At 71.2% G+C, this 56,754-nt stretch carries 54 protein-coding genes and 2 pseudogenes (2 of these 56 running past the window's edge); 25 read left to right on the forward strand and 31 right to left on the reverse strand.

What is annotated here, in order from left to right; all coding sequences use genetic code 11:
* Positions 1-1,758, reverse strand: partial view of a glycoside hydrolase family 9 protein gene (locus DVK44_RS17445; RefSeq protein WP_181957476.1) — the 5' portion only. Its footprint begins 75 nt before the window's first position; the window shows 1,758 of its 1,833 coding nt (coding positions 1-1,758); the start codon lies at positions 1,756-1,758; the stop codon falls past the left edge of the window.
* Positions 1,759-1,959: 201 nt separating this feature from the next.
* Positions 1,960-3,696, reverse strand: a complete 1,737-nt coding sequence (locus DVK44_RS36425) for an AbfB domain-containing protein (protein ID WP_162793895.1) — start codon at positions 3,694-3,696, stop codon at positions 1,960-1,962.
* Positions 3,697-4,113: 417 nt separating this feature from the next.
* Here DVK44_RS36425 and DVK44_RS17465 point away from each other — a divergent pair, with 417 nt between their 5' ends.
* The 3 genes from DVK44_RS17465 to DVK44_RS17475 all read left to right on the forward strand — a co-directional run bounded on the left by DVK44_RS17465 (position 4,114) and on the right by DVK44_RS17475 (position 7,233).
* A complete protein-coding gene (locus DVK44_RS17465) occupies positions 4,114-4,623 on the forward strand; it encodes a flavoprotein (protein ID WP_228447631.1) in 510 nt (169 codons plus the stop codon).
* A gap of 154 nt (positions 4,624-4,777) precedes the next feature.
* The gene (locus DVK44_RS17470) at positions 4,778-6,256 is read left to right on the forward strand and encodes a S1 family peptidase (protein WP_114660495.1); all 1,479 of its coding nucleotides are present in this window, start codon (positions 4,778-4,780) and stop codon (positions 6,254-6,256) included.
* 125 nt (positions 6,257-6,381) lie between these two features.
* Entirely contained in the window at positions 6,382-7,233 is an 852-nt protein-coding gene (locus DVK44_RS17475) for a DUF4232 domain-containing protein (protein WP_228447215.1), read from the forward strand.
* A 39-nt stretch (positions 7,234-7,272) separates the two neighbouring features.
* Here the strand turns inward: DVK44_RS17475 and DVK44_RS17480 are convergent, their stop codons facing one another.
* The 3 genes from DVK44_RS17480 to DVK44_RS17490 form a co-directional block, all read right to left on the reverse strand.
* Positions 7,273-8,103 (reverse strand): hypothetical protein, encoded by an 831-nt coding sequence (locus DVK44_RS17480; protein ID WP_181957477.1) that lies wholly within the window; start codon positions 8,101-8,103, stop codon positions 7,273-7,275.
* A 400-nt stretch (positions 8,104-8,503) separates the two neighbouring features.
* Positions 8,504-8,962, reverse strand: a complete 459-nt coding sequence (locus tag DVK44_RS17485; RefSeq protein ID WP_114660497.1) for an ATP-binding protein — start codon at positions 8,960-8,962, stop codon at positions 8,504-8,506.
* Positions 8,926-9,084, reverse strand: a complete 159-nt coding sequence (locus DVK44_RS17490; RefSeq protein WP_162793581.1) for a hypothetical protein — start codon at positions 9,082-9,084, stop codon at positions 8,926-8,928. Before DVK44_RS17490 ends, DVK44_RS17485 begins: the two co-directional genes overlap by 37 nt.
* A gap of 180 nt (positions 9,085-9,264) precedes the next feature.
* Here DVK44_RS17490 and DVK44_RS17495 point away from each other — a divergent pair, with 180 nt between their 5' ends.
* Together DVK44_RS17495 and DVK44_RS17500 are read left to right on the forward strand one after the other, a co-directional pair.
* Entirely contained in the window at positions 9,265-10,149 is an 885-nt protein-coding gene (locus DVK44_RS17495; RefSeq protein WP_228447216.1) for a helix-turn-helix domain-containing protein, read from the forward strand.
* A complete protein-coding gene (locus tag DVK44_RS17500; protein WP_114660499.1) occupies positions 10,146-10,352 on the forward strand; it encodes a DUF397 domain-containing protein in 207 nt (68 codons plus the stop codon). Before DVK44_RS17495 ends, DVK44_RS17500 begins: the two co-directional genes overlap by 4 nt.
* Before the next feature lie 102 nt (positions 10,353-10,454).
* Here the strand turns inward: DVK44_RS17500 and DVK44_RS17505 are convergent, their stop codons facing one another.
* The 7 genes from DVK44_RS17505 to DVK44_RS17535 form a co-directional block, all read right to left on the reverse strand.
* Positions 10,455-10,997, reverse strand: a complete 543-nt coding sequence (locus DVK44_RS17505; protein ID WP_114660500.1) for an HAD domain-containing protein — start codon at positions 10,995-10,997, stop codon at positions 10,455-10,457.
* A 22-nt stretch (positions 10,998-11,019) separates the two neighbouring features.
* Positions 11,020-11,691, reverse strand: coding sequence for a class I SAM-dependent methyltransferase (locus tag DVK44_RS17510; RefSeq protein ID WP_114660501.1), 672 nt, complete (start codon positions 11,689-11,691; stop codon positions 11,020-11,022).
* 1 nt (position 11,692) lies between these two features.
* Positions 11,693-12,529 carry a phosphotransferase family protein gene (locus DVK44_RS17515; RefSeq protein WP_114665219.1) on the reverse strand — a complete coding sequence of 279 codons (837 nt, stop codon included), beginning with the start codon at positions 12,527-12,529 and terminating at the stop codon, positions 11,693-11,695.
* A 180-nt stretch (positions 12,530-12,709) separates the two neighbouring features.
* The gene (locus DVK44_RS17520) at positions 12,710-13,459 is read right to left on the reverse strand and encodes a hypothetical protein (RefSeq protein WP_114665220.1); all 750 of its coding nucleotides are present in this window, start codon (positions 13,457-13,459) and stop codon (positions 12,710-12,712) included.
* Positions 13,460-13,631: 172 nt separating this feature from the next.
* A complete protein-coding gene (locus DVK44_RS17525) occupies positions 13,632-14,261 on the reverse strand; it encodes an HAD-IA family hydrolase (protein WP_114660502.1) in 630 nt (209 codons plus the stop codon).
* Positions 14,258-14,581, reverse strand: a complete 324-nt coding sequence (locus DVK44_RS17530; RefSeq protein ID WP_114660503.1) for a hypothetical protein — start codon at positions 14,579-14,581, stop codon at positions 14,258-14,260. Before DVK44_RS17530 ends, DVK44_RS17525 begins: the two co-directional genes overlap by 4 nt.
* 8 nt (positions 14,582-14,589) lie before the next feature.
* On the reverse strand, positions 14,590-14,979 hold the full coding sequence (locus DVK44_RS17535; protein ID WP_114660504.1) for a winged helix-turn-helix transcriptional regulator: 390 nt from the start codon (positions 14,977-14,979) through the stop codon (positions 14,590-14,592).
* A gap of 205 nt (positions 14,980-15,184) precedes the next feature.
* Here DVK44_RS17535 and DVK44_RS17540 point away from each other — a divergent pair, with 205 nt between their 5' ends.
* Both DVK44_RS17540 and DVK44_RS17545 read left to right on the forward strand, forming a co-directional pair.
* Positions 15,185-15,817, forward strand: a complete 633-nt coding sequence (locus DVK44_RS17540) for an MBL fold metallo-hydrolase (protein WP_114660505.1) — start codon at positions 15,185-15,187, stop codon at positions 15,815-15,817.
* Between the two features lie 243 nt (positions 15,818-16,060).
* Positions 16,061-17,044, forward strand: a complete 984-nt coding sequence (locus DVK44_RS17545) for an IS481 family transposase (protein WP_114660506.1) — start codon at positions 16,061-16,063, stop codon at positions 17,042-17,044.
* Positions 17,045-17,887: 843 nt separating this feature from the next.
* Here the strand turns inward: DVK44_RS17545 and DVK44_RS37515 are convergent.
* Both DVK44_RS37515 and ribA read right to left on the reverse strand, forming a co-directional pair.
* Positions 17,888-18,064, reverse strand: a pseudogene (locus tag DVK44_RS37515) (helix-turn-helix domain-containing protein); the annotation flags it as partial.
* Between the two features lie 176 nt (positions 18,065-18,240).
* A complete protein-coding gene (ribA, locus tag DVK44_RS17565) occupies positions 18,241-18,894 on the reverse strand; it encodes a GTP cyclohydrolase II (RefSeq protein ID WP_114660509.1) in 654 nt (217 codons plus the stop codon).
* A 155-nt stretch (positions 18,895-19,049) separates the two neighbouring features.
* Between ribA and DVK44_RS17570 the strand changes: the two genes are divergently transcribed.
* Positions 19,050-19,775, forward strand: coding sequence for a creatininase family protein (locus DVK44_RS17570; RefSeq protein WP_114660510.1), 726 nt, complete (start codon positions 19,050-19,052; stop codon positions 19,773-19,775).
* Positions 19,776-19,993: 218 nt separating this feature from the next.
* On the forward strand, positions 19,994-20,713 hold the full coding sequence (locus tag DVK44_RS37150; protein WP_228447634.1) for a RibD family protein: 720 nt from the start codon (positions 19,994-19,996) through the stop codon (positions 20,711-20,713).
* A 102-nt stretch (positions 20,714-20,815) separates the two neighbouring features.
* Here DVK44_RS37150 and DVK44_RS37155 read toward each other — a convergent pair.
* The 5 genes and pseudogenes from DVK44_RS37155 to DVK44_RS17600 form a co-directional block, all read right to left on the reverse strand.
* Positions 20,816-21,628 (reverse strand): annotated as a pseudogene (locus tag DVK44_RS37155) (lysylphosphatidylglycerol synthase transmembrane domain-containing protein); the annotation flags it as partial.
* A 29-nt stretch (positions 21,629-21,657) separates the two neighbouring features.
* Entirely contained in the window at positions 21,658-22,665 is a 1,008-nt protein-coding gene (locus DVK44_RS17585; protein ID WP_228447217.1) for a class I SAM-dependent methyltransferase, read from the reverse strand.
* A complete protein-coding gene (locus tag DVK44_RS17590) occupies positions 22,662-23,858 on the reverse strand; it encodes a glycosyltransferase family 4 protein (RefSeq protein ID WP_114665221.1) in 1,197 nt (398 codons plus the stop codon). Before DVK44_RS17590 ends, DVK44_RS17585 begins: the two co-directional genes overlap by 4 nt.
* Positions 23,859-23,875: 17 nt before the next feature.
* Positions 23,876-24,274 carry a 6-pyruvoyl trahydropterin synthase family protein gene (locus DVK44_RS17595; protein WP_114660512.1) on the reverse strand — a complete coding sequence of 133 codons (399 nt, stop codon included), beginning with the start codon at positions 24,272-24,274 and terminating at the stop codon, positions 23,876-23,878.
* A gap of 303 nt (positions 24,275-24,577) precedes the next feature.
* Positions 24,578-25,576 carry a zinc-dependent alcohol dehydrogenase gene (locus DVK44_RS17600; protein ID WP_114660513.1) on the reverse strand — a complete coding sequence of 333 codons (999 nt, stop codon included), beginning with the start codon at positions 25,574-25,576 and terminating at the stop codon, positions 24,578-24,580.
* Between the two features lie 108 nt (positions 25,577-25,684).
* Here DVK44_RS17600 and DVK44_RS17605 point away from each other — a divergent pair, with 108 nt between their 5' ends.
* Positions 25,685-26,572: a CDP-alcohol phosphatidyltransferase family protein gene (locus DVK44_RS17605; protein ID WP_408055328.1), complete on the forward strand. Its 888-nt coding sequence runs from the start codon at positions 25,685-25,687 to the stop codon at positions 26,570-26,572.
* Here the strand turns inward: DVK44_RS17605 and DVK44_RS17610 are convergent.
* Positions 26,556-27,170: an alpha/beta hydrolase gene (locus DVK44_RS17610; RefSeq protein WP_228447218.1), complete on the reverse strand. Its 615-nt coding sequence runs from the start codon at positions 27,168-27,170 to the stop codon at positions 26,556-26,558. The two genes, DVK44_RS17605 and DVK44_RS17610, sit on opposite strands and share 17 nt — an antisense overlap.
* A 45-nt stretch (positions 27,171-27,215) precedes the next feature.
* Here DVK44_RS17610 and DVK44_RS17615 point away from each other — a divergent pair, with 45 nt between their 5' ends.
* On the forward strand, positions 27,216-28,031 hold the full coding sequence (locus DVK44_RS17615) for a helix-turn-helix domain-containing protein (protein ID WP_228447219.1): 816 nt from the start codon (positions 27,216-27,218) through the stop codon (positions 28,029-28,031).
* A gap of 43 nt (positions 28,032-28,074) precedes the next feature.
* On the opposite strand, the gene DVK44_RS17620 is transcribed toward DVK44_RS17615, so the two are convergent.
* The 7 genes from DVK44_RS17620 to DVK44_RS17650 form a co-directional block, all read right to left on the reverse strand.
* Complete coding sequence (locus DVK44_RS17620; RefSeq protein WP_114660514.1) at positions 28,075-28,662, reverse strand: SMI1/KNR4 family protein; 588 nt, start codon at positions 28,660-28,662, stop codon at positions 28,075-28,077.
* Between the two features lie 67 nt (positions 28,663-28,729).
* A complete protein-coding gene (locus tag DVK44_RS17625; RefSeq protein WP_162793899.1) occupies positions 28,730-30,328 on the reverse strand; it encodes an LTA synthase family protein in 1,599 nt (532 codons plus the stop codon).
* 414 nt (positions 30,329-30,742) lie between these two features.
* A complete protein-coding gene (locus DVK44_RS17630) occupies positions 30,743-33,604 on the reverse strand; it encodes a beta-L-arabinofuranosidase domain-containing protein (RefSeq protein ID WP_114660516.1) in 2,862 nt (953 codons plus the stop codon).
* Positions 33,605-33,760: 156 nt separating this feature from the next.
* Positions 33,761-34,741, reverse strand: coding sequence for a GlxA family transcriptional regulator (locus DVK44_RS17635; protein ID WP_114660517.1), 981 nt, complete (start codon positions 34,739-34,741; stop codon positions 33,761-33,763).
* A gap of 42 nt (positions 34,742-34,783) precedes the next feature.
* Positions 34,784-35,425, reverse strand: coding sequence for an isochorismatase family protein (locus tag DVK44_RS17640; RefSeq protein ID WP_114660518.1), 642 nt, complete (start codon positions 35,423-35,425; stop codon positions 34,784-34,786).
* Between the two features lie 106 nt (positions 35,426-35,531).
* Positions 35,532-36,593, reverse strand: a complete 1,062-nt coding sequence (locus DVK44_RS17645; RefSeq protein WP_114660519.1) for a hypothetical protein — start codon at positions 36,591-36,593, stop codon at positions 35,532-35,534.
* A gap of 288 nt (positions 36,594-36,881) precedes the next feature.
* On the reverse strand, positions 36,882-37,256 hold the full coding sequence (locus tag DVK44_RS17650; protein WP_114660520.1) for a cupin domain-containing protein: 375 nt from the start codon (positions 37,254-37,256) through the stop codon (positions 36,882-36,884).
* A 69-nt stretch (positions 37,257-37,325) separates the two neighbouring features.
* On the opposite strand from DVK44_RS17650, the gene DVK44_RS17655 reads away from it, so the two are divergent.
* From DVK44_RS17655 to DVK44_RS17695, 9 genes are all read left to right on the forward strand, one after another.
* Complete coding sequence (locus DVK44_RS17655; RefSeq protein ID WP_114660521.1) at positions 37,326-37,766, forward strand: MarR family winged helix-turn-helix transcriptional regulator; 441 nt, start codon at positions 37,326-37,328, stop codon at positions 37,764-37,766.
* Positions 37,767-37,974: 208 nt separating this feature from the next.
* Entirely contained in the window at positions 37,975-38,385 is a 411-nt protein-coding gene (locus tag DVK44_RS17660; protein ID WP_228447220.1) for a cytidine deaminase family protein, read from the forward strand.
* Between the two features lie 29 nt (positions 38,386-38,414).
* Positions 38,415-38,927 carry a GNAT family N-acetyltransferase gene (locus DVK44_RS17665; protein WP_114665225.1) on the forward strand — a complete coding sequence of 171 codons (513 nt, stop codon included), beginning with the start codon at positions 38,415-38,417 and terminating at the stop codon, positions 38,925-38,927.
* Positions 38,928-39,280: 353 nt separating this feature from the next.
* Positions 39,281-40,237 carry a hypothetical protein gene (locus DVK44_RS17670; RefSeq protein WP_114660522.1) on the forward strand — a complete coding sequence of 319 codons (957 nt, stop codon included), beginning with the start codon at positions 39,281-39,283 and terminating at the stop codon, positions 40,235-40,237.
* A gap of 84 nt (positions 40,238-40,321) precedes the next feature.
* Positions 40,322-41,764 carry a peptidoglycan-binding protein gene (locus DVK44_RS17675; RefSeq protein ID WP_228447221.1) on the forward strand — a complete coding sequence of 481 codons (1,443 nt, stop codon included), beginning with the start codon at positions 40,322-40,324 and terminating at the stop codon, positions 41,762-41,764.
* Positions 41,765-41,907: 143 nt separating this feature from the next.
* Positions 41,908-42,570 (forward strand): ABC transporter ATP-binding protein, encoded by a 663-nt coding sequence (locus tag DVK44_RS17680; RefSeq protein WP_408055329.1) that lies wholly within the window; start codon positions 41,908-41,910, stop codon positions 42,568-42,570.
* Positions 42,567-43,913 carry an ABC transporter permease gene (locus DVK44_RS17685; protein WP_228447222.1) on the forward strand — a complete coding sequence of 449 codons (1,347 nt, stop codon included), beginning with the start codon at positions 42,567-42,569 and terminating at the stop codon, positions 43,911-43,913. Before DVK44_RS17680 ends, DVK44_RS17685 begins: the two co-directional genes overlap by 4 nt.
* A gap of 251 nt (positions 43,914-44,164) precedes the next feature.
* Positions 44,165-44,752: a SigE family RNA polymerase sigma factor gene (locus DVK44_RS17690; protein ID WP_408055330.1), complete on the forward strand. Its 588-nt coding sequence runs from the start codon at positions 44,165-44,167 to the stop codon at positions 44,750-44,752.
* 2 nt (positions 44,753-44,754) lie between these two features.
* Positions 44,755-45,813, forward strand: a complete 1,059-nt coding sequence (locus DVK44_RS17695; RefSeq protein ID WP_114660523.1) for a hypothetical protein — start codon at positions 44,755-44,757, stop codon at positions 45,811-45,813.
* A 19-nt stretch (positions 45,814-45,832) separates the two neighbouring features.
* Here the strand turns inward: DVK44_RS17695 and DVK44_RS17700 are convergent, their stop codons facing one another.
* Positions 45,833-47,047 carry a glycoside hydrolase family 43 protein gene (locus tag DVK44_RS17700; protein WP_228447223.1) on the reverse strand — a complete coding sequence of 405 codons (1,215 nt, stop codon included), beginning with the start codon at positions 47,045-47,047 and terminating at the stop codon, positions 45,833-45,835.
* Positions 47,048-48,822: 1,775 nt separating this feature from the next.
* On the opposite strand from DVK44_RS17700, the gene DVK44_RS17705 reads away from it, so the two are divergent.
* From DVK44_RS17705 to DVK44_RS37640, 4 genes are all read left to right on the forward strand, one after another.
* Positions 48,823-49,356 (forward strand): helix-turn-helix domain-containing protein, encoded by a 534-nt coding sequence (locus DVK44_RS17705; protein WP_162793901.1) that lies wholly within the window; start codon positions 48,823-48,825, stop codon positions 49,354-49,356.
* Positions 49,357-49,454: 98 nt separating this feature from the next.
* Positions 49,455-49,997 (forward strand): hypothetical protein, encoded by a 543-nt coding sequence (locus DVK44_RS17710; protein WP_162793903.1) that lies wholly within the window; start codon positions 49,455-49,457, stop codon positions 49,995-49,997.
* A complete protein-coding gene (locus DVK44_RS17715) occupies positions 49,990-51,387 on the forward strand; it encodes an MAB_1171c family putative transporter (protein WP_162793905.1) in 1,398 nt (465 codons plus the stop codon). Before DVK44_RS17710 ends, DVK44_RS17715 begins: the two co-directional genes overlap by 8 nt.
* 4 nt (positions 51,388-51,391) lie before the next feature.
* Complete coding sequence (locus tag DVK44_RS37640; RefSeq protein WP_162793907.1) at positions 51,392-52,243, forward strand: oxygenase MpaB family protein; 852 nt, start codon at positions 51,392-51,394, stop codon at positions 52,241-52,243.
* 39 nt (positions 52,244-52,282) lie between these two features.
* Here DVK44_RS37640 and DVK44_RS17725 read toward each other — a convergent pair whose 3' ends face one another.
* The 3 genes from DVK44_RS17725 to DVK44_RS17735 form a co-directional block, all read right to left on the reverse strand.
* Entirely contained in the window at positions 52,283-54,100 is a 1,818-nt protein-coding gene (locus DVK44_RS17725) for an acyltransferase (RefSeq protein ID WP_114660529.1), read from the reverse strand.
* An 86-nt stretch (positions 54,101-54,186) separates the two neighbouring features.
* The gene (locus DVK44_RS17730) at positions 54,187-55,359 is read right to left on the reverse strand and encodes a polyprenyl synthetase family protein (protein WP_181957479.1); all 1,173 of its coding nucleotides are present in this window, start codon (positions 55,357-55,359) and stop codon (positions 54,187-54,189) included.
* Positions 55,356-56,528 (reverse strand): tetratricopeptide repeat protein, encoded by a 1,173-nt coding sequence (locus tag DVK44_RS17735; protein WP_114660530.1) that lies wholly within the window; start codon positions 56,526-56,528, stop codon positions 55,356-55,358. The genes DVK44_RS17730 and DVK44_RS17735 overlap by 4 nt, the downstream gene beginning before the upstream one ends.
* Before the next feature lie 208 nt (positions 56,529-56,736).
* On the opposite strand from DVK44_RS17735, the gene DVK44_RS17745 reads away from it, so the two are divergent.
* Positions 56,737-56,754 carry the 5' end (the start) of a hypothetical protein gene (locus tag DVK44_RS17745; RefSeq protein WP_162793909.1) on the forward strand. 750 nt of this gene lie beyond the right edge of the window, so only the first 18 of its 768 coding nucleotides appear in the window; it begins with the start codon at positions 56,737-56,739; its stop codon lies beyond the right edge, outside the window.

Genomic DNA, 56,754 nt, shown 5'->3' on the forward strand with positions numbered 1-56,754 from the left:
ATACGACTCGATGTCGTCGATGTAGCAGGCGGCCGGCGCGCACCCGCGCAGCCGCTCCGCCGCCACCGGGTCCTGGAGACCGGAGTTGGGGCCGCCCGCGAGCGACCCGGCCGGCGGGTTCGGGAGCGAGGCGTCCGCCTGGTGCGCCCAGAAGCGGTGGTGCTGGTTCCGGGACGCTTGGGTGCCGTAACCGCTGATGTAGGACTGGCCGAGGGCGTTGCGGCCCAGCAGGTAGTCCAGCGCCTCGATGGCGCCGGCGCGGTAGCGCGGCTGCCGGGTCAGGTCGTACGCGGTGCCCAGGACGACGGCGTTGCCCGCGACTTGGCCGTTGGAGCCCCAGTAGTACGCGGTGGACGGCAGCGGTACGGCGTACCCCTGGCCGGCCATGGTGGCGAGATGGGTGTCGGCGGCCGTGGTCACCGAGGCGCGCAGCCGGGCGGTGTCGGCGGCCGGGAGGCCGGTGGGGACGGTGGCGAGGGTGAGCCGGCCGAGGGCGGCGGTGTCGGCCCAGCCGAAGCCGAAGGCGGTGAGGGCGCCCGAGGAGGTGTGCCAGGGCGAGGCGGTGACGGCGTCGCGGTACGCGGCCTCGCCGGTCGTCGCGTACAGCTCGGCGGCGGCCCAGTAGAACTCGTCGCTGACCGTGGAATCCCCGTACGCGCCACCGCCGTTGGAGTCCGAGTCCGGGGCGATGAGGTTCGGGTTGGCGCGGGCCGCCGTCCAGGCGCGGCGCGCGGAGTCCAGGCAGCGGGCGGCGAACGCGGCGTCGTACGGCGCGTACACCCGGGCGCACTGGGCGGCCGTGGCGGCCAGGTTGAGGGTCGCGGCGGTGGAGGGGCGGTGCAGCTCGCGCACCTCGGCGTCGCGCTCGGGACGGGTGGGCAGGGCAGTCCAGTTGACGTCGTGGATCTTGTGGAACGCCGTCCCGGCCAGCGGCCGGCCCGTCGGCACCTGCATCCGCATCAGGAAGTCCAGCTCCCAGCGCGCCTCGTCGAGGAGGTCGGGCACGCCGTTGCCGCGCTCGGGGATACGGAGGGTGGAGTCGCCGACGGCCGCGTCCGTGCCCTTCGCCTTGGCGCGCTCGAACGAATTGACCAGGAGCCAGGTGGAGATGCCGCCGTTGACGACGTACTTGCCATGGTCGCCCGCGTCGTACCAGCCGCCCCGTACATCACGGCTGTAGTCGCAGACCCCGGCCTGGCAGGGCACGGACGTGTCGCCCTTGTTCGGTGCGACGCCGAGATGCCCGGCGGGCCGGGCGTAGGCGGCGCCGCCCGCGAGCGACGCCTCGATGGGGATACCGCTGCGCTGCTGGTAGAAGAACCACAGCGCGTCCGAGCGCAGGCTGTCGTACAGCCCGGCGCGGATGGCGAACGGAGGGCTGCTCAGCCCGCCGACGACCAGGGTGAAGCCGCTCCCGGTCCCGGGGTACGCGCTGAAGTCGGCCTGGTGCGTGGACTGCGCGGAGGCGGCGTCGGCGCCCCGGACGGTGGTGAACCCGCTCGCGACGACGGCGCCGGCCGCGGTGCGCAGCTGCCAGAGGAGGGGGGCGGTGGCGGTGCTGACGGCGGTGGCGCGCTTGGGGCCGTCGGGGAGATAGCCGAGCTGGTTGACCCGTACGGCGGTGGCCGCGGCGGCGGTTGGGGCGGCCGACGCGATGGGGGCTGTCTGGGCCGCTGACGCGGGGGTGGTCAGGCCGCCGGTGGCGAGGAGTGCGGAGGCGAGTACGGAGACGAGCGCGGGCATGACGAATGCGGGCATGTGGGGTGCCTTCCGTCGTGGTCTCTGAGAGTCTCCAGGATGGTGGCTCGATGGGAGCGCTCCCATGTCGGTGGTGCGCCGTGAGAATGGCACGCGGTCGTCAGGTGGTCAATGAACGCGGCAGCGGAAAGCGGCGGGTGGTGACTGATCGGTCACCACCCGCCGCTTTCCGCTGCGTGCTTTCGCTGCCTACTTCGTCGTCTACTTCTTCACCATGCGGAACGTCGTGTCCGCCTGGTAGAGGTTCGAGTTCTGGTAGGAGTCCAGCCAGAGCTGGAAGTTGCGGTGCCGGATGAAGCGGCCCCGGTGGTTGTACGACTCCAGCTTCATCGGCTCGTCCTCGCCGACGGTCTGGTTGCTGTCGTTCTTGCTGCTGTTGTTGTTGCCGCCCCAGTTGCCGTTCCAGAAGTCGTCCCAGCCGCTGTTGTTCCCGCCGCCGTACGTGGCCGGACGGGGGCAGAAGGTGGCGTCCTGCTTGAACGTCGTGGAGCCGTCGTTGGTGCTCGCCCGCAGCCGGAAGTTGGCGTGCCGCAGGTAGCGTCCGCCGCCGAGGGAGAAGGAGTAGCAGTCCGAGTCCGCGAGGCCGTCGATGACCGTGTACGTGGCCTCACCGCGGTTGACGACGTCGAGGAAGGCGAAGTCGTCGCGGATGTGCCAGTAGCGGTCCGGGTAGTTGATGGACTGCATCGCGCGCTGGCGGGAGGCGGCCGGCGGCGGGGCGGAGTCGCCACCGCCGGAACCGGAGCCGCCGCCGGAACCCGAGCCCGAGCCCTTGTCCGTTCCGCTGCCGGTCTCCGAACCCTTGTCGGTTCCGGAGCCGGAGTCGGAACCGGAGCCCGAATCGGAATCGTCGTCGTCGTCCTTCGTGCCCTTGCCGTCGCTCTTGTCGCTCTCCTTGCCCTTGCCGGCCGGGGAGCCGCCCGCCGCCGTGCCCGCGGACCCGGTCTGCGTGCTGCCCCCGCCGTCGACCTGCGAGAGTTCGGAGTCGCCGGCCGCGCCGGTCGGGGTGTCGCTGACATCGCCCGGCTCGGTGTCCGTGCCCTGGGCCGGGAAGGCCCGAAGGCCCCCGGGCTGGGGCAGCGAACCGTCCGACAGGGGGTTGGCCGCCTGGTGGGCGTTGCGGTCCCCCGGTGCGGCGAAGAAGGCCAGGCCGATCCCGACCGCGAGGGTCGCGACACCGGCCAGCACCGTGTTCCGTACATGGCTCAGCTTGCTGGGCGTGGGCTCCGGCTGGTCCTCCCAGCGGGCGGGGTCCGGGTCCGGGCCGGAGCCATGACCGGCTCCGCCGCCCGAGACGCCGGCGCCGAAGACGGAACCGGAACCGAATCCGGAACCCGAGCCAAATCCGGCACCGGAGCCGAATCCGGCCCCCGAACCGAACGCGGCACCCTGTCGCGTACCGAACGCGGACACCGGACCGGAGCCCGAGCCGGGTATGGGACCGGAGTCGGGTATGGGACCGGGGGCGACCCAGCCGCCGGTGGCCGGCACCGGGCCCTGGACTCCGCCCGGGGGCGGAGTCGTCGGGACCGGGGCCTGGGCGTGGGCCTGGGCCGGGAGGGCGCCCGGAAGCGGACCCGCGGTCACGGCCGGAATCACGGTCGTGGCCGCGTCCGGGTACGCGCCCTCGGCCGCGTACCCGTCCTGGACGTGTTGTCCGTCCTGAACGTGTCCGTCCGGTACGTTCCCGTCCGGTACGTGTCCGCCCTGGACAGGGCCGTGCGGCCCCTGGGGCGGTGCGGCGTCGTCCATGGCCGCGAAGAGGAGCAGGTCCGACGGGTCGGGGCTGCGCCGGTGGGCACCGGAAGGCTGCGCGGGCAGCGCGAGTTCCTTCCTGGTGGGGGGACGATGCGCGGGCGCCGGAAGGTTGTCCGCCGGCGCGTCCGCTTGTTCGTGCTCCGTGGGCCGAGTGGGGTCGGCACCGCTCATCTCAGGCATGCGCAGTTTGCCTCCAGCGTCGCCAAACGGCGTACGCGGATCCGTGATCGGGATCGCGATTGTGACGGTCTTGAGCACAAGAGGAAGGTGGTGGTCGCGTGGGATCGGGGCGCGGAACAGCCCAACTGGGGCCGGGGCGCCGAGCGTTGCGACTAATGAAAGGGTAGTGGATTAAGTGGCCCTCTCGTGAAGGTTTCAACGGTGGATCGTTGAAAAGCGATCAAATTTAATGTGGCGTCATCCATCCAATCCAGGACAAACGCGTCGAACGTCTATGCTGATCACCGACGTTGGGAGGCTCACGTGACGGATCGCACGACCGGGACGGCGACGGAATCGGCCACCGGGACCAAGAGCACCGGGAGCACCAGCAGGGCCAGGAGCGCCAGCAGCTCCAGGAGCACCAGGAAGCCGTTTCTGTACGTCGTCGTCTGCGCGGCGGGGAACGCCGGCGATGTCGGGACCCTGATCGACGCCGCGCACGCCGACGGCCGGGACGTCGGCGTCGTCGCCACCCCGCACGCGCTCGGCTTCATCGACCGCGCCGCCGTCGAGGCCACCACCGGCTATCCCGTCCGCTCGGCCTGGCGGCTCCCCGGCGAACCCCGGCCGCTGCCGCCGCCGGACGCGATCGCGGTCGCCCCGGCGACGTTCAACACCATCAACAAATGGGCGGCCGGCATCTCCGACACGCTCGCCCTGGGCATCGTCTGCGAGGCGTACGGACTCGGCGTGCCCATCGCCGTACTGCCGTACGTGAACGGGGCGCAGGCGGCCCATCCCGCGTACGCACTGAGTCTGGAGCGGCTGCACGCGATGGCGGTGCGCGTCGGCTCACACGTACCGCACGCGGCCGGGACGAACGGCGCGGGGAGCGGCTTCCGTTGGGAAGAGGCGCTGGAGCTGCTGCCGCCGAAGCTGCTCTGACCCACCTCAACTGCTCCGATCCGTCCCCGCCCGAACTCCGTCCCGAACCCCGTTGAACCGAACCGCCCGGCCGTACGTATGGAACGGGGGCTCACTCTTCTCCCGTGGGCCCGGCGCTGGTGACGTCGAGTCGGTACGGCATTGGGGGCCACGGATGAGGCACGCACGACGCACCTTCCGACGGATCGCGCGACTCGCGGCCGTCGGCGGGCTGATCTGCGGCGGCCTGATGGTCTCCAACGCGGTCGCGGGCGAGGCGGACGGCCGTACCCCGAACGGGATCGCGGACGGCGGCGGCGCGAACGGCGGCGATCAGACCGCCTCCGCCCAGCTGGGCACGGGCCTGGTCTCGCGGCTCGGCAACGAACGTACCGCCGGCACCTGGATCGCGGACGACGGCCGCGCGGTCGTCGCCGTGACCGACGAGGACACGGCGGAAGAGGTACGGCAGGCGGGCGCGCGGGCCAAGGTGATGCGCTTCAGCATGAGCGACTTACGAGCGGCCACCGAGGCGTTGGGCGAGGCACCCCGGGTGCCCGGTACCGCCTGGTCGGTGGATTACGCGACCAACCAGGTGGTGGTACGCGCCGACGAGTCCGTCTCGTCCGCCGACTGGGACCGGCTCTCCGTACTCGCGGACACCCTGGGCGGTGTCGTCCGTATGGAGCGCATGGAGGGTTCCTTCTCCACACGGACCAACGGCGCCTCCCCGATCTTCAACGGCGTCGGGCGCTGTTCGGCCGGCTTCAACGTGACCAAGGGCCAGGAGAACTTCATCCTGACCGCCGGGCACTGCGGGCCCGTCGGCACCAACTGGTTCGAGGACGAGCAGCGCACCGGCCCGGTCGGCACGACGATCGAACGCAGCTTCCCGGGCGACGACTACTCGCTCGTACGGTACGGATCCGGGGACGGCGCGCGCGTCGAGGGCTCCGACTCCGGCCTGGTGAACATCGGGGACGGACAGGCGGTACGGATCACGGGCCTCGCCGATCCGGTCGTCGGCCAGCAGGTCTTCCGCAGCGGCAGTACGACCGGGCTGCGCACCGGGCGGGTGACCGCGCTCAACGCGACGGTGAACTACCGCGAGGGCCCGGTCACCGGCCTGATCCAGACGACCGTCTGCGCCGAACCGGGCGACAGCGGCGGCCCGTTGATCTCGCAGGGCATCGCGCTGGGGATCACCTCGGGCGGTACGGGCGACTGTACGGCCGGCGGTGTCACGTTCTTCCAGCCGCTGACCACGGCGATGCGGGCCCTCGGGGTGAACCTCATCGTGGACAGCGGCGGCAACGGTGACGGCGGCAACGCCAATGGCGCCAACGGCGGCGCGGGCGACGGCTCCGCCGCGAACACCCCGGCCTCCAGCCCGGCCGCCCCTCCGGCCGCCTCGGGGATCTCCCCGGGCGGCGCCGGGGGCGGGGGTGGCCTGAACATCGGGGGCGGAGTGGGTGTCGGCGGTGGCGTGGGGGAGACGACCACGATCGCCGGATTCATCGACTTCCGGGCTCTCGCGCCGGGCCTGATCATCATCGGCGGCAGCCTGCTGCTGCTGATGACGGCGCACTGGATCCTGTCGGACCGCGTGGGCCGCAACCGCTACCGGAACCAGTACTCGCAGAGCTGGGGCTGATCGGGCCCGCGCCCGGAGGTATGGCTTCCGTCACAGCGGCCCGCGCCCACGCCTGATCAACTCAACGAATGCGAAAACCCGCCCCACTGACCGCGACTGTCTCTGCCACTTGCGGCGCACTGCTGATGCTCACATCCTGCGGAACGCAGCAGGCGAACGGCGGCACTTCGTCGACCGCCTCCCCCGCCTGCGGAGCGGAACCCATAGGCGACCCCTCAGAGCTGAAGCGGGACGGGGTGGAGATCACCGGAGTGGGCGGCGGAGCGGGCGCCTGTGCCCAGTTCGAGGTGACCAACGAGGGGACCGAGCCCCTCACGTACACGGTCACCCTCACCTTCCTGTCGCCGTCGGGCGAGGCGCTGGCGAACCCGAAGGAGACCGTACGGTCCGTCAAACCGGGCGCCAAGGTCCGCCGTACCGTAGCCGCGAGCGACCTGACGGCCGACGTGACGGGCGGCGCGGCGCGCGTACGGATCCTCCAGGTACGGAGCGTCCCCACCACCGAGGAGCCCAGGACCGGCGGCGCCTGCCCGCCCTCGGGGGTGCGGCTGTACGCGGACCAGGGCGACGCCGCCATGGGCCTGCGCGTCGTGGGCCTGCGCCTGGAGAACTGCGGCACCCGCGACTATCCCCTCAACGGCTACCCCGAAGTCCAGCTCCTTGGCGAGGACCACGCCCCCGTCACCGGCGTACGGGTCCTGGACGGCAACGCGGGCATAGCCACCGGCACCGGCGCCGACGCCCCACCCACCCCCCTGACCCTGACCCCCGGCGCCCGCGCCCACGCAACCCTGGTCTGGCGCAACACCACCGAGGCGGGCCAAGACCCCGTACACGCCCCATACGCCCGAATCCACGCGAAACCCGGCACCGCCCCGGTAACGGTCACCCCAGAATTCGACCTGGGCACCACGGGCAAACTGGGCGTCGGCCCCTGGCAACTCCTGGACGAGGGTGAGGGACGCGCGCGTCCGTAACGGTGACGCCCCAGGGGTGCCGGGCCGACTGCCCCGCCGTCAGCGCACGTCGACGTAGTCCGCCGCGCCGACAGCGGTGCCGGTCGTGGTGTTGCCGTTGTACTTCCACCTGTAGTAACCGTCGACAGAGGCCGTGACGGTGGCCTTGAGCGCGCCGGTGCTGCTGGTGGTGGCCTTCTTGACCGTCTTGTACGAGTCCGTGCCCTTGGCGCGGAACTGGAGGCTGACCGTACGGGCGCCGTAGGCGTTGTACTTCTTCGTGCTCCAGTTCGCCCGGGTCAGCTTGCCCGTGACGGTGATCTTCTTGCCCTTGGTGACCGGTTCCGGTGTGGCATCGGCGGTGGTGACCTTGGCGGCGCGCTTGAGACGGACGGTCTGGGACCGTGTCTGGTGCTCCGCCGCCTTGAGGCCGCCGCTGTCCTTGAACAGGCGGAGCGACACGGCGACCTTCCACGTGGCGGCGTTGCTGTTGGTGTGGACCTGGTCCCGGGTCGGGTGCGGGTCGATGTAGAGGTAGCCCTCGCAGCGAGCACGCCTGGAGCTGATCTCGTAGCAGGTGTAGCCGCCCGGCCCGATGTAGTTCTTTCCGTTGCCGGCCGCCGCGTTCAGGCTGCCGCGGTAGAGGAAGGGATACGCGTCGTAGCGGTGGGGGTCGTCTGTGCTGTAACCGGACGGCAGAGTGATGTTGAAGGTGAGAGGCGGCCTCACCACCTTCGACGTGCCGACCACGATGGGCTTGATGTCGTTGATGACGATGTCCGACACGGTGATGCCGGTGTCCGCCGCCTGGGCCGCCGGAGCGTTGAGTACCGAGACCCCCAACGCCCCCACGAGCGCTGCCGCCGCGATGGTTCGTCTGCCTGTCTTCATTCACACCTCTTCGGAGGAGCCGACACGAAAGGCGACAGGCTACCAACTGACGTGACCATGTCTGCTCCGGGATTCCCGGGAGCGGAGCGGACGTCCGGGGTCGTACCACTACCGGGGACGGTTGACCGCGCGGCCGACCGTCCCCAAGCCCCCAGGAGGGTCTATCCGATAGTGGGGCTTCCCTTTCTCAGCCAGGTGACGAGAGATTCCCACTCCGCCAACTCGTGTTTGTATGTACTGAATTGCTCCACCGGCCGCACCCCGGACAGGGCATTGCGGCTGACGCAATACAGACACGGGCACAAGCCGTCCCGGCGGGGAACGCCGGGAAACCCCAGCCCGGACCCGAGAACCAGGCGTATCAGAAGCCAGCTGCGGCGCGCGACACTACGGCTGCGCTTCACCGCTTCCCGCCGACGCTGTCGTTGACCTCGGAGTGCCGCAGCAGCGCCCACACCACCTTGCCGACCCCGTGGCGGTCAGCCGCAACCCATGAGTCCGCGAGGGCCTCGACAATGACGAGCCCACGCCCCTCGCAAGCGTCATCGCCCACCACCCGCCGCCGCTCCGGCCGTACGGAACAAGCGTCGTGCACCTCAATGCGCAACCCCTCCGCAACCAGGGAGAACCGGGTCTTGATCTCCCGCCCCGGCGCCACCTGCGCATGCCGCACAGCATTGGTGACCAGCTCCGAAAGCACGAGCACAGCCGCCTCCTCCACCGCGCCCAGCCCCCACAACGCCAACGTCTTCCGTAACTCCGCTCGCGCCGGCCCGACGGACCGCGCGTGCCGCTTCCACCGGCACACCACCGGAGCGCGACTCACCGCGCCACCCCCACACCGTGCGCCGCGACCCACGCGTCCCGCAGCCGCTCACGCCGCCGCTGCTCCGCCCGCTCCCACCCGCACTTGTGCACGAACATCACCGCCGGGCGGAGCGCCTGCGGCCTCTGGCGTACGACGGGCGCCGGCCGGGGCACGGGCGCGGGCCGACGGTACCTTTCAGTTGTCGGCCAGTCACGTAACAGTGACTTGAGGACGCGAACGATAAGGTTCACCACGTCTGACGCTCCTTTGAAACGTTGGACCACGCCCCCGGACCCAGCACGGGGTCTTCGGGACGAAGCCGGCACAGCGCCTTGATGTGGCCCTGCTCGCGGGTGGAGTTCGAGCGGGTCGCGGGGGGCGGCAACGTCATGACGGCACCCACCGTGCGGCGGCGAAGGCTCGGCTTGGAGCTGAAGCGGCTGCGCGAGAACGCCAAGTTGACGCTTGAGGATGTGGGGAACCAATCGGGTCTCAGCGCGTCCAAGATCTCCCGCATCGAGAGCGCCACCCGAGGCGCCCGGACGGCGGACGTGGAACGCCTCCTCGGGATTTACGGCGTGACCGACAGGGACAGCGACCTCGCGAAGTTCCTTCTGATACTGGCCAGGGACGGCGGAAAGCGCGGATGGTGGCAGACGTACGATCTCTCGCCGGTCTACGCCGACTTGATCGGGCTGGAAGCCGACGCGTCCTCGGTGAACACCTTTGAGCCGCTACTCATCCCGGGGCTCCTCCAGACAGCCGCATACGCACGAGCCGTTATCGGGGCTATGAGCATGACCGCGACGGACGAGGAGATCGCACCGCTGGTGGAGGTGCGCATGGCCCGGCAGTCCACGCTGACGCAACCCCAGCCATTGAAGCTCCGGGCGATCATCCACGAAGCGGCGCTGATGGCCAGGACTCCCGATCCGGGCGTGATGCGTGATCAGATGCAGAGACTTCTCGATCTGGCGGTGTACCCACATGTGGGAATCCAAGTACTGCCACTGGGGGCCGAGTTGAATCCCGGTGGCGGCGGAGGCTTCACCACCCTGGGCTTCGGGCAACCCGGACTTGACGTGGTGCTGCTGGAACACCTCGACAGCAGTCTCTACATCGAGGAGCCGACAGAGGTGGAACGCTACGCGGAAGCGTACGAGCGGTTGACAGCCTCGGCCCTGCCGTTCGACGAGTCACTGTCCCTCATCGCGAGCAGGAAGGGCACATCAGCATGAGCATATTCATCCCTGATGCCACGGCGCTGGACGTCGAGTGGCGCAAGTCCAGCCACAGCGGCTCCAACAGCAACTGCGTGGAGACCGGCGTGTGGATGGCCGGCGTGGTCGTCCGCGACAGCAAGAACCCCCATGCACCCGCAGTCCCCTTCGCTCACCCAGCGTGGGCAGCCTTCACCGCCGAGGTCAAGCGTTCTCTCTGAACCCGCTCCCGCAGTGGCACGAGGCGGGGCGGGTTGACCCGGTCTTCCCGGTCCGGTGTGCCTCCCCAGCCGGTCTCGATCGGCTGGGGAGGCGGATAGCGATCAGGCCACATCCTTGGTGATGAGACGCGCGGCCCACTCCAGGGCGGCCATGATGTGCTCTGGCTGGAGTCCGGCGTGCGGGTCCGGTTCGATCAGCAGGGTCGGGACTCCGGAGGCGGTGCGGTCGGCGGCCCACCGGTGGTCAAGAGCGGTGAAGTCGTCGTCGATCCAGACGGCCGGGGCCGGGCCGAGCCAGTCGGCGACGTGGTCGCGTTTCCACAAGTAGCCGTCGGGGTGGCTGGTGGTGAGCGGCAGGCGGGGCAACTCAATGTGCTCAAAGGCGGGCAGGTTGAGGAGGGGACCGATCAGGCCCGGTGCGTCGGCGCGCCAGCTGGTGCACCACGCCGGACGGACGAGGCCGGTGCTGAGGGCATTGGCGATCAGCGGCCCGTGCGTGTGATTGAGCCAGACCCGGATCGGGTCGGGGTAGCCGGCCAGGTGGACCTGGTGGCGGGTGTGGGTCACCGGGGTGGACCTGTCGGCGGCGGGAAACGGGATCAGTACCCCGTCTATGTCCAGCAGCAGATACGGAATCTGGTGCATCGGTCTCTCCCGAAGTGGGTTGTCAGGGCTTCCGCGCGCTGATGAGGAGCGTGGTGGGCCGGTGGACATCGGCCGGGGCGTGGAGGTGCTGCACGTCGGTGACCAGCAGTCCGCAGCGGTTGAGGGCGCGGGCCCATGCGGCGGGGGCGATCTCCCACCGCTCGACGGTGGCGGTGGCGCCGTCGGGCAGGGCCACCGTGTCGCGGGTGCGTGGACTGCGGGGGATCGTGCCGGTCCGCTGCGGGTGTGGCACGCAGAAGACGAGGACGCCGCAGTGGGTGAGGCGATGCGAGCACGCTCCGAGGATGTGGGACGGCTCGGTCGTGCCGATCGCGCCGAATACGGAGAAGATGGCGTCCAGGCGGCCGGTGTCCCGGCTGAGGTGGAGGGTCGCGTCGGCGTGTACGAACGTGGCCCCGGTGTGCCCGTAGTGGGCGATGGCGCGGCGGATCTGGCCGGCCGAGCGGTCCACACCGACGGCGGTGGCTCCGGCGGCGGCGAGGTGTGCGGTGTTGTGGCCGGCGCCGCAGCCAAGCTCCACGATCCGGCGGCCGGCCAGGTCCCCGCCGCCCAGAATCTCGGCTGCGGGGCCGATGCCGGGGCGCTGGGTCCATTCCATCCGGGCGGGTGGCTTCAGGGGCCCTGCCGGGTGCTGCGTGAACCGGGCGGCGGCGTGGGCGTCCCAGACATCCATGTCACGGCTCCAGGAGTTGCACGGCCGTCTTCAGGTGGCGGCGGACGACGTTGACGTACGCCTCGTCCTTGGACGCGTCGTTGATCCAGCGAAGAGACTGCTCCATGAACCACTCGACAGCCCAGACGCGGTGCCAGCCGAGGGCCCAGCTCTCCGGGGCGAGGCCGCCTCGCCCGGCCAGCGCGCTCGGGTGGCCGCCTGCGGCTACGTACGCCTCGATGAGACGGCGGAGCCGGTCGGGGTCGGTGACGTCGACGGTGCCGTGCCAGGAAGCGAGATCGAACAGGCCGGGTCCGTTGAACGCGCGGGCGAAGTCCAGCAGACGCCACCCGTTCTCGCCGATGTGGAGGCTGGTGGGGTGGAACTCGGAGTGCACCCAGCCCCACGGGGCGGTGGTGGCGCCCTCGGCACGCTTGGCAGCGGCTCCTGCGAGGGCGTTCAGCGCGGCGGCGATGTCGTCCGTGTCGCCGGTCCACCGGTTCCTGTTCCGCAGGCGACGCAGGTGGTCGAGGGCCAGAGCAGGGAGGGCGGTGAGGGTGCCGTCGTCGAGAACGGGCAGCATCGACGCCGGAGAGGCGCCGTGCAGGGCGACGGCCGACGCGATGCCGTCGGTGTCCTCGGCCTCGCGGACGGGCTCGCCCAGGTCCTCGATGACCATGCCGAGCACACCGTCGCGGACGATCGAGCCGATGACGGCGGGCACCGGGATGCCGGCCTGGCCGGCCGCGCGCAGGATCCGGTCCTCGCCGGTGAACGGCTCGGTGGCGAACTTGTAGATCGCGGTGGTGCCGTCGGGGAAGGCGATGCGCTCCACGCCGGACAGCGACCACACGCGCATGGGTACTCGGGTGGGCTGCGGCAGTCCGGTACCGGAACAGAGATCGGCCAGGAGGGCGGTGATGAGCTGGGGGTCCACGGGCAGGCTCCGAATGGGCGGGAGGGGAAAGGGGGAGGGGCTGGGGCGGGCGGTCCGGGGCGGTGGCGCCTGCCACCCCGGACCGGTGGGTCAACGCCTGGGTCAGGAGGCGGTCACGCGGTACGACTCGACCTGCTGGATCCACTCGGCCTTCATCCCGGCGAGTTCCACGCCGAAGTTGGCCATCGAGGTGCCGTAGGCGGCGACGACTCCGCCGGACTGGTCGGGGGCGGACTGGCAGCCGTGGACGAGCCGGCCGCCGAGCGCGGTGTGGGCCTTGATGCCCTCGATCCGGCGGTGCTCGTTGAACCAGGCCCCGTGGTAGACCTCGTCGAGCATCTGGCCGTCCTCCTCGGAGAGGTCGAAGACGACCCCGGTGGCGGAGGGGAAGAACCAGCACGGCCCGACGTTGGAGATGTGCCCGTCCAGCTCGACCTTGTTGAGGGCCATGAAAGTCGCGGCCTCGCGGAGCATCCGCAGGTGTTCGGCGGTGATTTTCGACAGCCCCAGAGTGGCCAGGTGTTCGTCGCGGAACAGGTAGGAGTAGACCCGGTGGGCGATGGCCAGGACCTCGCCCGCGTCGCTGGTCGAACGGCCGTGGGCCTTCACGAAGTCCAGGGCGATTTGCTCGACGGCCGATGTCTCGGTCTCCTCGGCATGCAGCAGACCGGAGTTGACGGTCTCCCAGTCGATGACGAGCCAGGAGCTGTTCTCGAAGCGGAAGAAGTATGTCTCCGGGTCGATCGCGATGTGCCTGCCGTCCACAGTGATGCCGGGCAGACGGTTCCATCGCTGGTCGAACGCCTCGGGCAGTTCGACCGTGATCGTCGTCTTGGCGACGGTGGTGGTCACCTGGGTCTCCGTTCCGGATGGGGCACCCTGGAGGGTGCCGCGCGGCTTGGCCGGCCGTCCCGGATCGGGGAAGTCCTGTCTCGTCCGGGGCGGCTCGAAGACCACAGTGCCGTCCCGGAGGGCGCCCCATCCGCAGCCCGGCTGCGAGCCCGCAGCCGAATTGGGGCCGGGTCTAGACCTGTTTGGTCAGAGAGATGCCAAGGAGCGCTTCCATCTGCGAGATCGTGCTCGCAGGGTTCTCCGCGAGGATCGTGGCGATGCCGAGTTCTTCCGCCGGAGACAGGTTGCGGGCGGTGTCGTCGACGAACACGCAGGCTTCACCCGGCAGTTCCATGAGGTTGAGCATGATCTCGTAGATCTCGGGATCGGGCTTGCGCATCTTGTAGTGCTCGGAGATCAACACCACGTCGTAGTTCACGGCCAGGTCGTAGCCGTCGTAGACGTTGTACGGCTCCATCCCCAGGCTGTTGGAGAAGATCCCGAGCTTCACCCCTGCGGCGCGTGCGGCCTGGGCGGCGGCGATGACCGACGGCTCCGGGTGCAGGTCTTGCAGGACCCGGCCGAGCAGGTTGGTGCCTTCGATGCCGAGCAGCGCTGCCGTCCCTTTGTTCCACTCGGCCTGGGTGACCGTCCCGCGTTCCAGATCCGCGTAGAGGGCGCTACCCGCCGGGTCCTTGGCGATGACGGACAGGAATGTGCCCTCCGGCAGGCCGGCCCGCAGGTCGAAGGCGCGAGCGCACGCTGCGACGCCGGTGGTCAGCACTCCGCCGAAGTCGAGAATCAAGCCCGTGCGGTGGATCATGCGGTGCTCCCTGCGGTCCTGAGGAAGGTTCGGGTGTCGATCAGGTGCTCGCCCAGGCTGCGGACCGCGGCGGTACGGTTCGGCCGTAAGGCTCGGTGCAGCTCGGACACGCGCCGAAGCGTTTCGCGATGCTGGACCTTCTCGACCAACTCCAGTGCTGCCTGGCCGTCCGCGCACGCCGCCTCGACGTGGTTCGCGCCGGCGTTGGCCTCGGCCCGGGAGATGTAGGCGGTGCACCGGTGCCGCAGCATCTCCGGTGCGAGCCGGTCGATCGCCTTGTCCAGGGACGGCAGGGCGTCGCCGTAGCGGCCCAGCCGCACTAGATGTATTAACCACGAGCGTTGTTGACGGTCGGTGACGGGCTGCCGACGATGGAGTCCGCGTTGGCGGCGATCCAGCCGGTGAGCGGCAGCAGGTGCTCGACGAGGTCGCGCCCGAGTGGAGTGAGGGAGTATTCGACGCGCGGCGGTACCTCGGGATGCGAGGTGCGGGTGACGAAGCCATCGTCCTGGAAGGTGCGCAGGTTCTGGTTGAGCATCTTCTCGCTGATGCCGTCCACGGCGGTGCGCAGTTCGCCCCAGCGCAGGGTCGAGCGGTACAGCCCAAGCAGAATCAGTACCCCCCATCGGCTGGTGACGTGATCGAGGACGGTCCGCGTTGCACAGTCGCGCCGGAAGGTGACGGGAAGCTCGCCCGGAGTGTTCATAGGATCGCTCATCTTCCAAATCTTACCTAAAAGTGGGTACCACCCGAGTGGAATGTGACCTGTTCGCGGGGCGTTGATCCGGATACAAGGGCCCAAGCGGTGCATGAACGAGTCGCAACGGCGCGACCGGACATGCGGCGCGTGCTGGCCATTGCGACCCTGAAGACCACGTGTCGGCGCATGCCTGCGCCGCCCGGAAAGTAAGGACAGCCGAACCATGAAGCTGACCAAGAACACCCACTCCTCCGTCCGCCTGGAGAAGGGCGGCCGCGCCCTGGTGATGGACCCGGGTCTGTTCGGCAAGCCGGAGGAGGCGGCCGGCGCCAATGCCCTGCTGGTCACGCACGAACACCCCGACCACTTCAATGCCGACCTGGTGCGCTCCCTCATGGAGTCCAACCCCGCCCTCGAACTGTGGAGCCAGGCCACGGTCACCGAGGCCCTCTCTGCGGCGTTCCCCGGCCGCGTCCACACAGTCGGCAACGGCGACGCCTTCATCGCAGCTGGCTTCGACGTCAAGGTGTACGGCGAGTACCACGGCGCCATCCACCGCGACCTGCCCAAGAGCCAGAACGTCGGCTTCCTCATCGACGACGCGATCTTCCACCCCGGCGATGCACTCACCGTGCCTGACCGCGCCGTCGAGACACTGCTGTTCCCGATTGTCGCCCCGTGGAGCAAGTCCGAGGAGGTCGTGGACTACATCCGCGAGGTCAACCCGACCCGCACCATCGACGTCCACAACGGCCTCCTGGGCCCCGCCGGAGACATGATTTTCGGAAAGGTCATTGAGACCCTGACCAAGCCCGAGACCGCCCACCTTGCGATCGGCGAGGACATCAACGCCTGACCCGCGATGACGCTGCCCGGATGCGGCCGCACTCCACGCCGCACCCGGATCAGACTCTGGTGCGTCACTCCAACTTGGCACACGTTCAACATTCGGTGTCCCCCTCCAGGAACCCGCCGAACTCGTCGCCGACGTGCGCGCCTTCCTCCAGACAGCGTGCTGAACCCATGCACGGCGGCCGCCCCTGGATCAGGTGGCGGCCGCCGGTGTCCGCACCCGCCCCGCATCACCGCGAAGGTCCTCGTGTCTCATCCCCATGCCCGGCTGACCGTCCACGGCAGACGGCTCCTGATCGACCGGGTTCGGGCCGGCCGACCCGTCGCCCACGTCGCCGAAGAGATGGGCATCTCCCGCGCCACCGCCCACAAGTGGGTACGGCGCTGGCGCGACGAAGGCGACGCCGGACTCTACGACCGCTCCAGCCGACCCCGGACGACGCCGCACCGAACCCCTGCCGACGTCGAAGCCCAAATCTGCCAGCTGCGGCGCGAACGGAAACTCGGCCCCGCCAGGATCGGTCCCATCCTGGGCATGCCTGCCTCCACCGTCCACCGCGTCCTGACCCGGCACCAAATGAACCGCCTGCGCTGGATGGACCGGCCCACCGGGCAGATCATCCGCCGTTACGAACGCTCACGCCCTGGCGAGCTGGTCCACGTCGACATCAAGAAACTCGGCAACATACCCGACGGCGGAGGGCATCGGATCATGCCCCGGCAGCAGGCAAACGGCAACCGGCAGGCCACCACCGACGCGCGCAGGGGCGGCAGCCCAGTGATCGGCTACAGCTTCGTGCATACAGCCATCGACGATCACTCCCGACTTGCGTACAGCGAGGTTCTGGCCAACGAACGCAAGGAGACCGCCGCCGCTTTCTGGGAGCGCGCCAACACCTTCTTCGCCGAGCACGGCATCACCGTCGAGCGCGTCCTCACGGACAACGGCTCCTGCTACAGATCCCGCCTGTTCGCCCAGACCCTCAGCGCCGCCAACATCATCCATAAACGCACGCGTCCCTATCGCCCGCAGACGAACGGCAAGGTCGAGCGCCTGAATCGCACCCTGCTTGACGAGTGGGCGTACGTGCGTCCTTACTCCAGCAACACCGAGCGCACCGAGGCCCTTGCGGACTTCCTCCACACCTACAACTACCACCGGTGCCACACTGCACTCGGTGGTCAACCGCCAATCAGTCGCGTCAACAACCCTGCGGGTCAATACAACTAGATCACTGCCCTCGTAGGCGTCCGCCTTCGACAGGTCGAACCACGCGATGCCACCCCAGCGCTCGTCATCCATCGGGCCCGACAGCAGCGAGCGGGACTCTTCGAGCGAGGAGCCGAAGCCGTGCTCATCACCGGTCGAGGCGTACATCTCGGAGGCGACCGCGTGCGTCCAGGCCACCATCCGCCGTGAGGCCCCGCGCTGGGCGTGGTCCACGGCCGCCAGCGCGTAGTCCAGTCCACTCTCCGGATCACCGCCGTAGGAGCGGGTGAAGGCCCGGCCGCCGAGGATCAGCGCGGCTGTCTCCGGACTGCCGATCTCCTTCGCGATCTCGAACCCCAGATCCATGTAAGCCTCCGCCCTCTGGCGGTCACCCAGGTCCAGGGCGAGCAGACAAGCCGCGAGTGCGGCCATCTCCGCCATATGCGCGAGCAGCGAGTTCCGCAGCTCAGCGGGCTGCTCCTTGGGCCGCAGCGACATGACCAGGTCGATGTGGCCGTGTGCCACTGGCACCAACGAGGAGGCGGGAAAGGACTTGTAGGAGCGGCGGTGGGCGGCGCCGATGGATCGCAGCTCGGCCACGGCTTGTCGGTCCACCGTGCCACGGGGCGGGTCGCCCACCCGGGCCTGGGCATCCGGAGAAAGCCCCGCGAGAGCCGTCGTCAGGCCGGCGAGAGCACCGAGGTTGAACGTACGTCGGAGCACAGCATCTGAGCTTTCCGCATCGGGCCCTGCAATGCGTGGTGAAGGCAGGCAGGGGATGTGTGATCTGTGTGACGGCACGTCAAGATCCGCCGCCGAGTACCTCACGTCGAACGCCAGTAAATGTGGCGTTGACTCCCCCAGCAACCCGGCCAGCCGATCAGCGGTCTCTACGCTGTCGAGGGCCAGGACACCCCGCTCCACTTGGGACACCCACGATTCGGAGCGTTCGACCCGGTCCCCGAGAAAGCTCTGTGACCACCCCTTACGTCTACGCGCCTTGCGGATGCGCCCGCCGATCACCGCGTCGATCTCCGTCACTGGCCTCTCCCGTCGCCCGCGGTCGAGTCGCTGCCGACGGCAACCGTACGGCGGGGGGACTTCCGTCGGCAGGGGAACGACGGGGCTGTGCCTCGACCGGGCTAACCGACGTGGTGGGACGGGGGGCCGACGTGGGGCGGTGTCCGTGGTCCCGGCCCGCCCCCGCGTCGCCGGCGTCAGTCCAGGTGGGGGAGGTGGTGGCCGAGGCGTTCGCGCTTGGTGCGGAGGTAGGCGATGTTCTCCTCGCGGGGCGGGATCAGGAGGGGGACCTCTTCGGCGATCTTGACGCCGTAGCGGAGCAGCGCCGCGCGCTTGAGGGGGTTGTTGGAGAGCAGGCGTACGGAGCTGACGCCCAGGTCGTGCAGGATCTCGGCCGCCACGCGGTAGTCGCGGGAGTCGGCCGGCAGGCCCAGGGCGAGGTTGGCCTCCACCGTGTCGAGGCCCTCCGCCTGGAGGCGCATGGCCTTGAGCTTGGCGAGCAGGCCGATGCCGCGGCCCTCGTGGCCCCGGAGGTAGACGAGGACGCCCCGGCCCTCGGCGGCGATGGCGCGCAGCGCGGCCGAGAGCTGGTCGCCGCACTCGCAGTGGCGGGAGCCGAAGGCGTCGCCGGTGAGGCACTCGGAATGGAGACGGGTAAGCGCCCCGTCGCCCGCCACATCGCCGTACACCAGGGCTATTTGCTCGTCGCCGAGAATGAGGTCCCGGTATCCGACGGCCAGGAATTCGCCGTACTCGGTGGACAACTGGACATCCCCCGCGCGTTCGATGCCCGGTGCGGTCACGATGTCGTCGTGGTGCGTGTCATTGCTGTCCGTGGTGATCTGCGTCATATCCGGTACCCCCGGCGGTGTGTGCGTAGAGAGGAATGGGTGGAAGGGCGGCGGTTGTTGGCCGCCGGACCGCTGTCTGCTGATGTGCGTGGCGTTCTGATCGCGTTCTGCCGCGTACCGTCGTTCGGTGGATCTTTTCCGCGTAGCCTGCTCCGGTGAGCACGTACAGCAGAGAAACCACAGAGGACGTAAAGGCCGCGAACGCCACTGTCGCCGTGCTGCCCGTCGGCAGCTTCGAGCAGCACGGACCGTACCTCCCGCTCGCGACCGATACCGTCGTCGCCTGCGCGATAGCCGAGGAGATAGCCGCGGCCCACCCGGTGCGGCTCCTGCCGCCGCTGACCGTCTCCTGCTCGCACGAGCACGAGGACGCGGCCTGGCCCGGAACGGTCAGCATTTCCGCCGCGACTCTCCACGCCGTTGTGCGCGACATCGCGGAATCCCTCCGGAGAGCCGGAATCGACCGCCTTGTTCTGATCAACGGACACGGCGGGAACTACGTACTGCGCAACGTGGTCCAGGAGTCCGCCGGTACGGGTACGCGCATGGCGCTCTTTCCCGGATCCGGGGACTGGCAGGCGGCCCGGGAGCGGGCGGGAGTACGTACCTCCTCGCACGCCGATATGCACGCGGGAGAGGTGGAGACCTCCATCCTGCTCCACCATTCCCCGGAATTGGTACGCCCCGGATATGGGACCGCGGACCATCTCGCCGACGAACGGCCGCATTTGCTCACGCTCGGTATGCGGGCCTATACGGAGTCCGGTGTCATCGGGCGCCCGTCCCTCGGCTCCGCCGAGAAAGGAAAGGAATTGCTCGCCGGCCTTGCGGATTCCTTCGCCGCGTATCACTCGCTGCTCACGTCTGGGGATTTCCGTTGAGTCCAAGCCCAAGCCCGAGCCCATTGAGTCATGTTGATGCTGCCACCGCCTGGACGTTGCTCCTTGGCATCCGCACCCCGGCCGACGCCGACGCGGCCGGGCTGGTCCCGGACTCCGCCGGAGAGCGCCGCTGGCGCGACGCCTCGCCCGAGGCGCACCTCCTCGCCGAGCGCTATCTGTCGCTGTGCCTGGCCGGTCCACGGTTCACCTTCGGGCAGTTGGGGCAGAGTCTGGACGGATTCATCGCGAGCCGTACGGGGGACGCCGACTACGTCACCGGCGAGGAGGACCGCGAACATCTGCACCGGCTGCGGGCGCTCGCCGACGCGGTCGTCGTCGGGGCCGGTACGGCCGTCGCGGACAATCCGCGGCTCACGGTCCGCGCCTGCGCGGGCCCGCATCCGGTCCGGGTCGTCATCGATCCGTACCGCCGGGTCCCCTCACGCCACCAGGTGTTCACGGACGGGTCAGCGCCCACGCTGTGGGTGGTGGGCCCGGCTGCCGGCGGCGGCGCCGACAGCGGCGACGGGGAGCGCCGCGAGCGCGGGCAGTGTGAGGGGGAAGACAAGGGGGAAGGAGTAGCGGACGGTCTCGGCGGTACGGCCGGACGGTCCGGCGTCGACGTCCTCGAACTCCCGTCCCACGACGCCTTCGCGCCCCACCGGCTGCTGCGCGCGCTGGCCGACCGCGGTCTCGGCCGGGTGCTCGTCGAGGGCGGCGGCAACACCGTGTCGCGCTTCCTCCACGAGCGGGCACTGCACCGGCTGTACGTCACGGTCGCGCCGGTCCTGCTCGGCGACGGTGTGCCCGGACTGCGCTTCACCGGCCCCGACCGGATGCGCGACGCCCTCCGGCCGCCGGTCCGGCGCGCCCACCTCGGCGAGGACACCCTCTTCGAGCTGGATCTCAGCGGACGTATGGGTACGCGCACGCCTTAGCAGCCTCGCGCAGCCGGGGGCCAGTAGCACCGCGGCCCCCGGCAGGCTCGCCGCGAACGCCAGCACCCCGTACACCACCGCCACCGTCAGCCCCTGGGCCGCGCCGAGCCCCGCCGCGCCGAAGGCCCACGCGGTGGCGCCCTCGCGCGGGCCCCAGCCGCCGACGTTCAGCGGGAGCGCCATGGCGAGCAGCGCGAGGACCATCAGGGGCAGCAGCTCGGCGGCCGGAGCGGTCGCACCGGCGGCCCGCGCGGCCAGCAGGAACGTCCCGAGGTGTCCCGCCAGCACCACGGCCGACGCCAGCGTCACCCCCGGCCAGCACCCACGCGCGAACAGCGCCCGTACGCCGGGTTCTTGGACATCGGGCTCCTGGACATCGGGCTTCTGGATTCCGGCTGACGTACGCGCCTTTCTGCGCCGTACGGTCGCCACCACCGCCAGCGCCGCGCCCGTCACCGCCGCCGCGCCCGCCAGTACGCCCGGCTCCGTCGCCGCGTCGCGCGCCCGCGCCACCGCGGGGGACGGATGGGTGAGCAGCAGTGTCACACCGACCGCGATCAGCACGGCCTGGCCCGCGACCCGTTCGAGGACGACCGCGCGCACCCCGCCGCCGACATCACCGGCGTCGCGTCCGTGCCGTACGGCCCGGTGCACATCGCCCAGCACCCCGCCGGGCAGCGCCGCGTTCAGGAACAGCGAGCGGTAGTAGTCGGCCACGGCCCGCCCCAGCGGCAGCCGGATGCCGAGGCCACGCGCCACCAGGCGCCAGCGCCACGCGCTGAACACCGTGGTGAGCAGGCCGAGTCCGAGGGCGCCGAGCAGGGTCGGGCCGTCGATACCGCGCAGCCCGTCGAGGAACGCGCCGGTGCCCAGCCGCCACATCAGTACGGCGAGGATGACCACCCCCGCGACCATGCCGAGGCGGGCCCGCAGCGCCCCCGGGATCACAACAGGCCCCCGCCGCCCGGAGGCGTCCAGTCAGGGGAGGAACTACCCCAAGCGGAGCCGCCGTCCGCCGCCGGACCGGCCCACCCCGAGCCGCCGTCAGACACGGGACCGCCCCACCCTGTGTTGCCGTCCGCCTGTCCGCCCCACGCCGGCGGCAGCGCCAGGATGTCCCCGTGCGCCACCGTCACGCCCAGCTCGCGTGCCTCACAGGCCGCCAGCCGGCGCCGCAGAAACGCTTCTCCATGCGGATTGAGGCACGGCCGCTGCTCCAGTGCCGCGCCCACCCACCCCCGCAGCCACTCCGCCGTCAGCGCCGACTCGGCCGCGCCGAGGCGCCACGGGCTCGCCCCGGTCCGTACGGTCAGCCCGTACCGGGCGAAGGAGTCGGCGGCGGCCTCGACGGCGTCCGGCCCGAGCAGCCGGCGGCCGTTCGCGTCCACGCGCCGCTGATGGGTGTTGAACGCGGCGGCGATCTCGGTGTCCAGCGGGTCGGCCGGGGTCAGTTCGACCCGGCCCGCCACCGACAGCGCCAGCAGCGCCGGACAGCCCGCCCCGGCACACGCCGACGCCAGCGCGTCCAGCTCCTCGCGGGTGAGCAGGTCCAGCAGCGCGGAGGCCGTCACCAGCGAGGTGCCCACCAGCCCGGCCGCGCCCAGGTGCGCGATGTCACCGCGCTCCGTCGACACCGTCACCGCGCTGCCGTCGGCGGCCGTGTCGGGCATCGACGCGGCGGCCAGCGCGAGCAGCTCCGGATCGTGGTCGTGCAGGATCCAGTGCTGGGGTCCCGGCAGCCGGGGCGCCAGCCAGCGGCCCATCGAGCCCGTGCCGCAGCCCAGGTCGCGGATCACCAGCTCGGGGGTGGCGCGCGGCGCCTGCGCCAGATGCGCGTACAGCGGTTCCAGCAGTTCGAGGGCGCGGGCGGCCGCGTCGGGGCCCTCCCGCAGCGCCAGCCATTCCGGGGCGTAGCGCGGTACGTCGGAGGGGGCTGCGTCGGTCGCGGTCACACGGACCTCCTGTGTTCCTGTTCCTGACGGAGTTGTTCCAATGCGGCGGCCAGGCGCCGGGCCGTGGTGTCCCAGCCGGCCAGCGCGGTGCGCCGGCCCAGTGCGGAAGCCTTCGTACGGCGGCGTACCGCCGGGTCGCGCAGCCATGTGCGCAGGGCGTCGGTGAGCCCCTCGGGATCCTCGCTCTCCGGGGGTACGAGCATCCCCGGCACACTGCCGTCGGGCGCCTGCCCGAGCGCCTCCGGCACCCCGCCGACGGCGGTCGCCACGACGGGGACGCCGTACGCGAGCGCCTCGGTCACGGCCATGCCGTACGTCTCGGCGTACGACGGCAGGACGAGGAGGTCGGCGGCGGCGTACTGCGCGGCCAGCGCCGGGCCGGTCTGCGGGCCCACGAGCCGGACGCGGCCGTCGAGACCGTACCCGCCGATCAGCTCCCGCAGCCGGGCGACATAGGCCGGGTCGTGGCCGAGGCCCCCGGCACAGACGCAGCTCCAGGACGTGCTCCAGGGCGAGGCCGGATCGGCGAGCGCCGCCAGCGACTCCACCAGCCGGTGCTGCCCCTTGCGCGGCGTGACGGACGCGACGCACAGCAGCCGGGGGGTGCCCGTACCACTGCCGATACCGCTGCCGCTGCCAATACCGCTACTGCTTCCCGCTGCCAGTGGCGCGAAGTCGGCTCCGGGGGCCGCGACATGGACGCGCGCCGGATCGAGACCGTGGTGCTCGATGAGCCGGCGGGCCGCCCAGTCGCTCGTCGCGACCGTCGCCGCCACCGCCCGCAGCGTCCGCCGCTCCAGCGCGTCCAGCTCGGCCGCCGTCGCCGGGTCGAGCCCGGTCTCGTCGGCCAGCGGCAGATGGACGAGGACGGCCAGCCGCAGCCGTTCGGCCTCGGCGACGATGACGTCGGGCACGCCGCAGGCGACGATCCCGTCCAGCAGGACGACGGTGTCGTCCGCCATCGCCGCGAGGATCCGGGCGAGTTCGGCACGGGCGGCGGGACGCGGCCGGGGCCAGTCACCGGCCACCGCGTGCGCGTGGACCCGCCAGCCGGCGCCGGGCAGCTCCCGGCACACCCGCAGGTCGTAGGTGTTGCCACCGCTCGGCGCGGCCGGGTCGTCCACACCGCCGGGCAGGATGAAACGCACCGGGCTGGCGGTGGTGGCGGAGGTGTGCGCGGTGGTGGCGGCCATCAGACCCGGGGCCTGGCTCACAACGTACGCTCGTAACTCGCCCACGCGATGTGCGATTCGTGCAGTGTGACCGAGATACCGGTCAGACCGTGTGCGCCCGGACCCAGCTTCCCCGCGTGCACGCGGTCGGCGAGCCGGTCCGCGATGACCTTGGCGAGGAACTCCGTCGAGGTGTTGATGCCCTCGAACTCGGCCTCGTCGTCGAGATTGCGGTACGAGAACTCGCCCACGACCTCGCCCAGCTCACTGGTCGCCAGGCCGATGTCGACGACGATGTTGTCGTCGTCCAGCTCGGTGCGCCGGAACGTGGCGTCCACCAGGAACGTCGCGCCGTGCAGCCGCTGCGCGGGTCCGAAGACCTCGCCCCGGAAGCTGTGGGCGATCATGAGGTGCTCGCGGACGGTGACGCTGAACAACGGTTGACCTCCAGGTCGGCTCGGCCGGCCCCTGCCCGGGCCACGTCATCCAGTACGGCGGTGACGTGCCGCTTGTTCAGGGTTCGGGTGAAATCAGCGGCCGGGGGGAGCCCGGCCGGGCGGGTCCGGGGGTGGCGGATGCCACTCCGGACCGTGTACCTCGTGTACCCCGCGCACCTCGTACGACGCCACGCGCGGTGCGTGGTTCGGTGCGTGGTCCGGTGCGTGGGAGTGCTTACCGCGCGAGGGTGCCCGCGTGCGTGGGGCGCTCTCCGCGCGAGGGTGCCCGCGTACGGTGAGCGCTCACCGTACGACGCCGTCCGCCGCCGCGTCGTACCGTACCCGGTGGCACATTCCCGGCAGTTCGCCCCCCGCGATCCGGGGCATGACGGACGGCAGCTCCTCGAACGCGCACTCGCCGGTGATCAGCGCGTCGAAGGCCGGATCCGCGAGCAGCTCCAGCGCGAGCGCCAGCCGGTCGCCGTACGTACGGCTGCCGCGCCGGGCCGCCGAGACCGCGCCGACCTGGCTGGCCCTCAGCGTCAGCCGGCCCGAGTGGAACGCCTCGCCCAGCGGTACGGAGACCCGCCGGTCCCCGTACCAGCTCAGCTCCAGGACCGTGCCCTCCGGCCGGAGCAGCTCCAGCGACCGCGCGAGCCCCGCCTCGCTCGCGCTGGCGTGAACGACGAGGTCACAGCCGCCGAGCGCGTCGCCGGGCAGCGCGAAACCGACCCCGAGCGCCTCCGCGACCGCCGCGCGGCTCGGGTCGGCGTCGACCAACTGGACCCGTACGGCCGGGAAGCGGGCCAGCAGCGCGGCGACCGAGCAGCCGATCATGCCCGCCCCGACGACCGCGATCCGGTCCCCGAGCAGCGGCGCCGCGTCCCACACGGCGTTGACGGCGGTCTCCACCGTCCCGGCGAGAACGGCCCGTTCGGCCGGTACGGAGCCGGGCACGGGCGTGACGGCGTCCGCGGGCACGACATACCGGGTCTGGTGCGGATAGAGGCTGAAGACCGTACGGCCGACGAGCCGCTCGGGGCCCTCCTCGACGACACCGACGCTGAGATAGCCGTACTTGACCGGCCCGGGGAAGTCGCCGTCCTGGAACGGCGCGCGCATGGCGGTGTGCTGGCTCGCGGGGACACCACCGCGGAAGACCAGGGACTCCGTGCCGCGGCTCACGCCGGAGCACACGGTCCGCACCACGACATCACCGTCGGCGGGCTCGGGCAGCGCGATCTCGCGGATCTCGCCGACCCCGGGGGAGCGGAGCCAGAAGGCGCGCGCGGAGCGGGTCATCTGCGTCCTCCTGAACGCTCGGGTGATGGTTCACGTTCTGATAAACACGAGGCCGCGCACACCGTACGCGGCCCACAACGACTCTGTCACACAGCCGGAGGGTGCACAGTGGCCGCCCTGAACGACGCGTACAACACCTGCGACCGCACGTACGACACGAGAGTGCCGAGGGTGTTGCGCCAGGCGACGACCGCAGGCGCGGGCGCGCAGCTTCTGCTGCTGGCCGCGCTCGGGGCGACGGCCGGACTGGGGCCGGCGGGGTGGCTGGCGGGCCTGCTCTTCACGGTCGCGACCTGGGCGCTGCTCACCCGCGCGCTGAGCCGCCAGTGGCCGCCGGCCCGGCGCTTCGGCGCGGCGAACGCGGTCACCCTGGCCCGTACGACGCTGGTCGGCGGGGTGACGGCGCTGGTCGCGGAGTCCCTGGCGAGCGGCGAGCCGGTGGCCGGGGCGGCCGTCGGGGCACCCGTCGTGCTCCTCACCGGGCTCACGGCGGTGGCGCTCTTCCTCGACGCGGTGGACGGCAAGGTCGCCCGCCGCACGGGTACGGAGTCCTCGCTCGGCGCGCGCTTCGACATGGAGGTCGACGCGTTCCTGATCATGGTGCTCAGTGTGTACGTGGCAGCGTCGCTGGGCGCGTGGGTGCTGCTGATCGGCGCCATGCGGTACGTCTTCGTCGCGGCGGCCCGCGCGCTGCCGTGGCTCAACTCCCCACTGCCGCCGAGCATGGCGCGCAAGACGGTGGCCGCGCTCCAGGGCGTACTGCTGCTGGTCGCGGCCACGGGCGCGCTGCCGCGCGTACCGCTGTACGCGGTGGTGCTGACGGCGCTGGCGACGCTGGTGTGGTCGTTCGGCCGGGACATCCTGTGGCTGTGGCACGGCCGGCACACGGTGGCGGCCGTCGCGGCTGCCACGGCGCCGACGCCGTCCGCTCACCTGGCCCTGGTGGCGGGCGGCGAGTCGGACGGCGAACTGGCCGGGCTCAGAGGCTCGCGCTGAAGAAGCCGGTGAGCTTGGCGACGGCCGGGTTGACCGCCTCCTCCCTGTCGTAGAGATCCACGTGGGTCGCGCCCTCGACCAGGAAGAGTTCGGCACTCGCGCCCGCCCTGGCCACGGCGTCCCGGCTGAAGGGCAGCGTCGCGGCCTCGGTGCCCGCGATCATCAGCAGCGGACGCGGCGCGATCCTGGCGACATCGGCGAAGGCGTCGAACTGGTCGAGCTGACCGACACTGCGCAGCACGTACTTGTTGGTCGCGCGGGGGTGGTGGGCGCGCGGTGTCTTGTAGTAGTCGTGGAACTCCCGGACGAGCGCCGGGGTCGACGCGTCGACCGTCTCGGGCACGACATCGACCAGGGTGGCCGGCCCGCCCGCCGCCTCCTCGGCGCGCAGCACCCCCGCCCGCTCGACCGCCGCCCGGAAGCCCTCCGGGTCACCACCGCGCAGGAACGCGGCGACGTCCGCCGCGCTGACCGTGGCCACGGCCTTCATCCGGTGATCGGTCTGCGCGGCGTACGGTACGTAACCCCCCGAGCCGCAGATACCGAGCACGCCGATCCGCTCGGGGTCGACCTCGGCACGGCCCGCCAGATACGCCACCGCGGCCCGGAAGTCGTCGGCACGCTGGAAGGGGTCCTCCAGCCCGTGCGGCGCGCGGCCGGGCTGCCGGAGGCCGTCGGTGGCAGGCGGCGGGTCAAGGGCCTGCGCCGTGAGGAGGTGGCGCTGCTCGCCTCCATCAGCACGGACTACTACACCCGTCTGGAGCAGGGGCGCAGACAGGCGTCCGCGCCGGTTCTGGACACGCTCGCCCGGGTCCTGCACCTGGACGAGGAGGAGCGGACGTACATGCTGGAGCTGGCCGGCAAGTCCGCCGCGCGGCCCCGCCGCCAGGCCGCGCAGACGGTACGGCCGCAGCTGCGGCGGCTGCTCGGCGAGCTGACCACCAGCTCCGCCCTCGTACTCGGCCGCCGTATGGACATTCTCGCCTGGAACCCGATGGCCGCCGCGCTGATCACCGACTTCTCCGTCATTCCGGAGAAGCACCGGAATTACGCGTGGCTGCTCTTCCGCGACCCGGCGACAAGGAAACTCCACACGAACTGGGCGGATATCGCCCGCTCCTGTGTCGCCATGCTCCGCAGAGAGGCCGGACGCGCCCCGGGGGACCAGCGCATGGCGCGTCTCGTGGGTGAACTGTCCATGGCCGACGACGACTTCCGCCGCTGGTGGGGAGAGCACCACATCGCCGGCCGCACCCGGGGCAACAAGGCGCTGCACCACCCGGTCGCGGGCGACCTCACCCTCGACTGGGACGCCCTCTCCTGCGCCGGGGACCCCGAACAGCAACTGGTCATCTGGACCGCCGAACCCGGCACCCCCTCCCACGACGCCCTACGCCTACTCGCCTCCTGGACGGCCTCCGCCCACCACCACCCGGCGGCCGACCGGCCCGTCCGATAGACCCGGCCGGTCCGCGTCCCCGCCGCCGAGCGTTCGCGGAGCGTCAGATCTTCGGAGCCAGGCGGTGGCGGTTCGGGTGGGCGCGGAGTTGGGGGGAGGTGAGTTCCAGGGACCGGTTGTCGCGGCCGGCGCTCATGTGGTCGAGCCAGCGTTCGTACCAGTCGAGGAAGTCGGCGGCGGAGGAGACGTTGGGGCCCCAGAAGCCGTCGCTGTTACCGATGAGGACGCGGCCGGTGAGCGGGCCGGTCACCGCGATGACGCATACGTCGGTGCAGCCCATCTCGATGATGCGGAGGAAGAGGTCGCGTTCCCGCTCCCCGGGGTCCGCTGCCGTGAAGCCCCGGGGCGTTCCTGGTTCTCCGCGCGGATCCATCACCAGCAGTCCACGCTGCCTCAGCGGTACGAGGCCGTAGAACGGCGCCGCGCCCGAGCCGCCGATGTGGGTGAGGAACTGCCGGTAGGCGTCGGGCAGGCAGACGCCGTGCTCGTCCTCAAAGGCGGCGATTCGTGCTTCCGTCAGCTTCGGACCGAGGCGGAACTTGTGTTCCTCTTCCCCGAAGGAGTGGCTGCGCAGGGGCTGGAACGGGATCGCGGCCAGTTTGCGCCGCAGGCGGGGTACGCGGGGATCCATGGTGGTGCGTCTTCTCTCGTTCCCGTCACCCTATAGCCGGGGCCAGGGTCCTGGCCCCGGGCCGCCGTTACGGCTTGCCCGCCGTAGGGCCGTACGCCGTGAAGAACTTGTCGCGGAAGTCGTTCATCGGCCAGACCGGCGCGTTCTTGCCCGGCCGCAGGCCCTCGTCCCAGTTCCAGCCGTCGATCCGCTTCAGCACATCGGGGTCGCGGGCCACGATCGAGATCGGGACCTCGCGGCCGGCGTCCGGGCCGGTGACCGTGGCGTTGGGCTGGTGGTCGCCCAGGAAGACGAGGACGGTGTCGTCGTCGCCGTACTTCTCCACCCAGGTGATCAGGGAGTGCAGGGAGTACTCGATGGAACGCCGGTACTCGTTACGGATCTTCGCACTGTCCGTCCACACCTCCTTGGGATCCTTGCCCGCCTTCTTGATCTCGTGGTAGATCGTGCCGTCCCCGATCTCGTCCCAGTCGACCATCTCGGGCAGCGGCGCCCACGGGTTGTGGCTGGTGGCGAGGACGATCTCCGCCATGATCGGCTGATGGCCGGGCTTACCGTGCTCCAGCCGCTGGAACGCCTCCAGGCTGAACTGGTCGGGCACCGGCGACCAGCTGAACTTCGGTCCCTTGTAGCCCATCTGGCGCGAGTCGTAGATGTGGTCGAGGCCGAAGAACTTGCCCTCCGGCCAGGACCGCGTGACCCCCGGCATGATGCCGACCGTACGCCAGTCACCGGTACGCCGGAACGCGTCGGTCAGGGTGAGCCGCTTGCTCGACGTCACACTGCGGTACCGCTGCTGGTTCTTGACCCACATGCCGGACATGAAGGTGGTGTGCGCCAGCCAGCTCCCCGCGCCCGACACGGGCGAGGTGAGATAGCCGCTGCGCGAGCCGAAACCGGCCTGGTCGAGCTGCTCCGTACCGCGTTCGAGTACGGCCTCCACCTGCGGCGCCATCGCGGGGTCGTCGATCGCGCTGCGGCCGTAGCTCTCGATGAACGCGAAGATGACGTTCTTGCCGCGCAGCCCGGTCAGCAGCTGGTCGGTCGGGGTCTTGGCGAACGCGTCGACGCGCGCCTCCTCGGCGAAGACCCGCTTGTCCTTGATGCCGTCCGCGATCTGCCGGTAGCTGCGGTCGACGTGCTGGGCCGCGTTGCTCGCCGGGACCGGTATGCCGCCGATCTGCGCGCCGAGCGCCGCGCAGGTGACCCATACGGTGCCGGCCACGAGCGTGGAACGCGTCGCCACCGCGCCGTGCCGTGTGAACAGCCCGCTCAGCCGGACGATCGACAGCGTGATCAGGGTGGGCAGCGCCAGCACGAGCGCGATGATCCCGATCACCACACCCATCGCCCCGGCCGAGCCGATCGAGTCGTTCAGGAACGACTTGGCGTCGGCGAACAGGATCCAGTCGAGCACGGGGTCGAAGGGCCGGTCGAGGAACTGGTAGAACCCCATGTCCAGCAGGTTCAGGATCGTCAGCACCCCGAGCACCACCCCGCCCGCCACCGCCGCGGCCAGCCGTGGCTTCGGCGGCAGGATGAGCAGCAGGGCGACGGCGAAGATGGCCTCGACGGGTATCCGGAGGAACATGCCGACCGTCAGCAGATCCATGTGGTTCGGCAGCAGCAGCGCCCCCAGCACCAGCACGGCCGCCAGCACGCTCACGACGACACTGACGGTTCGCCGCGCGCGCGAGAGCGGTTCGACGGCCGCGGGAGCGGAATCCGCGCCGGTGTCCGTTCCCGTGTCCGTATCCGCGCCGGTGTCTGTGTCGGTGTCTCTGTCCGTGCTCGCGCCGGTTTCTGTGTCCGTGTCCGTTTCCGTGTCCGTCTGCGTTTCCGTGTCCGGATCCGTCCGTGACATCCGAAGGCCCTTCCGTGCGAAGCCCGGTGATCGTACGGCGGCCCCCACCGGGAGAGGCAGGGGCCGACCATATCGGTGTGTACGGTTCACCGGCTGCCCGGGTTCAACCTGTTCAGCGGCAGAGGACCGGGTTGACAGCCTTTTTCCCCGCGCTTGACCTCGCCAAGACCCTGAATTCACGCGCGGTCAGAGGTGGCCAGTGGCGGTCAGGCGCGGTCACGGTTGGTACGAGGCCCGGCGCGCCGTCGACAGGATCCGGTCGCCGTCCGCCTCGCTCAGGCGGCCCTCCGCCGTCCACGTCCGTACGGTCGCCGCCACCGCGTCGACCAGGGCGCGCTTGGAGGCGAAGGGGGCGCCGGCCCAGATCGCGTCCAGGAGCGTCGTACCGTCCGGGGCGGACGGGTTGGTGACGCCGGAGTCGAGGGTGCCGAGGACGACGCGCGGTTCGGTGCGGTGGATATAGGCGTGGGTGGGGTCCTCCGTGCCCTCGGCGAAGGGCGCGAAGGTGATGCCGTCCGGCGTGGTGAAGTGCAGCGGGCTGCCGGGCACCGGGGTCAGGGAGGGCAGGAGGTCGCCGGAGAGCGCGGTGTTGTGGTGGAGGGAGACGGGCAGGAAGGTACGGCGGGGATCGCGGGCGACGAGGTTGACCGGGCCGTAGAACAGGGTCTGCGTCGCCGGGGCGTCCAGGGCCGATTCCGTCCGCAGCCGGAACGGGACGTCGATACGGACCGTGTCACCGGCGCGCCAGGTGCGGGAGAGGGTGAAGTAGCCGCCGGGGCGGGGGGTCTCCGGTACGGGGACGCCGTTCACGGTCACCTTGACGCCGTCCCGCGCCCACTCCGGTACGCGAAGCCGCAGGTCGAAGGCGGCGGGTCGATTGCCGGCGGTTGTGTTTATGGTGAGCGTCGAGCCCTGCTCCACCGGGAAGTCCGTCGTCTGCGTGACCGTGACACCCCGGTCCGCCCAGGTCAGTGTGGACGCGCTGTAGAGGTTGACGTACAGCGCCGAACCGTCCGCCTCCGCGAAGTACACCGAGTCCTGGTACTTGGTCGCGCTCTCCATCCCCGTGCCCTCGCAGCAGGTCGTCCCCGCCTTGGGCGTGTAGTCGCGCACCTGCCCCGGCAGCAGCCCGATGAAGTACGTGACCAGCGGCTTCTCGGCGTCCGGCCGGTCCTGCTTGGAGCCGAGAACCTGGTTGTGGAGGGCGCGTTCGTAGTAGTCCATGTACTTCGGGTCGCGGTCGTGGAAGAAGAGCGTCCGGCTCAGCTTCAGCATGTTGTACGCACAGCATGTCTCGGCGGTGGTGTCGCTCAGTGTGCCCGCGATGACACCGCGCGCCCGCCAGAACTCGGCGGTGCTGGTCCCGCCGATCCCGTACGTCCGGTGTGGCACGACCATGTCCCAGAAGTTCCGGGCGGCCGTGAGATACCGGGCCTCGCCCGTCTCCTCGTACAGCCGGACCAGCCCGGTGAAGATCGGGATGTGCTGGTTGGCGTGCATACCGTCGAGGATGTCGTCCCCCGCCACACACGCGTCGATCAGCCGGTCGAGGTCGAAGAGCCGGGCGAGCGCGAGGTGTTCGGGCCGGTGCGTGAGCGCGTACAGATCGCAGATCGCCTCCACGATCCCGCCGAACTCGCCGCTGGAGAAGATCCCCCACATCCGTTGCAGTGTGCTCGCGGGCAGCCGCGACAGCCGGAAGTGCATCCAGTCGCAGAGCCCGGCCGCGAGGTCCAGCGCGCGGGCGTCGTCGGTGTTGAGATACGCGTCGAGCAGACCGCGCAGGATCTTGTGCGCGGTGTAGTACGGCGCCCACACCGCCGTGTAGTCGCCCCGCGTCATCGACTCCAGCGCGATGAACTGCGTCTCCGGGTACGCCGCGAGGAAGCCGGGGTGGCTCGGGCCGCCCCAGGAACGGCGCAGGGTGGCGTGCAGGGCACGGCCCGAGGCGTCGGCGAGGGTGCCGCCGGAGGTCTCGTCCATACGGTACGAGGCGAGATCGCCCGCCCCGGCGGAGGGGGCGGCGGTGCCGGAGCCCGTGCCGAGTTCGGCGACCTCCGCCGGGGACAGCGCCCGCGACCAGATGTCGACGTCGTCGAGCGCGCCCGCGAAGAGCGGGTCCGCCGGGTAATTCGACCGCCCGAGCCAGTTGTTGGCCGGGGTGCCGAGCGAGCGCGGGGTGAGTGTCATCGCGGTGTTGCGTCCGACGGCGACACCGTCCACGTACAGGATCGCGGTGGTGCCGGAGAGGGTGACCGCGAGATGGCTCCACCGGTCGAGCGGCAGCGGCGCCGTCCCGTTGACGGCCTGCTCGGCGCCCGCACCGCCGGTGGTGAGCGCGAAGCGCGGGACTCCGGAGGCGTTGCGGACGGCGAGGTAGAGATAGCGGGTGGTGCCGTCGCCGAAGTCGAAGACCCGCGCCCAGGCGGCGTTGTGCGTGGGCCGCACCCAGGCGGAGAGGGTGACGGCGGGGGAGGCGTTCAGGACGGCGGGCGGCAGTTCGACGTACTGGTACGAGCCCCGGACGTTCTCGACGGCCGTACGCGCGGCGTCTCCCGTGCTTTGGGTGCTCCGGCCCGGCACGGAGAGTACGGCCGGCTCCCGCCGGAGCGCCTCGCGGACCTCGGTGAGGGCGCCGACGATCGTGCGGATCCGCTCGGCGTACACCTCCTCGCCCGTACTCCCGTAGGACTGCGCGAGCATGCTGAGGAAGTGGCCGGTGTAGTGCCCGCGCAGATTGCCGTTGGCCTCGCCGTCGAGCCCCTCCCAGCCGCCGGGGGCGACCGCGCCGCGCGCGTCGAGCCCGGCGTTGGCGCGGAAGACCTGGAGGAGGCGGTCGACGTCGTACCCCCGGGCGTAGTCGAGCATCAGCGCGCGCTTGGCGGCGAAGACACCGGGGCCGAGGGTGACGTCCTTGAGGGCGAAGGGGCGCAGCGAGGCGGCGGCGGCAGCGGCGCGGGGTACGGCCGCAGAGGACCGTCCGGCGGGGAGGAGGGAGAGGCCGGGTGCCGCCGCGATCAGGGTCGCGGCGTGGAGGAAGACGCGTCGGTTGAGCGGCGGTGGGGGTGGCGGTGTCATGGCTGCCTCATTTCTGGCGGTGCGGGCCCAGGTCCGGCGTGCATGCGGGTGGTGCGTGAAGACGTCGTTCGCCAACGTTCGTGATATCGAACGGAGTTCGGGGATCCGGCCGAACGTAGATCCTCGGCGAAGGACCGTCAACGGTGCCGGACGAACTCAGCCCGTACGGGCGCGGAGGCGCCGCAGCATGCGCGCGTCCTCGAAACCGACGGAGCGGGCGGCGGCGTCGAGTGTCGCGCCGTTGCCGACGAGGTGCTGGGCGCGTTCGAGGCGCAGCGTCTGCTGGTAACGGAGCGGGGTGAGCCCGGTGGCGCGGGTGAAGAGGCGGGTGAGGGTGCGCTCGCTGACGCCGACGGCGGCGGCCAGGGCGGTCAGGGGGAGCGGCTCGGCGAAGCGGGCGTCGATGAGGTTCTGGGTACGGTGCACGGTGTCGTCCAGGTGGGACCGGTGCCGCAGCATCGCGCTGGACTGTGGTTCATGGCCGTTGCGACGGGTGTGGACGACCATGTCGCGGGCGACCCGCGCGGCGACGGCGGGCCCGTGCCGTACCGCGACCAGGTGCAGGGCCAGATCGATGCCGCTGGCGATACCGGCCGAGGTGATCACCCGGTCGTCCACGGTGAACAGCACATCGCGGACGACCACCGCGCCGGGGTGGCGCCGGGCCAGCTCGTCCTGGAAGTCGTGGTGGGTGGTGCAGCGCCGCCCGTCGAGCAGCCCGGCCCGGCCGAGCGCGTCGGCCCCGGCGCAGACGCTGGCGACCGTACCGCCGGCGGCGTGGTGGTCCCGGAGGACCTGGAGGGCGGCGGCGCCGATGGGGGGTTGGGCGGCGGGGGCGCCGGTGTTTCCGTCCGCGTGGGCGCTTGTGCTTCCGTCCGCCGGGGTGCCGGTGCCGGTACCGGTGCCGGTGCCGGTCCGCCAGCCGGGCACCAGGATCAGATCCTCGGCCGTGAGCGCGGGCCAGTCGACCCCGGCCACCAGGGGCAGCCCCTGGGCGCTGGGGACCTGGGGCTGCTCGGAGATGTGGGAGAGCGCGTACGGGTACCCGAGGCCGGCGGCCGTGGAGAAGACCTGGGCCGGTCCGGCCAGGTCCAGCAGATGGATCCCGGGCACGAGGAAGAAGACGATACGGCTCACGATCCGGTCATTGTGCCGGAATCTCTGCCCCGGCTGACCTGGTTACTTGACTGCCTCGACCGCGAACTCGGCCCCGGCCTCGATCTGGTCGATCGTCGCGATGGTGGCGAAGCGGCCGGCGAGGGCGTACTCCGTACGCCGGATGGCCTCCTCGGCCGGGAGCGTACGCGGGTCGGCCAGCAGCTCCGCGACGCTCTGGCCTGCGGGGGCGTCGCGGTGGGGGATGGGGTTGGTCGCGGTCGCGTCGATGACGAGGGTGACGTCATAGCCGAGGTCGGCGGCGACGCGGGTGGTCGTCTCCACGCACTGCTCGGTGCGGATACCGCAGACGGTGAGCGCGCGGATGCCGCGCGAGGTGAGGAGTTGTTGCAGGTTGGTGGTGGTGAAGGCGTTGTGCGAGGTCTTGTGGATCAGCGGCTCCGATGCCCCGTCGGCCGCCCGCTCCAGCCCGTCCATCAGCCGGACATGGCCGAGGGCCGGGTCGAAGACACCGCCGCTGCCGGGCTCGGAGTGCAGCACCCACACCACGAGATCCCCGGCCTGACGGGCGAGCTGGACGAGGCGGTGCACCCGGTCGGCGATCTTCGGATCGGAGATGGTCTCCCACAGCGGATGGACGCGGAAGGACTCCTGGACGTCGATGACGATCAGGGCGCGCTCTGTACTGTCTTTGGCTCGGCTCATGGCCTTGAGCCTGGCCGTACGGGTGGGGCCGGCGACAGGCCGTATCGGGTCCGGTGGCGGACCGATCCGGTCAGCGGGGCCGTCAGCGGGGCCGTCAGCGGGGCCGTCACTTACGGCCCCGCTTGCCCTTGCGGCTCTTCAGCCCGGCGGAGGCACGGATCTCGGCGGCGCGACGGGCGGTGTCGACGAGGGTGCGGGCGGGTTCGGAGGAGCCGCCGTCGCCCTTGGCCTCCCCGGCCGTCTCCATCCCCGCCTCCGCCTCCATCTCCGCCTCCATTTCCGTACGGCAGTCGACGCAGACGCCCCGGATCAGCTTCACGGTCGTTTCGTCGTTGTCGCAGCCGATGCACACCATGACGACGCGGTTGACCTCGACGGTCTGCGCGGCGATCGTTCGGGCGTTGACGGGCTCGGGGGGCATCTTGTTCTCCAGACGTGTACGGGCGATCGCGGCGGGGCTGTGCAACGGTGACGGCAGGCCGGCGGTCAGGGCGACGGTGAGATGGTCCGGCGTCGCGCCTCTGGCCAGCCACTTGGCGGCGAGCCCCTCCAGCGCGGCGCACTCGGCGGCGGACAGGGTCATACGGGCGTCGGCGCGGCCGAGTTGGGCGAGGGTGAGGTACGCGAGGGAACGGGCGGTGGCGGCCGAAGAGCCTGCCGGCTGCGCCTCCGCCTCCGGCGCGGTCTCCGCCTCCGTCCCCGGCGCCTGATCCCGTACCTGCTGGCGCTCGCGCTCGCGCTCGCGCTCCCGCTCCCGCTCCGTCACGTCAACCCCGCACAGACCCCGTACGAACGTCTTCCACCAGGCGTCGTCCCTGGACGTACGCGAGAAGTAGGTCCGGGTCACCCAGCGGAAGCTGTTGTCCGCCAGCAGCAAGTGCTCCTTGATCAGGCGCAGATGACCGGCATCGGAGAGGCGCCGGAGCGAACTGGCGCACGCCTGCTGTCCGTAGGCGGCGATGTTCGCGGCGAGGGCTTTGTACCCGATGGCGGAGCCTTCGGGCAGCCGGTCGATGTACGCGGCGATCGACGCTTCCCGTGGGTACAGATGTACGAAGTCGGCTTCGCTGCGCGGAAGTTGTTCGGGCGCGGAGCGCTTGCCGTACCCCGGATTGGCTAAGGGGTGTGCGGGCGCGGGCGGGGCGGGGCTACAGTCGGCGGCAGCCATCGTGCATGTGCTCCTGTCTTTACTGTCTTCGGCAGCCGCACATGCCCTGTAGGCGAGGCCCTGGTTCGGTGCTTGGAACACCAGCCGGGGCCGCTTTATGCGGCAGATGCCGCGAACGCTAGACCTTCATCACGTTACGTTGCAAGCTGAACGCTAATTGTCATACTGCCTGCTCATAGCCATGTTCCTCGTGCCGTGACCACATAGGTTCGCCGGGTTGGCGGTCGTGACGGCCTCCTCGTCGCCGCAGCCTGAAGAACCCGGCGAACCTGCGCGGTCACCGGCGCGCTAGTGAGCCCAGGGTGGTGTGATGGTGTTGCCGTCAGCCAGTTTGGCGGTGAGCCCGACACGTGTGGTGACCCACATGTGGGCGGGCTGGCCGGTGGTGTTGGCGACCGCGAGTGCGGAGCCCGCAGGCGCCACTGCCGCGTCACCTGCGCGGAGTTCGGCGCTCTCGCCGTCGATGGTGAGCTGGAGGCGACCGGAGAGGGCGTAGAAGGTCTCCTCGTGGCTGATCGTGTGGGTCGGCCCCGCCGTTGCGGCCGGGATTTCGACGCGCCAGGCGGCGAGGTCCCGGCTGCCGGTGTCCGGACGGACGTAGGAAACGAAACGGCCACCGTGAATCTCGTGCACGACGGCCTCTTCACTGCGGATGAACGGCATGCTCCAGCCTCCTCTAGACAAGTAACTTGTCTATATAGACAAGCGGATTGACGAGTTATAGTCAAGGCCATGGATGACGCCTTGGCCTTCTCCGCGCTCGTGCTGGCACTCTCCGGACAACTGGTGCAGGAAATCCACACCAGCGTGTCCCAGCAGGGATTCGAGGACCTACGCCCCGCACACGGCTTCGCCTTCGCCCGCATCTCCGCAGGCGGCGCCACCGCGGCCGACCTGGCCGAGCACCTGGGGGTGACCAAGCAGGCCGCCGCCCAACTGGTCGAGGAGCTGGTCCGAAAGGGGTACGTGGAGCGGCATCCCCACCCGCACGATGCCCGTGCCCGCCTCCTGGGGCTGACCGAGACCGGCTGGGCCGCTACGCGTGCCGCCGACCGGGCAGCCCGGGCTGCCGTCGCATCGTGGCGAGAAGCACTGGGCCAGGCGCGCTTCGGCGAACTCGTCGCCGACCTGACACTCCTCGCACCGCCGGGACCGATCCGCCCTGCCTGGTGAACCGAGGCCCGCCGCCCTGGAGACCGCAGGCCGTAGCGGTTGAGGGAAGGTAGGGGAGGGAGGGAGGTTTCCCACCACCACCCAAACCAAAGGGAAGGCTCGAAGCCCGAGACCCGACCCCCGAGCCCCGAAGCCCGGGGCTCAAGCCCCGGAACGCCCCTGGGAATCCAGTGGCCTTGGGGCGGTGGGGGCCAGTACCTTCCGACGGGTGACAGCCACCTCGAACAGTGACCTCATCGCCGCCGCCGATGCCGTGCTGAACCCCCACATGGTGGGCGGTCGGCTGTTCGGCGATGTGGCGTCCACGCTGGTGACCGAGGCGGGCGGGGTGTACTCGGGCGTGTGCATCGACACCGGCTCGGGCACGGGCTTCTGCGCGGAGCACGCGGCCATCGCCGCCATGGTGACCGCCGGTGAGTACCGGATCACGAAGGTGGTCGCCGTGTGGCGCAGCGACGAGGGCATTCTGCACGTACTGCCGCCGTGCGGACGGTGCCGGGAGTTCATACGGCAGATCGACCCGGCGAACCTGGACACCGAAGTGGTCCTCGCCCGCGACAGGTCGGCAAGGCTCCGGGAACTGCTGCCCGCCCATGAATGGCCCGCCCCGCTGGACTGACGCGTCCCCGGACGGGGATGATCGGCCTCATGAGTACGGTCCTGTACGGAGCCCAGGTGACCCTCCGCCCGTCGACGGCGGCCGATATCCCGGCGCTGGCCGCGATCCGGTCCACGCCGGAGGTGTACGCGCGCTGGCGCGGCGGCGACGATCTGACGGCGGCGGTGGCCGAGGATCTCGGGGATCCCGAGGCCCGGAGCTTCACGGTCGAGCTGGCCGGTGAGGTGGCCGGGGCCATTCAGTGGGGCGCCGAGGAGGACCCGGACTACCGGCATGCCAGCATCGACGTCTATCTCGACCCGGCCGTGCACGGCCGCGGCCTCGGCGCCGACGCCGTACGCACCCTGGCGCGCCACCTGATCGACGAGCACGGCTACCGCCGGCTGGTCATCGACCCGGCCGCCGACAACGCCGCCGCCATCGGCTGCTACCGCAAGGTCGGCTTCCGCGAGGTGGGCATCATGCGGCAGTACGAGCGCGGTCCGGACGGCAGCTGGCACGACGGTCTGCTGATGGACATGCTGGCGGAGGACTTGGCGTAGGGGCGCGCGCGCCGGTGGCGTAGCCCTGCCCTGCCGTACGGCTGGCTGACCGCCCCCGTACGGCTGATGCACGCGGTCCGGCAGATGTCGCTGAGTTGAGCGCGCCCCGCGCCCCGCGACCCGCTCCGGAACCGGCTCCGGAACCCGCTCCGCAATCCGCGAAAACTTTTTTCGATGGCCTGACAACCTCACGGGCGGGTCATCCCGTTCTCACGCCCATGAAGCACTTCACGGCGCCCGGAGCGCCCCGAGCCCACCGAGCGCTCGGCAGCTGACAGACCCGTCGGCAGACCCACCGACACACCCCGCGGTCCCCTCCCTAGCACCCCTGCGAACAGAGAGATGTCCTGGACATGTCAAAGAAGCCTTCGATTCTTCTCCCCACGATTCTGGCCGCAGTCCTCCTCCCCCTGACCGCCTGCGCCGGCGGCGAGGTGTCCGGCGACACCTCCGCCGGCGCGAAGGCGGGCTCCGGCTCCGGCTCCGGCTCCGGTACGGACGCCGGCGGCGGCACCGCGGACGAGAAGACGCAGCAGCGGGTGAAGGACAACGACGCCTACGAGAAGCTGCTCGCCGCCTGCATGAAGAAGGCCGGCTTCGAGCACACCCCGAACCTCGGCGACATCTACGCCGTCAGCACCGCGATGGCGGCGATCTCGGGCGCGGACTACGAGCTGGCCAAGAAGTACCGGGAGAAGTACGGCTTCGGCGGCTCCAACGCCACCACCGTCTACCCGAACGACGGCGAGCTGAAGTCCGCAGGGCAGAAGCAGACCCCCAACCAGGCGTACCACGAGAGCCTCACCGAGAGCCAGCAGGACGCCTACATGATCGCCCGGGCCGGCAAGGACTACGCGACCAACAACGGCAGGCCGAAGGGGTGCGAGGGATCCGCCCGCACCGAGGTGTACGGGTCGGACGCCGACATCGACGCGAAGGACAAGGCGGGCGCGGAGGCCGACAAGGCGAACGCGCTGAAGCTGAACGGCGATGCCGAGCTGGTCAAGCTGGCCCAGTCCTACGCGTCCTGCCTCACCGCGGCGGGACTTGAGCCGGCCAACACCCAGCCGACCGAGATCGGCGAGGAGATCCGGCTCACTGGTGGTGCCGCCGGGGCCGGGGCCAGTGGCGGGGCCGCCGGCGCCGTCGTCCCCGTCGGCGAGGAGAAGTCGGTGGACGAGGCCAAGGTCCTCCTCACGAAGGAGATCGAGATCGCGCTGAAGGATTTGGAGTGCGGCAAGGAGTTCCGCGCCGCCTACTTCCCGAAATTCCAGCAGAACCCGACCTACCGCGGCAACGGCGCCGGCTGACGCGCCACACGCCAGCACCACTCGTCACACCACCACGACTGATCACACCCCCACTACTCACAACACCGGCGGAGGCAACGGCTGATGGCCAGGCGCAGCAGTGACGGAGACGGCGGCACACGCCGTAAGAAGAGCGGCGGCGGCAGCACCAGCCGCCGCAAGCTGGGCGTGGTGGTCGGTGTGATCGTGCTGGTCGGCGCGGGCGGCTGGTTCGCCGGTACGCAGGTGAAGTCCCCGGCCGACGCCGCCGCCGGGCACACGCCCCCGAAGCCCGGACCGGTGACGGTGGCGGTCGAGGAGCGCGACCTCACCGCGACCGTGGTGGCCACCGGAACCGTCGAATTCTCCTCGCCGCAGAGCCTCACCCTGGCCGGCCAGGTCGGCAGCAGCGGCCCGGGCGACGAGTCCGTCGAGCAGCGGGTGACGAAGGCGCCGGCTGTTGGCACTGTACTGAAGGAGGGGGACGTCCTGATGTCGGTGAGCGGGCGTCCGGTGTTCGTGCTGAGCGGGACGGTCCCGATGTACCGCTCGATCGTGCCCGGCACCAAGGGGGAGGACGTCACCCAGCTCCAGGAAGCGCTGCGGCGGATCGGCTTCGCCCCGGGAACACAGAGCGGTACGTACCTCTCGGGGACCGCCGACGCGGTCACCCAGTGGTACAAGGCCAGGGGCTTCGAGGCGCAGGCCCCGACCGAGAAGGACAAGCAGGAGCTGACACAACTTCAGCAAGCCGTGAATGCCGCTCAGTTGGCTCTGATCGGCGCGAAGGACTCCGAGTCGGAGAAGAAGACCAAAGAACTGGAGCTGAAATCGGCCCAGATGAGCCTGGACTCCGCCAACTCGGCGCTCTCCAGCTTCAACGCGTCCTACGGCACCAAGATCCCGGCCGGTGAGGTGATCTTCCTGCCCAAGCTGCCGGTGCGCGTCGACAAGGTGAAGGTGAAGGCCGGCGACACCCCCGCCGGGGAGCTGGGCACGGTGACCGGCTCCGAGCTGATGGTCCAGGCCGTGGTGCCGGGCGCCGACGCCGTGCTCCTGAAGAAGGGCATGACCGTGGACATCGAGGCCCAGGGCGGAACGGCGCAGGGCAAGGTGGAGGCGATCGGCGACGATGCCAAGCCCGGCACCGGCAAGGAGGGCGGCGCCGGTTCCGGCGGTACGGACGGCTCGACGGACGGCTCGACGGGCGGCTCGACGGACGACGGTACGGGCGGCTCCGGGGCGTCCGGCGGCGCGGCCCCGGCGCAGCTGCGTATCTCGGTGGCGGACATGGACCTGCTGAAGGACTCCGCCGGGACCTCCGTCAAGGTGACGATCAAGGTCGGCACCTCGGGCGGTTCGGTGCTGGCGGTCCCGGTCGCCGCCGTCCGCAGCGCGGAGAACGGCGGCACCCGGGTCAAGGTGCAGCGTGACGGCAAGGTGGTCGAGGTGGCCGTGACCACGGGCATCTCGGCGGGCGGCTTCGTCGAGGTCAAGGCGGACGGGGGCGCGCTGAAGAAGGGCGACCACGTGGTGGTGGGTCAGTGATCTTCTCAGGGACCAGAAGGAAGCCCGGTACCGGTGCAGGTACAGGTACAGGTACAGGTACCGATACCGATACCGGTTCCGGTACCGATACGACGGCGGACATCACCCCCGCCCCTGCGGACACCGTCATCCAACTCACCGGCGTGGAGCGCTCGTTCCCCACCGACCCCCCGGTGTACGCGCTGCGTGGCGTCGATCTGACGGTCGCCCGGGGCCAGCACGTGTCGATCGTCGGGCCGTCCGGCTCCGGCAAGTCGACACTGCTCAACACACTGGGGCTGCTGGACCGGCCCACCTCGGGCTCGTACCTGCTGGACGGTGTGGAGACCACCGGGCTCGGCGACCTGGAGCGCACCTCGCTGCGCGGCAGCCGGATCGGCTTCGTCTTCCAGGCGTTCCACCTGCTGTCGTACCGGACGGTGGACGAGAACGTGATGATGGCCGAGACCTACCGCCGTCCCCGCCAAGGACGCGGGCGCGCCGGGCGCCGGGAGCGGGCTCTGGAGGCGCTGGAACGGGTGGGTCTCGGGCACCGCTCGGGCTTCCGCCCGGACCGGCTCTCCGGAGGCGAACGCCAACGCGTCGCCATCGCCCGCGCGTTGGTCAGCGATCCGGCGCTTCTGCTGTGCGACGAGCCCACCGGCAACCTCGACAGCGAGAACACCCTCTCGGTGCTGGAACTCTTCGACGACCTGTGCGCGCAGGGGATGACGCTGGTGGTGATCACCCACGACGAGGAGGTGAGCCGGCGCGCCGGGATGCGGGTGCGGATCACGGACGGCCGTCTCACCGTGGAGGGCCGATGAACGCCGGCTCGCCCGTTGGCCCGTACGTCGATCCGTACTCCGCCCCGCAGATTGTTTCGACCAACGGACCGGCCGATGACCGAGGGGAGGAGCCGAAGGCCCGGCGGCGGCGGACGCGTCTCGGCATAGAGCGCCCGTGGATGGATCCCCGGGATCTGTGGCTGGAGTCGCTGGCCGGTGTCATGGCGCGCCCCTTGCGCTCGGCGCTGACCACCCTGGGTACGGTCCTGGGCATCACCACACTGGTCATCACCATCGGTGTGGCGGCCACCGCCGGCAATCAGATCGTCGGCCGGTTCGACGCCCTCACCGCCACCTCGGTCGCCGTTACGGTGCCACCCCCGCCGCCCGGTGCGCAGTCCGTTCCGCTGGTGTCCTGGAGCGGACCCGAGCAGGTCGAGCGCCTCAGCGGCGTCGAGTCGGCCGCCGCGCTGGGCACCTCCGACAAGACCGCCAACGTACGGGTACGGGCCAACGAGGTGGTGTCGCCGGGCGTGACGAACGGCACCACCCTCGCCGTGACCGCCTCGACCCTGAATCTGCCGGCGGCGGTACGCGGCGAGATGACCGCGGGACGGTTCTTCGACGCCGGTGACATCGCCGGACACGACCGGGTCGTCGTCCTCGGCGACCAGGCGGCGGAGCTGCTGGGCATCACGTCGGTGGAGGACTCCCCGGCGGTGTTCTTCGCGGACCAGTCCTACACGGTGATCGGGATCCTCGGCGGGATCCGGCGCGAACAGCAGCTCTCCACCTCGGTGATCGTCCCGTACACCACGGCGGGGGAGCGGCTGGGGCTGGAGAACGTCAGCCGGGTGCTGGTGAACACCGTGCTGGGGGCGGCCCAGCAGGTCGCCCGGCAGGCGCCGATCGCGCTCTCGCCCGGGCATGAGGGCTCGCTCGCCGTGGAGTCGCCGGCCGACCTTTCCAAGGCGAAGAAGAACGTGGAGGGCGACGTCAACGGCCTCTTCCTCGTCCTCGGGCTGGTGTCCCTGGTGGTGGGCGCGATCGGCATCGCGAACGTCACGCTGGTGACGGTGATGGAGCGGGTCGGTGAGATCGGCCTGCGCCGGGCGCTGGGCGCGTCGCGGCGGCAGATCGCCTTCCAGTTCCTGCTGGAGTCGACGACGATCGGGCTGCTGGGCGGCGTCATCGGCGCTGTGGCGGGCATCGTCATCGTGGTCGGTGTGTCCATCACCAAGGAGTGGACGCCGGTGCTCGATCTGCGGCTCGCGGTGGGCGCGCCGGTCGCGGGGGCGCTGGTCGGGCTGCTCGCCGGGCTCTACCCGTCGCTCCGCGCGGCGCGGATGGAGCCGGTTGACGCGCTGCGCGGTCCGGCGTGACGATCACGTACAGGCCCCCACCGCATGCGCGCCCACCACCAAGGTCCGCGCCGAAAAGATCCCCGCCGTAGTCCCCTCCGTAGTCCCCGCCGTAAAAGTCCCTGAGAAATTCCAGTGAACCTGACAACCTCCCGGCCCTGTCATCCCGTTGACCCCCGCATGACGCACTCCGCACCGCCCGGCGCCGGACATCCCGTGCCCCGCCGCTCCCCGTCGCACGCCGCCGCCGACGTGCCTGGCGGTGAGGGCTGTTGAGCTGGGGACCGGGCCGGGGGGCAGGGCGGGGGGCGGGCCGGAGACCGGGCCAGGGCGCGACGGAACTGGAGTCGTCGTTCGAGGAGTTCGCGCGCTCGCGTCAGCGGCAGCTGCGCCGGGCCGCCTATCTGCTCTGCGGGGACTGGCACTTGGCCGAGGACCTGACCCAGGCATCCCTGGCGAAGGTCTTCGCGGTGTGGCGCCGGGTGGAGCGGACGGAGTCCCCGGACGCGTACACCCGTAAGGTGCTGTATCGGACGTTTGTGGACGAGACCCGCCGTCAGCGCTGGTGGGAACGGCCCGGGACACACCAGTACGACGTGGTGGCCGCGCCCCAGGACTCGGAGCTACGGGTGACACTGCTCGACGCGCTGCGCCAACTGCCCGCGCGCAGCAGGGCGGTGCTCGTACTGCGCTTCTGGGAGGACCAGAGTGTGGAGGCGACGGCGGCGGCCCTGGGATGCAGCACCGGCACGGTGAAGAGCCAGACCTCCCGGGGGCTGGCCGCACTGCGCCGGATCCTCGGCGACACCCCTCTGGAGGGGGAGTCGCACGGCACCAGCTACACAATGGCGGAGTGGTAGGGATGACGCAGGTCAACCAGGACAACCAGGACAACCAGGACAGCGAAGGCAACGAGAGCAGCCGGGGCGGCGGCGTGGGTGGCCGGGGCGGCGCCGGCCAGGACCCGGGTGAGGGCTTCGCCCGGGCGCTGGAACGGCTGGACGCCGGCGCGGAACCGCCCATGCCCGACCTGGTCAGGGCCTCGATCGCACAGGGCTACCGGATCCGTACCCGCCGCCGGGTCTCCACCGCGCTCGGCTCGGCCGTGGGGGTGCTGGTGCTGGCGGGCGGTGCCATGACACTGCCCTCGATGCTGAGCGGTCTCCGCGTCGACCGCCCCTCGGGCGGGGTCACCACCGCCACGGTGCCCGGGCCCAGGACGATGCCGGGGATCCTGTATCCGAGCGCTTCGGCGCTGCATACGGCGTACCCGAACAGCTCCCTGAAGCTGACGGAGGCGAGCCCGCGCGATGCCGTCGTCCCGGGCCGCTACTTCCGGCTGACGGGGGCCGGGGTGCCGGACGGCTCGCTGCTCTACGTCGCCGCTTTTCCGACGGTCACGGAAGCCCGGGACGCGCGGCAGGCTCTGGCGGCGGGCGAGTGTGTGAGTCTCGCCGGCCAGTACGTCACCACGCCCTGGAAGGACCACGCGTGGTGTACGGAGCCCACCGTCCTGCGGAAGAACAAGGCCGAGCTGCAAGCCTTCACACCGACGAACGGGCCGAGCACGCCGACCCCCGTTGACTTGGGCGCCGCCCAGCCGCTAGCCGACGCCACCACCGGCCGGCCGGCCGTCGGGGTGACGTACGTGACCGAGGACGGCTGGACGGTCCAGGTGGTGGCGGGCGCCCTGGACGGCGCCACGGCGGCCTCCACGGCGGGCCGCGCCCCGGCCCCCAACGCGGTCACGTCGTCCGGTGTCCCTCCGCTGCCCGTGGCGACGGCCGCACCCGACGAGAACGACGGCTTGTCCGGGCCCGCGCCGGTGGCGACCGGGGATGTTGTCTCGCTGAGGACCTTGGTCATGGACCTGGCCACCAGCGACCGGCTGCTGGAACTCCTGCTGGAGTCGACCGACTGAAGGATCCCTACTCGAATCCCTACTCGAAGAACCTCAGGCTGGCACCGGTGTTGCTGGTGGCGCCGGGGACATTGGCGCGGGTGTACGTGGTGTTCCCCCACCAGACGAACGTACCGTTACGCCACTGCCGGGCCGACCAGGAGTAGGGCGTGCCCTTCGGGACCGCGTGGTAGACGAAGGGGGCCCGGGGGCCGGCCGGCGGGCTGTTGTTGATGTCGCCGTCGAGCAGGGCGAAGGAGTTGCTGCCGGGGCCGTTGACCTTCGAGGTGGCGGGCCAGCCCTTCATCATGGTGGCGGGGTTGGAGCCGAACAGACAGCCGTTGGACTTGTACCAGTCCCAGATATAGGTGGGGTTGCCGCCCTTGCGCAGCCGCAGTTCGCCGAGGCAGTACTGGTCGCTCCAGGAGCCGTTGGCCGAGTACACGATGTGCAGCAGACCCTCGGGGTCCTTGAGCGGAATCGGCGCCTCGTTGATGTACGGCTTGCCGACCTTGCGCTCCCAGCTCTCGCGGGGCTGGGAGATGATGTAGCGGGGGCCGGTCGGGGTGGTCGGGCCGCTCATCTTGACGATGTAGAGGTTCTGCTCCGAACCGTTGGTGGCCTTGGACCAGCCGGACCACACCATCCAGAGCTGGTTGTTGTACCGGAAGACAGAGCCGTCGATGGCCCACATGTCGTCCGGCAGCGCGATCTTCTGCGCGGTGCCGTAACCCGTGTTGGGCGAGTCCGAGCTGATGGCGTACATACGGTGGGCCGCGCTCTTGCCGCCCGTGAAGTAGATGTAGTACTTGGCGCCGACCTTCACCAGCTTCGGCGCCCAGATGTCACCGATACCCGGGTCGGTCCAGACCTTCTTGGAGGCGACGTTGGCCAGCCCGGCGAGGGTGGGCGCGGACCGGACGGCGATACCGCCCCCGATCGTCTTCACCGCGTGGTAGGTGCTCCCCACCTTGATCACACTGGGGTCGGCGCCGGGGACGTAGGTGTCGGCAGCGGCGGCGGCGGTGGTGATGGAGTCCGAGCCGGACGCCGAGCCGGACCCAGAGCCGGAGTTGGCTGTCACTGACGTGTCCTTCGCCCCTGTCGCCTCCTCGGCCTGCTCTGCCGCCTCAGCCTCCTTCTCCTCCTTCGCCTCCTTCTCCTTCGACGCGGCGGCCGGGGGCGCCGGTGTGGATTCGTCCCCGCTGAAGGCGCAGGCCGTCGGCATTGCGGTGGCCGCGAGGACAGTTGCCATCAGAAGGGCGCGACGGGGTGTCATTTTCAGTTTGCGAGGCGTGGCCATGATCCTGCCTAAATCAATCAATATTTACGCAACGGGGAGAGGCACTCGATGCTCGGAGGAGCGGCGGGCATACGAAGCCGTGACGGTGGTACAGGAGTTCCTCGGCACATCGGACGGACCTGCCGCCCGGCCAACTGGGCCTTAGCGTAAGGGAGTCGAGGTCGGCTGAATGTGCGCATGACGTAACAGCTCTGTCATGAGCCACACGCGTGGGTGTGCGCCGCGCTGGTCACGGTGGGGTTGTCGGGTGCGGGTCAGAGCGGCGTTGAGTGGGGTGTGCCGGTGGCGGGGGTTGTTGGGTGTGGGGCCGCCCCTCCTGCTTTGAGTGTCGCGTCTCCGGTGGAGGTGTAAAGGGCGCTCCTTCGTCGCGTCGGCTTCGCCGATTGCGCTGCGCTTCACCCTTGACACCTCCCCCGGAGCCGCAAGTGCAGGTGCGGGAGGGGCGGCCGGGGGGAAGGGGGGCCCGAGGGGTGGTGCCGTGCTGCCACTCGGCTCAGGGTCCGGCGGGCCGGTGGGCCCTGCGGGGCTGCGCAGCAGAGGAATGGGGTGGTCCGACACCGGCTCAGCGGCCGACCGTCCGCTGTCGGCTGAGACTCAAGCCCCGCTGGTCACCGTTGCGTTGTGGTGCCCGGAAGGCCGGCGGGTCCTGCGGCCCGGCCGGGTCTGCGGGCCGGACACCCCGCCCGCCTGTCCCATATGGTCTGGTTTGGTGGTCCGTTGGAGGTCCCCTCGGGCGGCACATGTGTCCTCAGGTGCATTAGCGGCCCTCCGGGACGCATGGGCGGCCATCAGGGGCCCGCTTGGCGTCACACGCGTCCCGGCAGGCACCTTCCCGCGCCGCCGGACGGGGTCCGCTGCCCGCCTGCCCGATATGGGCTGGTTTGGTGGAGTGTTGGGGGCTCTTGGGCTGGCACATGTGTCCTGAGGTGCATTAGGAGCACTCCAGGACGCACGGATCACCCTCACGGGACCACTCGTCGGCACCCGCGTCCCAGTAACCCCACAACCCACACAACGGTGACCAGCGGGGCTTGGATCGCAACCAACAGCGGGCCGCTGGCCGCTGAGCCGGTGCCGAGTCACCCCATTCCTCTGTCGCGTAGCCCCGCAGGGCCCACCCGCCCGCCGGACCCTGAGCCGAGTGGCAGGACAGCGGACCCCCCCCGGGCCCCCCTCCCCCCGGCCGCCCCCCCTCTCCCGTACGCGCGCCGGAAGGGGAGGTGTCAAGGGTGAAGCGCAGCGTAATCGGCGTAGCCGACGCGACGAAGGAGCGCCCTTTACTCCTCCCCTGGAGGCGCGACACTGGCAGGAGGAGGGGCGGCCCGGCAGGCACCTGGCGTTCAGCGCCTCGCTCCCGTACACCCCGGTCTACCTCTTGGTCCACCGGGTCGTCATCGGTCCACCCCGACAGGGTTCCGGCCGCCTCGTCGCTCGCTGGGGTCCATGCCCGGCGCCGGGTGCTGTTGCCCACCCCCGTGGGGCAGCTGCACCCGGCGCCTGCGCGTGCCGCTCGCCTGGGGCGGGCGGCCGTGGGGCGCGCACAGCGCCAAGGGTGTCGATCCTGAAGGTGAGGCGAGCGAAAGTCAACTAACGTGGATTGAAGGAGTGAGGGCCAAGGGCCGCTCCCTGGGAAGGCGTTATTTTGGGCGTTTTATTCTTCACGATCGTGTAATGGCCACGCAGGGCTTGATCCCCGGCCGACAGCGAAGAGTTCTATGATCCGGCGCATGAACACCGATTCTTCGCTTGACTTCGCGGCTCGCTTCCGGCGTGTGATCTCGGTGATCTACCCGAAGGATCTGGGGCGCCCCTGGCGCGACTCGGAGATCGCCGAGGGGACCGGCCTGAGCGGCACGTATATCGGGAATCTCCGCAAGGGCACCCAGAAGCCGAGCCTGGAGAATGCGGTGAAGATCGCCAAGTTCTTCGGTGTGCCGCTGGATTACTTCAGCGATTCGGCCACCGCGCTGGCCGTGGAACGGGACTTGCGGAAGATCGAGGCCCTGCGGGACGCTCGGGTGGAGCGCATCGCGATGCGGGCGGCCGGATTGCCTCCGGAGATGCAGGACGCCGCTCTCACCGTGGTGGAGCAATTGCGGAAGGCGGTCGGGCTGCCCGACGGCGGCGACGACGGTGGTGACGGCGACGACGGCAGTGACGGCGGTGACAGCGGTGACGGCGGTGGCGACGACCGGTCCGGGGGCAGTACGCCGGCCACCGGCCGTACGACGGACCCGTCCGGCGATCGCCCCTCGGCGTGACCGGGTCCGGGGCGGGGTCCGAGGCCGCCGAGGCCGGTTATGAGCTGACGCCGTTGGGGCGCTGGCAACCGGCCGGCACCGATGCTGATGAGGATGACGTGCGAGATCTGGGACGTACCCGCCGCCGGATGCGGGCCAAGGTCAGGGAGCTGGACCTGCCGCGGCTGCGTACGGTGGAGGAGCTGACCGCGGCGGTCGCGGACCGGGTCGGGCGTCCCGTACGGCTCGTACCCCGCCGGATGCGGGTCGGGGAGCCGTCCGGATTCGTCGAGCGGCGCGCGGACGTCGACGTCATCCACTTCGAGCAGGAGACCTCCGGTCTGCACCAGGCCCACATCATCTGCCACGAACTGGCCCACCTCCTCTGCGGCCACCTCGCCGAAGCGCCCGCACAGAACGCGCAGGACGCCGACGGTGCGCAGGACGCCGATGGCTCCGAGACCGGCCACGTGGAGTTGTCCACCATCGACCCCGACATGCTCCGGCTCGTCCTCGGCCGTTCCCACTACGACGCCGTGGCCGAGGAGGAGGCCGAGATCCTGGGCGCCGAGCTGACCCGTACGCTCGTCCTGGCCCCCGGAGCGGGGACGACCTCCCAGCTGGCGCCCGCGCTGGAGCATCGCAAGGGGCAGAATGTTTGAGCTGTCGGCAGCGACGTCCGCTGCGGCGTCGGTCGCGACGTCCGCTGCGACATCGGTCGCGACGTCCGGCGTGCCCATCTCCGCCGCGCCCATCTCCGACGCCCCGTTCAACGTCGTCTACCTCACCATCGGCACCCTGGCCTGGGCCGTCGCCGTACTGAAGTTCCGGGCCTGGCGCCGCGATCCGTCCCCCGGGCTGCTCGTCGTCGCCCTCACGATCGCCTCGCCCGCCACCGCCTTCGTGGTGGCCGCGCCGGTGGTGTACCGGCTGATCGACCGGCTCGCGCACCGCGGCAATCTGGCGACGCTCCTCGTCTACCTGGGCATCACCGGCTTCTCCGCCGCGGCCGTCGTGCTGGCCCGGATGTGGGCGCCGCCCCAGGGCGGCGCGGGGGCCGGCGGCCACGCCCACACGCTCACCCACACGCAGCCGCAGCCGCAGGCGTGGGACGCGGCCACCGCCGACACCTGGCGGCAGGTACGGCGGCGGCTCGCGGTCTTCGCCGTGCTGGTCGTCGCGATGGTCGTCCTGTTCCTCACCGGGGGAGCGCACACCCCCGAGACCCCCCTCACCTTCGACACCACCTTCGCCACCGAACCCCGTATCGCCGCGTTCCTCGTCATCTACCAGGCGCTGTTCGGCTTCGCACTGGTCGACATCAGCCGTGTCTTCCTCGGCCACGCCGCCCGGCTGCCGGCCGGACCACTGCGGCGCGGCATCCGGCAGCTCGCCCTCGGTGGGTTCGTCGCCTGCGGGTATGTGGTGTGCAAGGTCGTCGCGATCGGCGCCGCCGCCCGTGGTGTCACCGGCACGGAGTGGCTGAGCACCGCCCTGGGGCCGGTCTTCGCCGCGCTCGGCGCCGTCCTCATCACGACCGGCTTCGCCGGCCCGGCCGTCGCCGCCTGGACGCGCCGCCGCCGCGACTACCGCGCCCTCCGGCCGCTCTGGGACCTGGTGTACGGCGTGGACGGCCGGCTGGCGCTCGAAGCGCCCGCGTCGCGCTGGACGGAGCGGCTGGCGGTACGCGACCTGGAGTGGCGCACCGCCCGGCGCGGTCTGGAGATACGGGACGGCCAGCTCACACTGCGGCCCTGGAGCGACCCCGGTGTGATCGCCGCCGCGCACCGGCTCGCCGACCGGGCCGGTCTCGACGACGCGGACCGCGCCGCCCTGGTCGTCGCCGCCTCCCTGCGCCACGCCGCCGACGCGCTGCGCGCCGGCGTACCGCCCCGCGCCCGCGAGGACCAGCCCCAACTGCCGGGCCTCGACACGGAACCGGCCGAGGAGCGAGCCCACCTCGTGCGCGTCGCCCGCTGTCTCTCCGCGCCCCTGACCGGCGAGGTGCTGGCCGCCGCCGGCGCCGCCGGCGCCGACACGAACCCCCGGTGATCCCGTGACGCCCGACCCCGACCCGGGCTCCCACGCCCACTCCGACCCCGACCCCGGCTCCTGCCCCAGCCTCGCCCCCAACTCCGACCCCGACCCCGCGCCGGGCGCCCCGCCCCCGTACGACCCCTCCCGTACCCACCGCGCCTACGCCCGCCTCATGCTGGAGACGATGCCCGAGGAGTCCCGGATCGGGCTCACCCTGGGCTTTGTCCGTACGTTCGGCATCCCCGGCATCGCGCGTGTGCTGGCCGGCACCGGGCGGATGGAGGCCGCGGCCAAGGCGCGGGCGAAGGCGACCGGTGTGGCGATGTTCGCGCTGATCGGGTCGGGGGTGGACACCGAGGCGGGGCGGCCGGTGGTGGCGGGGCTGCGGCGGGTGCACGAACGGCCGGGCATCACAACCGAGTTGATGCGGTACGTGATGGCGTGCTTCACGGTGTGTCCGCTGCGCTTCATCGACGAGCACGGCCACCGTGCCGTCACGGACGAGGAGCGGGAGGGCGCGTACGCGTTCCACACCGGCCTGCTCGCCGCGCTCGGGCTGCCCCGGCCACCGGACGAGCGCCAACTCACTGACGTGGAAAGGTGGATGAGCGCGTACGAGAACCGCCACTTCTCGCCCACCCCGCAGGGCCGCGCCCTCTGGGCCGCCACCAGCGCCGGGCTGCTGGCGGCCCGGCTGCCCCGGGCGCTGGCGCCGCTCGCCCCGGCGGTCGCCGCCGCGCTGCTGGACCCGCCGCTGCGCGCGGCACTGGACGTACGGCCGCCGCGCGCGCCGGTGCGGCGGCTCGTGGCGTACGGGCTACGGACGCGGTCCCGGTCGGGGGCGCGGACCGGAGCCCGGTCGGGGGCGTAACAAGCCCCGGACCGGCACCGCTCGGACGCGTAACAAGCCCTACTGGACGGCGGCCATGGCGAACAACGCGGCTGCGCCAGGCGCCGGTTCCGGCCGGTGCACACCGCGCGGCCGGTACTCCAGGCGGTCCGCCACTCCCACCAGATCGGCCAGCAGCCAGACGATGGCCAGCCACATCTCGGTGCCCTGCAACCCCGGCTCCCGGCCCGGCCCCGAGCCGCCCTCGCCCGCCGGGCCGAAGCCGAACCCGGCGCCGTCGTGCCAGCGTCCCAGCGCCTGCGTCAGCTGCTGCCCGGCCCACGCCCGTACCTCGTCGGACCGGTGGCGGGTCTGGCGGCCCGCGAGCCACAACGGGTGTGCCACGTCAAGTACGTTGCACGCGTTCTGGCGGCCCTCCGCGAACCATCGCGGCTCGGCGGAGTGGGCCAGCACGGTGTCCACCACCCGCTCCGGGTACGGCACCGGAACCCCGAACTGCGCGAACGAGCCGCGCGTCAGCCGGTAGTAGCCGTTGACCATCTGGAGCCGGGCTTCGGCGGGTGAGGGTGGGGTGGCGGGCGCCCCGCCACCCCACATCCCCGTCCACGGGTCCACCCGCGTACCCAGCCAGCCGAACAGCGCCTCCAGCGCGCCGCTCTGCCCGCTCGCCTGCCCGCTCGCCGGCCCATCCTGCCCCAGAGCGAGGTTGCGGTACGCGCCGGTCGCCCAGCAGTCCACCCACGCGCCGGCCGACCACGCCCGCGTCCCCCACGGCAACGCGGCCAGCCGGGCGACCAGTTGCTCGGCCGTCATCCGCCGTACCGCGTGCACCGGGTGGGTGAACCGGGACCCCAGAAGCTCCAGCGCGTACCCCACCGACAGCACGTGGTACTCGGCCGCGCCGTCCTCGATCCAGCCGTCGGCGGCCGGCGCGGGCAGGGTGCCCGGGACGCTGTCGGTGCCGCCGCCCGGGGCGAGTTCGGGCACCAGCCCGCTTGCCGGATCCTGAAGTGCGCATAGCCGCTCGGCGTGTTCGGCGGCGGGCAGTTGTGCCGGTGGGGCGTTCAGCAGCAGATCGGCGATCTCGACCGCGTCGCAGTGTGCGCGTACGGTCGCGGGGGCGCCCGGCCGGTCGCTGTAGCGGCCGGTGGTGTCGTTCCAGGAGCGGGCCAGGACGGCGGCGGCCTGCGCCCGGGCGCGCTCAGAGAAGCGCGCCACGGCGTCGCCCGTATGCGTTGTGCCCGTACGCGATGGGTGGCTCCCGCCCCGACGGTCGCGGAGCGGGCGGGCCGGGTTTCCGGCGGCGATCGTCCACAGCGCCAGATCCTTGGTGACGACCGCGCCCGCCCCCACCACACAGTGGTCACCGATCGTCACCCCGTCCAGGACCACAACGTTCGAGCCGATCCACACGTCGTCCCCGAGGACGATGCCCTCGCTCGTGAGCGGCTGCCGGTGCACGGGCGCGTCCGGAGCGAAGCCGTGATTGAAGCCGAGCAGCGAGCTGTGCGCGCCGATACGGACCCCGTTGCCGAGCGTCACCCGGCCCCGTACCGTCGCGTACGGATTGACCGTGCAGTCGCGCCCGGCCCGGATCTCACCGGTGACGTAGGCGTGCCCCGCGATGTACGAGTCGGCGCCCAGGCTCAGCGCATCGGGGAACACGCCCGCCGCCGGGGAGACGTAACAGCGCGGCCCCAGACTCGCGCCGGCATCGGCCAGCCGCTTCTGGTGCGCGGCCTGCGCCGCGTGTTGTGCGGCGGAGGCCCGTCGCGCGAAGTCCCAGGGGCAGTAGTCGAAGTAGGAATCCTCCACGGGGCCGTCCGGGGTCGCACTGTCCGGGGGCGGGCTGTCCTGCGCCGAGCTGTCCGAGTCCATGCCCGCGAGTGTAGAGAGCGCTTTCTGTCCGGACAATCCCCCCGGGAACGGACCAACGGACTACCCCCGCGCGAGCGCGGCGGCGCTCACGCCGTCCGGTGGAGCAGATACGTGAGCAGTACGTCCAGCTCCCGCGACGCCCGGGGCGCCAGCGCGGCCCCACGCAGGCACGTACGGGCGGCGTCGAGATGCCGGCGCGCCTCCGCGAGCGTGGCGGCGCGCCCGCCGGCCCGGTCGACGAGGGTGGCGGCGTGGGCGGCCGTCGCGTCGTCGAGGGGGTGGGGGGAGCTGAGCAGCGCCGCGAGTTCCCGCCCGGCGCGGCCGTCTCCCGCGTCGAGCGCCGCGAGCGCGGCGAGGACGGGGTACGTCTTCTTCCGCTGCCGCAGGTCGCCGTGGACGGGTTTGCCGGTCACGGCCGGATCGCCCCAGACGCCGAGCAGGTCGTCAACGGCCTGGAACGCCACGCCCAGATGGCGCCCGGCCCGGTCCAGCGCGGCGATGGTGCCGGGGCCCGCCCCGCCGAGCAGCGCGCCGAGGGCGGCGGCGCAGCCGAGGAGTGTGCCGGTCTTGCGCTCGGCCATGGCCCGGTACTCGTCGGGCCGTACGGCGTCGGGCCCGGTCCATGGCCGGCGCTCGAAGAGCAGATCCTCGGCCTGGCCGTGCACGAGCCCGGTCAGCGTTGTGGACAGTCGCCGCACGGCGTCGGCGGTGTGGGTGGGCGGTGTCGTCTCGGCGAGCGTCTGTACGGCGAGCGCGAACAGCGCGTCCCCGGCGAGGACGGCCGGTCCGGTGCCGTACGCCTTCCACACGGCGGGCCGCTGCCGGCGTGTGCCGTCCCCGTCCATGATGTCGTCGTGCAACAGCGAGAAGGCGTGCACGAGTTCGACGGCGACCGCGCCGGGCACCGCCCGCTCCCCGGCCGCCCTGGCTGCCTCGTCAGCCCCGGCCACCCCGGCCACCCCGGCCACCCTGTCTGCCCCGGCGGCCCCTGCGGCCTCGGCGCCCAGCACGGCGAGTGCCTGCCGTACGCCTTTGCCTTGGGACGCTCCCGGTTTCGGGGCGCCGCCCACCTCGCTCCAGCCGAGTGCGTACGCGGCCATCTCCCCGGTCCACGGCTCCAGCCGGCCGACGGCGGCGGCCAGCGCGGGCCGTACCAACTCCCGGCAGCGGGACAGGATTTCGGGCGCATGGGCGAGATCGGCGGCCGCCGGGGAGGCGGCACTCGTGTGCGCGGGCGCGACTGCGGAGGCCCCCGTCACAGCGCCCCCTGACGCAGACCCGAGACCGCCCCCGGCTCCGGCCCGGACTCCGAGTCCATGTCCGAACCCGGCTCCAGCCCCAGTTCCGTCGTCGCCCGGTCGACCATGTCGCGCGCGTGCCGCAGCCCGATACGGTCCAGGACATCGCGCAGCTCGGCCAGTTCGGTGGCCGTCTCCGCGCTGTCGCGGCCCAGCCGGGCGCGGGCCTTGGTGAGGCCGAGGCGGGCGAGGGCGGAGCCCCGGGGTTCGTTCATCGCGTCGAACTCGGCCAGCGCCTGCGCGTAACCGTCCCGCGCCTCCTCGTAACGACCGGCACGGTAAAGGACGTTGGCGCGCATCTTGTGGTTGTAGGCGAGCGCGCTGGACAACTCCATCGAGCGGCAGGTGATTTCGGCCTCGGCGAGCAGGGTCAGGGCTCGTTCCGTATCGCCGTCCCGTACGGACACCACGTCCGCTATCCCGCGCAGCGCCCAGGCCCGTCCCCGGTGGTCGTCGGCGGCGCCCGCGGTCTCGGCGGCCTCCTCGAAGAGGGCGAGAGCGGTGTCGTACGAACCGGTGTTCCGGTGCATCTGCGCGATGCCCTCCAGCGCCCACACGGTGTGCCGCGCCTCGCCGCGTCGGCGGGCCTCGGCCAGGAGCTTCTCGTGGAGTTCGCCGACGGCGCGGTAGTCGCCCTGGATACGGCCCGTCTCGGCCAGCCCGGCGAGCGAGTAGCCGCGTACGACCACATCGCCCCCGCGCTCGCCCAGCTCGGCCGCGAGCCCCAGCAGCCGGTACGCGAGCGGCAGCGCGCCGCGCTGCCGGGCGAGTGTGCCGCCGCTCCACAGTGCCCAGGCCATTGCCCCGGTGTCCTCGCCGGAGCGGGCCGCGCGGTAGCTGGCCTTCCACGCGAGGTCGGCCTCCGCGATCCGGCCGAGCCGCCGGTACGCCTCCGCCACGGCGAGCCCGCAGCGCGCCATCTCTCCCCACTGCCCGGCCTTCTCGGCGGCGTGCAGCTCCTCGATCCCCTTGGCGAGCACATCGGTCAGCGACGAGTTCACGGACAGTGAACCGAGCGCGCCCTGATACTCCGGCGCGAACGCCTTGCCGCGTACGACCGGCTCTGCCTGCCCTGCTGCCCGCCCCTCTGTCTGGCCCCGTACTTCTGTAGTCCCACTGGTGGTCGTCATGTGCGGTTCTCCTGTTCACGTTCCCCGCCAAAACGCTATGAGGCAAACGGAGTTGGCGAATCCGCCTTCGAGTTGGTCATGGCGTAGTACTCAGGTGCCACAGGAGGTGGCCGGGGTAGTCAGTGCGATGTACGCGTTACGGGTGTGACGTATGTGCACGGGCACACCTCTAAGGTGGGCGGGCGACGGTGGTACGAGGGGGAATGGCATGGCCGAGAAAACGGAC

The organism is Streptomyces paludis, from assembly GCF_003344965.1.
Classification (GTDB): domain Bacteria; phylum Actinomycetota; class Actinomycetes; order Streptomycetales; family Streptomycetaceae; genus Streptomyces; species Streptomyces paludis.

Excerpts from the sequence above, each read along its gene's own strand:
- DVK44_RS36425 (WP_162793895.1), bottom strand. The coding sequence starts at position 3,696 with ATGCCTGAGATGAGCGGTGCCGACCCCACTCGGCCCACGGAGCACGAA.
- DVK44_RS17470 (WP_114660495.1), top strand. The coding sequence starts at position 4,778 with ATGAGGCACGCACGACGCACCTTCCGACGGATCGCGCGACTCGCGGCC.
- DVK44_RS17475 (WP_228447215.1), top strand. The coding sequence starts at position 6,382 with ATGCTCACATCCTGCGGAACGCAGCAGGCGAACGGCGGCACTTCGTCG.
- DVK44_RS17480 (WP_181957477.1), bottom strand. The coding sequence starts at position 8,103 with ATGAAGACAGGCAGACGAACCATCGCGGCGGCAGCGCTCGTGGGGGCG.
- DVK44_RS17500 (WP_114660499.1), top strand. The coding sequence starts at position 10,146 with ATGAGCATATTCATCCCTGATGCCACGGCGCTGGACGTCGAGTGGCGC.
- DVK44_RS17505 (WP_114660500.1), bottom strand. The coding sequence starts at position 10,997 with ATGCACCAGATTCCGTATCTGCTGCTGGACATAGACGGGGTACTGATC.
- DVK44_RS17510 (WP_114660501.1), bottom strand. The coding sequence starts at position 11,691 with ATGGATGTCTGGGACGCCCACGCCGCCGCCCGGTTCACGCAGCACCCG.
- DVK44_RS17515 (WP_114665219.1), bottom strand. The coding sequence starts at position 12,529 with ATGCGCGTGTGGTCGCTGTCCGGCGTGGAGCGCATCGCCTTCCCCGAC.
- DVK44_RS17525 (WP_114660502.1), bottom strand. The coding sequence starts at position 14,261 with ATGATCCACCGCACGGGCTTGATTCTCGACTTCGGCGGAGTGCTGACC.
- DVK44_RS17535 (WP_114660504.1), bottom strand. The coding sequence starts at position 14,979 with ATGAGCGATCCTATGAACACTCCGGGCGAGCTTCCCGTCACCTTCCGG.
- DVK44_RS17540 (WP_114660505.1), top strand. The coding sequence starts at position 15,185 with ATGAAGCTGACCAAGAACACCCACTCCTCCGTCCGCCTGGAGAAGGGC.
- ribA (WP_114660509.1), bottom strand. The coding sequence starts at position 18,894 with ATGACGCAGATCACCACGGACAGCAATGACACGCACCACGACGACATC.
- DVK44_RS17590 (WP_114665221.1), bottom strand. The coding sequence starts at position 23,858 with ATGGCCGCCACCACCGCGCACACCTCCGCCACCACCGCCAGCCCGGTG.
- DVK44_RS17600 (WP_114660513.1), bottom strand. The coding sequence starts at position 25,576 with ATGACCCGCTCCGCGCGCGCCTTCTGGCTCCGCTCCCCCGGGGTCGGC.
- DVK44_RS17620 (WP_114660514.1), bottom strand. The coding sequence starts at position 28,662 with ATGGATCCCCGCGTACCCCGCCTGCGGCGCAAACTGGCCGCGATCCCG.
- DVK44_RS17630 (WP_114660516.1), bottom strand. The coding sequence starts at position 33,604 with ATGACACCGCCACCCCCACCGCCGCTCAACCGACGCGTCTTCCTCCAC.
- DVK44_RS17640 (WP_114660518.1), bottom strand. The coding sequence starts at position 35,425 with ATGAGCCGAGCCAAAGACAGTACAGAGCGCGCCCTGATCGTCATCGAC.
- DVK44_RS17645 (WP_114660519.1), bottom strand. The coding sequence starts at position 36,593 with ATGGCTGCCGCCGACTGTAGCCCCGCCCCGCCCGCGCCCGCACACCCC.
- DVK44_RS17650 (WP_114660520.1), bottom strand. The coding sequence starts at position 37,256 with ATGCCGTTCATCCGCAGTGAAGAGGCCGTCGTGCACGAGATTCACGGT.
- DVK44_RS17655 (WP_114660521.1), top strand. The coding sequence starts at position 37,326 with ATGGATGACGCCTTGGCCTTCTCCGCGCTCGTGCTGGCACTCTCCGGA.
- DVK44_RS17665 (WP_114665225.1), top strand. The coding sequence starts at position 38,415 with ATGAGTACGGTCCTGTACGGAGCCCAGGTGACCCTCCGCCCGTCGACG.
- DVK44_RS17670 (WP_114660522.1), top strand. The coding sequence starts at position 39,281 with ATGTCAAAGAAGCCTTCGATTCTTCTCCCCACGATTCTGGCCGCAGTC.
- DVK44_RS17675 (WP_228447221.1), top strand. The coding sequence starts at position 40,322 with ATGGCCAGGCGCAGCAGTGACGGAGACGGCGGCACACGCCGTAAGAAG.
- DVK44_RS17685 (WP_228447222.1), top strand. The coding sequence starts at position 42,567 with ATGAACGCCGGCTCGCCCGTTGGCCCGTACGTCGATCCGTACTCCGCC.
- DVK44_RS17695 (WP_114660523.1), top strand. The coding sequence starts at position 44,755 with ATGACGCAGGTCAACCAGGACAACCAGGACAACCAGGACAGCGAAGGC.
- DVK44_RS17700 (WP_228447223.1), bottom strand. The coding sequence starts at position 47,047 with ATGGCAACTGTCCTCGCGGCCACCGCAATGCCGACGGCCTGCGCCTTC.
- DVK44_RS17705 (WP_162793901.1), top strand. The coding sequence starts at position 48,823 with ATGAACACCGATTCTTCGCTTGACTTCGCGGCTCGCTTCCGGCGTGTG.
- DVK44_RS17715 (WP_162793905.1), top strand. The coding sequence starts at position 49,990 with ATGTTTGAGCTGTCGGCAGCGACGTCCGCTGCGGCGTCGGTCGCGACG.
- DVK44_RS17725 (WP_114660529.1), bottom strand. The coding sequence starts at position 54,100 with ATGGACTCGGACAGCTCGGCGCAGGACAGCCCGCCCCCGGACAGTGCG.
- DVK44_RS17735 (WP_114660530.1), bottom strand. The coding sequence starts at position 56,528 with ATGACGACCACCAGTGGGACTACAGAAGTACGGGGCCAGACAGAGGGG.